The following is a 49,013-nucleotide window of genomic DNA, read 5'->3' as shown; positions in this document are numbered from 1 at the left end:
AAAATGTTGGTATCATTATTTTTTGGATAGGCAAGCGTGTAACAATTATGCTGCCTATCTTTTTTTAGCACACATTGGCTCAATCCTCACCACCTCTGGGTTTCAGGCTGGTTGTTACCCCCCCAGGAAAGGTCAATACGCTGGCTATCAGCCAGGAGCTACTTTAATCAGGTACGCCGATGACTTCGTGATTCTCCATGAAGACATAACCGTTGTTCAAAGATGCCGGGAAATAATCTCGGAATGGTTAATGGGCATAGGCTTGGAATTAAAACCCAGTAAAACTCGGCTGACGCACACTCTTTCAACTTTTGTTGAGGAAAAGCCAGGATTCAACTTCCTTGGATTTAATATACGTCAGTTCCCCAAAGGGAAACACCATACAGGTAAAAATACGAAAGGGGAATTACTCGGTTTTAAGACCATCATTACCCCAAGTCAGGAAAAAGTGAAGGCACATTATGACCGTCTGTCGGATGTAATTGACTCCCATAAGTCAGCACCGCAAGCGGCGCTAATTAAGCGACTAAACCCTATCATTAGGGGTTGGGCTAACTACTATTCGTATCGGCTCAATAAGTAGGGGTAGCAGTTATTCTAATTGCCAAGACAAACCCAAGGGATGAAGAGAAGATTTTTCGCGAATAATAGTGGAGAGAGAGGGAATAATTCCAAGTTGAGAAATTCGGTCACGCACATACTCGAAAAAACTGATTCCCAACTGACGAGTAGTAGCAACAAGAGACATAAAAGTATCCCAAGCCTGAGTACCCTCAATCGTTTGAGTTGCATAGCTAATATTACGTCGCTGCACCATAGTTCTGGCAGCTAACTCAGCCGGATTATTGTGCAGAGGTAATTCAGGATGCTCTAAAACTCTGAGCAAATCCGATACTTTTGTCGCAGTTAATTGTTTGCGTTCATCCAACAATTCATAGCCGCTTGGAGTTTCAAAAAGCCGCCGAAATTTAGACCTTAAAAGCATTGCAGCTTCGGGACTGGGAGCATCTTTATAAGCTAATAATTCCCGATAATAATCCCAAAAATCTTCGATAAATTTCCCTAAAATTACTTGATGGCAAGCGAATACTGGGCTTAATTTTTTGTAATGTCTTCCCTCGTGTACCCAACATAACGCTCGCTCAGTAGTGATTAACTTGAATTGGGGAGCATCATCACAACAAAGAGTTTGTACGACTGGGTAATCAGTTTGCTGATGATAGAAAGCAATTGCTGCTGCTTCCCTAATCCGGGTCAGTTGTTGAACACCCAGTTTGGGTACATACTTATTGAGTAGGTGATTAAACTGTGACTCACTCAACAGGGTTTCTTGAGGTAATAGCTTGAGAACATTCTGCCATTTAATCGGGATTTTGAAGTCCTGAATTAGTGAGAATGTGAGTGGATTCAGCATAAATTCTAGTTCTCGTCCGGGCTGTAATCCTTTGAGTACCGTCAGTCTATCTTTATTAGCTGTTGTAAAGTATACTGTATATAAAGGGTTGCAGATGATATTTGTGGTATGGTTGACTCCACCTACACGCGCACCTGTTTGGTCGAAGTGTTGCCAAGGACTACTCGCTAGTCCTGAATCATAAACTTATTTTTTCTCGGTTTCAAAACCGGAGTGGTTTTTGATTAACAGGTTGGATAAATAGCCTGCTGAAATGGAAATACCTAAATCTGCTAAAAATTCTAGTAGTTTGCCGCATCGTCATATTGCCCCCATAGTACAAACTGATAATTAAGGCTTTTATTCCTGGTCCAAATTCTCCTTCGTAGCCCCTTGGTAATTCTGCTACATAAGTTTTCCCAACTGAGGGTGAGTAATATTTCTGTTTGCGAAATAATATGTTGTCGGTTGCCAAGCTGATATCTTGAATGATTACTTGTTCGTATCCTTTGAATTTTGCATCTGCTGGCAGTTGGTCTTTGGGGTATTCTAGTATTTCTTCTCGATCTATTTTAATCGTGGCGTTCTTACTGCCTTTTTTGTGCTTTTTTGGCGTTTTTCGTTCTTTTTCTGATGAGTGCTGACTTTTGAATCCTTTGGAGTTAGCTTTGATGTCTGGTTTTCCTTGTTCTCCCTTCAATCGGTTGTTTTCATCTTTCAACCGTTGATTTTCTGACTTCAAGTCTTTGACTTTTAATTGTAATTGCTCTATTAGATTCAGTAATATCTCTACTGTCTGACGCATTGATTCGTCTGCAATCCCTTTTGGGTCGATGGTTTGCAGTAAATCTGAGGATGACTTGTCTTGTGAAAAAATATTTGGCGTCATGTTTCCTATTTTATGACACTTTGTGTACTCTGCTTACTTTTTTTTGCTCTGCTACCCCTACTTATTGAGCGGATACTACTATTCGACTGTCATAAGCAAGGAAATCTACGCTCAGTTAGATGACCTAGTGTATCAAAAGCTTGTCTCTTGGGCAAAATTCCGCCACCCAAAGAAATCAAAGGGATGGGTGTCAAAAAAATATTGGCACTCCATAGGCGATGATAACTGGGTATTTGCAACCACTGAAGTTGGGAAAAACCCCCTTCGGTTACTTGACCATGCCTGCATTAAAATAGTGCGTCATGTAAAAGTTAAAGGCAAACTATCCCCATTTGACGGGAACCTGGTTTATTGGAGTACAAGAATGGGCAACAACCCAGAAATGCCAATTAGGGTATCAAAACTCTTGAAAAGGCAAAAAGGGAAGTGCGCCCACTGTGGATTGTTTTTCCGTGAAAACGATGTGATGGAAATTGACCATAAAATCCCGAAATCGCAAGGTGGAAAGGATTCTCACGATAACTGGGAACTTCTACACAGACATTGCCACGACACAAAGACCGCCTCAGATGGCAGTCTTGGCAACAAATCCGGCTGCAATAGTGCCGAGCCTAAGCCCACCAAAAGACTTGAAAAAGTCGCGGACAAATGGGTAATGAGGTATGCGTGACAAGCACCAAAACATTGAGGAGCCGTGTGAAAAGAAATTTTCACGCACGGTTTTGAAGACCAACGGGGCTGGTGACAGTCTCGTTGAGTTTAATAAACGGGGGAAAAGAGAAAATTTAGTAGCAGCAAGAAGAAAAGGAAAGAAGGACTTAATTGCACCAATGCTCTTTATGGGTAGTTTGAATGCAGAAGGATTTGAAGGATGGTTATCTTTATATTTGTTACCAGAGTTAACAAGTCCATCTATATTAATTATGGATAATGCACCCATTCATCGTAAGACGGTCATTAGAATATTGGTTGAGGATGCGGGTCATCAGATAATATTTTTACCAAAATACTCTCCTGACTTAAATGATATTGAGCATGATTTTAGTGCATTAAAGAGAGCTAAAATGTATGCGTCTACTGGGACATCTGTTGATGAAATTATTCGTGCTTATTGTGCAGAAAGAGTGTCTCATACTTATTTGAAATGACTATATTTCTATTTTTGGAAGATGCGACAATTCCACCCACGAATAATAGTAGCGAACAGGCGATTCGGATGAGTGTAATATTTCGCCGTGTGACTAAGCTGTTGTGCCTTTAAATAGGTATAATAAAAAATGAGTTTAGTCAATCCATACAAAAATGCCAGCTAAAAACCATCTCAATTCCCAACAAATAGAAAAACTACAAAAAGCCTTAAAAGAGGAAGAAAAGGCAAATATTAGAGAAAAAATTCTAATTTTATTATTGCTAAATGACGGCAAAACACAATCTAAAATCGCTGACTTTTTGGGTTGTCGCGTCAACAAAGTATCTTATTGGTGTTTCAAGGGAGACCCAGACAATCTAGAAAGTTTAATAGATGAAAAGATGAAGGAAAATCACAAAAAAACTACAGTTTAATATATAGAGATATTATTAGAAACTATAGAAAAAGACCCTCAAGAATTAGGATATGATTTTGGACGATGGACAGCGCAGAGATTCGCAACATACTTAGAGGAATCCACCGGAATAAAATTAAGTGGAGGACAAGTTCGGAGGATATTAAATAAAAAAAGTATGTTTACATCTGGGCTAAGTATAGCCTAGAGTCCAAGAGAAATCCCGAAAAAAGAACAGCGTTTAAAATAAAGATAGCAGAATATTTAAAAATAGAAAAATAATCGCCCGAACGTTTACAGGTATGGTTTTGGGACGAGAGTGGATTTAGTTTAAGAGTCACCAGAGGAAAGAACTGGTGTAAAAAAAAGCAGCTGAAAAAAGATCCGAGGATACAGGAGAAAAGGCAGAGTTAATGTAATGGGAGCAGTGAGAAATTCGGATAAAAAAAGGTGGGTATAGTTCCTCAAATAAGGCAATTCATAGAATTTTTATCGAGTGCTAAAACTGTTTTATGAAGAGCTAATCAATGAATGGGTGTCAGCAGGTAATCAAGCCTCAGAATTTCCTGAGAAAGGAGCGAAAATAGTGATTATTTTGGATAATGCTAGTTTTCATGATAAAGAAGAGTACCTGAAAATAATTGAAACAGAAATGCCTAACCTTCATTTAGAATTCCTCCCCGAATACAGCCCCGACTATAACTTGATTGAATTAGTATGGCATTCGGCCAAAGAATATATTGCCAATCGACTTTTTACATCTATTGAAGAGCTAGAGTATTTATTGCACCGCCTCTTAAATGAAGGGCAATTAATAATTAAATGGGGGCGCAAAATCAAAAATAAGGGTAATGCTTGTATCACAGTTTAAATGTGTAACAGCTTATGCTTATTAGCCTTGGGAAAAATTGATATATCTAGGGAAATATCTCGACTGTTTAAACGAAAAAATAGGTAACGCATAGTATACAGACTTTGGTCAAAACTAAACCCTAGCCAGCAGGAGACAAATGTGAAGCTATCTAAAACTGGATAATCATCTTTGGGTAAATGGGCGAGATACCGTTTGACAATTTTGGGGAAGGAACGAAAATAGCATTTCAGTTGATTATTAATATTTTATAACTCTGCAATTATACATTTGTGGGCAAACTTTATCAATTTTTTCCTATCATTCAACACTTCTGATTACGAATATTTTACCTATAACGGCGTTAAACACTGTTCTCCCGCAGCTTTTCCCCACAGTAACGAAGATACAATTTCCCTGTTTAGCCTTTCTAAGGCCTACGGTTTTGCGAGTTGGCGCATCGGGTATATGGTAATCCCAGAACACTTGCTGGTTTCTGTGAGAAAGATTCAGGATACTATCTTAATTTGTCCGCCAGTAATTTCTCAATATGCAGCCTTGGGAGTCTTGCAAGTTGGTAGAGGTTACTGCGATAATTATGTAAGGGCGATCGCATCGGGTGCATCTCACTTTGGCGAGTATGCCCAAAAAGGGTTAAAATGAAAAAGCTAGTAAAATTGCCAAATAAAGATGAGGTAAAGAAAATGACACCCTCAGACCAAGAACAGCTAAAAGCCTACTTAAAAGCGGCCGCAGAAATTCTTTACAAAAATACAGATCCAACCGAGTTAAAAAGTTTTGACAGTATCGAAAAATCTCTTCGTCAAAAAATGTTAGAAGAAGTTGGTCCAGAACTAGGTAGCTTTTTTTTTCAGCAGCATCAGGAATTGAAACAGGAAAACCCCGAAAAATAAAATCAATAGTCGGTTCGCTCGAAATTACAGATAATCAGGCGAAATATTTTGGATTGAAAGCTTAGAGTCAATTCAGTCCACTGATTGAAAAATGCTGTCTTTTAATCAGTGCCAACGAATCTTATCAAATGGCAGAAAAAGATTTAGAGATTTTCACTGGTATCAAAATCTCTCACAGTACATTACATAGATTAGTCAAGCGACAAGAATTTGAAGTACCTATATCTAAACAAGGAGTCCAAGAAATTACATTAGATGGCGGAAAAGTCAGACTACGCAACGAATCTAAAGGCGAAGGGTGTTACTGGAAAGACTATAAAGCCGTTTGTTTCGATAATGTTTATTCGGGAGCATTATTTCAAAATAATCAAGATTTAATTGATTGGACTAACAGCCAAAAATTGCTACATCCTATGTATTGTTTGGGAGATGGTCATGCCGGAATTTGGAAGATATTTCAAGAAATCGGAGATGTCGAACAAAGACAAGAAATTTTAGATTGGTATCATCTAAAAGAAAATCTTTACAAGATAGGAGGCTCACTAAAACGTTTAAAGCTAGCAGAAAATATGTTGTGGCAAGGCAAAATAGATGAAGTCATTAATCTATTTAAAGAAATGAAAAAAAAAGCAGTTAAAACATTTTGTAACTATTTAGAAACCCATCGTTGTCGAATAGTCAACTACCAATACTATAAAGAAGAATCCATAAGTTCGATTGGTTCTGGAACAGTTGAATCAATTATTAAACGAATTGGATTCAGGGTCAAAATATCAGGAGCGCAATGGAATATTGAGAGTGTTCCCTCTATCCTTTCTCTTCGCTGTGCTTACCTCAACGGTCAACTTTCAATTTGATGTATTTGCCAAAGTGAGATGCACCCGAGCGTGATATTTCGCCGCGTGACTAATGGCTTCCGTTCTTCATGGGGGCGAGATTTGTTTGCTGCTGTTCGTTCAGTTGTTAATACTGGGAAGCGTCAAGGTTTAACTGCTTATCAATATATTCAAAAAGCTCTCTCTATTGATGGATCCATTTTTTCCCCAAGTTGAGCAATTACCTTCCTTCTTCATTCTTCATTCTTCATTCTTCCTTCTTCATTCTTCATTCTTCCTTCTTCATTCTTAAGAGCGCTTTGGAGATGCTAGATTGCGGAATGAGGTAAATTGGGCATCGAATAAGAGTTTGATGATGCCTGTGGGGCCGTTTCGGTGTTTGGTGATGATGACTTCGGCAATTCCGCGATCGGGCGAATCAGGGTTGTAATATTCATCTCGGTACAGCATAATGACTAAATCGGCGTCCTGCTCGATCGAGTTGTGAACTATGATGTCATTAGCGACAAAATTATGCAGTGCAGGCACTGTTAAATCGTAAACCTCAGCTTCACCATCAACTTCTATTGAGGCGACTTCATCCCAGTAAATATCGCTTGTAGATAAGAGCGCAAGTTCATCAGATTTAACAATTGTAGCTAATCTGAATGCTCGTTCCCCACCAAGGTTGTGTTTGTAAAGGGTTGTACCACAATATAAGTTTCCTAGCTGTGCTTGCATCTGGCGTGTAGTTAAACCAAATTGCTGCATGGCCGGAACAGCATACATTTTCCACACATCAGGCGGTATGACATCTCTATTAGTATTGCTAGAACGAATTTCAATGTATTCTGCAATTTCTATTAGAGCTTGTTGTTTGTAGTTACCTACTGCACCAATCAAATGAATAAACTTATCTAAATCAGGTCTTCCTGTTACCCAAACTTGATGTTGATCTCGCCCTTTCCCTGGCTGAGGGCTTAAAAATAAGCGGGCATTGATACCAAGTCTGAGTAAGAGTGACTGAACATCTCTTGCCAATTTTTCACTACTGGAAGCATAGTAAACACTAGGGTAATGACATTTACCCCTGCCTGTTTTTATGCAACCATCAGTACACCAAAGATGGCGTAAAAATAAAGATATTGATTCTTGAGGCTGCTCAAATATTTGATTGGGGACAAACTTCTGGTAAGAACGCAGACCAAAAACACCTAAAGCATCTAGCCATTCAGTTACAGGATTCCTCACATTATGTGTCAGATGATAGGCGGGAGGAAGATCAACTTGATACCAATCACGTTCTTTACAAATACGAGGTATGATTCGCTCTCCAAAGACTTCTATGGCAAGGTTTGCAACAGTATTGGCTAAATCTTCCTCTCTAGTAGTGTATTGAATAACGTGTCTAGGTAGAGTACATCCGTCTCCAATCATGTGTCCTAGCAAGGCTATTTCGGCATTGTCCATCGATTGGATCAAGGAACTTGATACGTATCTAGGTAGGGCAATGCGATCGCCTATTTTTAACTCATCCAATCGTCGCCAGCCGTGAATGGTGAAGAACTTATGATTACCAGTGGCTCTAATTGCCCGTCCCAAACGAGTTTGCAGTCGTAGTACAGGCTTAACACCTGTAGCAAAGGCATTGCTAACAATGGCTTTTTCTAACTGCATAGTGGCTTCATTGAGCGCCCAAACTGTGAAGCCAGATTTTCCTACTAATTCACGAATTGGTACCCGCACACCAGTATCTGCTAGCATTACCAAACTATCACCTGTTAAGCAGCCACTTTCGCGTAAATCAGACATCATCGGCCGCTTATTTGTCCTCGCTTCCACACTGCGACTCAACTGAGACAAAGCAATAATCGGCACGTTGAGCTCGCGGGCTAAACCTTTGAGGCTTCTAGTAATTCGAGATAATTCTTGGACGCGGTTGTCGCTGCTACCTTCCATTAATTGCAGGTAATCTAGCAAGATTAATCCGAGAGATCCGCCTTGTTCCGCTTGGAGGCGGCGGACTTTCGATCGAATCTCCATCACGGTAATATTGGGAGTATCGTCAATAAACAATGGCAGTTCTGATAAGTTGCCAATGGCTGTACTGATTGGTTCCCATTCGTTTTGACTGATTCTGCCCGATCGCAACCTGTTACTTTCTATTTTGGCTTCACTGGAAAGAATGCGCTGCACTAGCTGTTCTTTCGACATTTCCAAGCTGAAAACCGCCACCGGCAATTTCTGCTGTCCGGTGGCGATGTGGTGGGCAATGTTGGTACAGAAAGCAGTATTGTGAACACAGATATCATTAGCAACAAAATTATGTGTGTCCGGGATAGTTAAGTCGTAGACTTGCTTGTTTCCCATCGGTTCGATAGAAACTATTTCATCCCAGTAAACCTCGCTATTTGCCAGTTGCTTCAGCGACAAATTATCTAAAGCCGTTGCTAAAACTAAAAATCTTTCTCTGGACAGAGCACGTTGACCAACGTGAATATTGGAATAACCTTTGATGCCTGCGCGTTTTGCTAAGGATGCCCAAGATTCGTTACCTTTTGCTAAGGCTAGATATTCCCACGCCTCGACTGGAATCAAATCACGGTTATTGTGAGATTTTTTATTTTCTAATGCTTGTTTTACTTTTAATAATGCTGCCTCTTTGCCAAAAATTCCAATTTCTGATATAAAGATATTGATAGATTTTGCGTCAGTAATATCAATAAACCAAGCTGGGTTGCGAGTATCTTTGTATTTTACCAAACGCTTTTTGAGGGCGGCAATGATGCCAAATCTCAGTAGTAGATGCTGTACTTGTCTGGCTAGTCCTTCGCTGACAGAACAGTAGCCTAGTTGAGATTGACCGCTGGTAAGTAGGGTAGCCCAGCCGTCAGTTGAAAAAAGGCGGTTGAGGAAAAGAGCAACTTGCGATCGTCGCAATCTAAACACTATGTCTGGTACGGTTTTCTGGTGAGCATTTTTTCCCATCAAACCTAACTTTTCTAACCAATGTCTCAGGGGATTTTTACGGCTTGTATTAATAATATCCATTCCCTCATCGGCTAGGTGTTCTGGATCTACTCTTAAAACTCTACAAATGCCACTCAATAATTTTTGATTGGGAAATGCCATTCCTTCCACCCAAGACCGGACTAATCGCGGTGGAACTTCCAATTCTACGGCTAACTTTTTAGCATCAAAATCTCGTTTGAGCAGGATTATTTTTAAATTATAACCAAAGTTTTTTATACTATCTGTGCAGCTTTCTCGATCGCCCATGACGCTATATTCTGGTGCGCGTCTCCCTTTATCGTTGAATCGCAGCCTCACACCTCCAAAGCTAGTAGCAGCTTCAGCAAAATCTTGCAGTATAGCAGTATTTCCATTGGTGAAGTGTGGAGCGCTGAGCGTCAAACACCCGTCGCCAATGAGATAAGCCAATAGCTTAACTTCACAGTCGCGGATGGTTTCTCGACCAAAAATATTCATCCTGCGGGGGACAGCAATTTTATCGCCCGGTTGTATTTGGGCCAACTCCCGCCACCCCTTAATTGTTAAAAATGGGTGTGTAATTGTAGTTTCTATAAAACGTCCCAGTCTTGTTGTTACCCGAAATACAGGCTTAATTCCATCATCTATAAAAGCTGATGGTCTAGTTAGGTGAAATTGCCAATTTTTTCCTAATGTTAGTAATTCTGCTTGACGTTTTTGATATATTTGTTCTATACTAGAAACACTTCCATCACTTTCTAGTATTACGGTAGAGCCTGATTCGCACTTCCCCATGGCCGGGCGCCCAGCAACAATGATTAAATCCGATCGCTGAAAGCCGCCTGTCATGGCATCTAAATCATAAAAACCGCAGGGAATACCGGGAAGCGTGAGGCCTTCATTGCGATTTTCTAAGTCTTGAAATGTTTGGTTTAGGGTTTCGCCGATGGATACTAAATCTTGTTGCGGGCGGTCTTGAGTGATGCCAAAAACTTCTTGTTCGGCGCGGTCTAATACTGTTTCTAGCGGTGCTGCTGTCTCGTAACCTAATTGTACTATGTTGTTGCCAGCTTCGATCAATCGGCGGCGCTGATATTTGTCTTCAACTAAGGCTGCATATTGGTCGATGTTGACTGCTGAAACTGTGCGATCGACTAATTGTGCTAATTTAGTGAGTCCTCCGACTTGTTCTAACTGGTTGCGATCTGTCAACCAAGTTGTCACCGTCATTAAATCGGTCGGTTGGCCTTGCAAAAATAGCCCTAATGCCGATCGATAAATGACTTGATGAGCGGTGATGGCAAAAAACTCCGGTCGCAGAAGTTCGGCAATTCTAGAAATCGCTTCCGGGTCAATTAAAATCCCGCCTAAAATTGCTTCTTCTGCCTCTATATTTGTCGGCATCAAATCGCTCATTAGTCAATAGTCCTCAGTCAGTTGGCAGTTGTTAGGAAAGCAGTGGTCGGTTGGCAGCAGTTGTTAGTTTTTATAGCAATCCTAAATGAATTGTATAATTTATTGTAGGGGCAATTTCCCCACGCCCGTGGGTTCGCGAAGCGTTCCCGAAGGGTGGCTGTCCCTATCCTGAATATCCTCAATATCGGGGGTAGGCAAAGAAGGCACTACCGTTAGATATTTGTACAACTGATGGGAGGATTGCTACAATTGTGAATTGTGAGTTGTTAGTTGTCAGTAGCAATGGGTGATTCGGAATTAGAACCCACAAATAACAAATAACAAATAACAAATAATAGCCAACTGCCAACAACTTTCCTGCCAACTGACAACTTTTAATTACATCGGGACAACTTGAATATTAACTTCGGCGGTAACTTCCGCGTGAAGCTTGATTTCAGCTTTGTATGTACCAGTGCCCCGAATTTCGGGTAGGGTGATGCCGCGCCGATCGACTTCTTGACTGGTAGAGTTGAAAATCAGTTCTGCTACTTCTTGGTTGGTGACAGTACCAAAAATCGCGTCTCCTTCGCCGACTTGCTTGGAGATGATGAAAGGCCCGGCTGCTTCCAAGGCGGTTTTGCGGACTTCAGCTTGCTGCTTGAGTTCTAACTGGCGCAGTCTTTCTTCTTCACGGCGGCGCTCTGCTTGCTTGAGAATGCCCGGAGTGGCTCTAAATCCCATTCCTTGGGGTACTAGGTAGTTGCGGGCGTAGCCTGGGGCTACTTCTACTACGTCGCCAGCTTTGCCGAGTTTGCTGACATCTTTGTTTAATACTAATTGGACGCGCTTGGCCATGATCGTTGCTTGTGGGGTTTTAATTGCAACTTTCTATAATAGCGAAGTTTGAAGGACGATCGCAAGGGAGAAGGAAGTTCGGCAACGGATTTTGTAACGGATGTAACGGATTTAATAGATTCGGTGTTGAGGGAATAAGGATGAGATATCCTTTTTGGTGGGTTCATCCGTCTCAAGCGAAGGCGGTGAAGGAATTGGAGAGGACTGAAGTCCTAACTGCGAACCTACGATCGATCTTTTGCCCGATCGCTCATCAATCGCCCTACAGCGGCCAATAACTCACTCGGATCGATGGGCTTAGATAAATGTTGGTCAAATCCGGCTTGCAAAATTTGGCGCTCGTTCGCTTCTCCAGCATAGGCCGTTAGGGCGATCGCCACCAAATCTCGATACTCTGGCGCAAGCTGAGTGCGGATGTGACGGATCAGCATATATCCGTCCATCTGCGGCATTCCGATGTCGCTGACGAGCAAATCCGGTGCAGTTTGGGCGATCGACAGCAGCGCCTCAGCAGCAGAAGACAGCGCAATCACCTTTGCACCCCCTTGGCCGAGGACGAAGGCGACAAAATCGCGCGAGTCGAGCTCATCATCTACCACCAAAATTCTCAATCCCGAGAGCGGGAAAGATGAAATATCGCAACTACCAGACGAATTGACCGCTTCTAACCGCTGCGCTCTAGAATCATCATTTAATAGCGGTAATCTCACCGTAAACGTCGCTCCTTGACCTTCTCCAGCGCTTTCTACAAATACCGTCCCGCCGTGCAGTTCGATCAGTTGGCGGACGATCGCCAATCCCAATCCCAAACCCCCAAATTTGCGAGTAGTCGCGCCGTCTTCTTGTCGGAAATGCTCGAAAACATAGGGCAAGAAATCGGGAATAATACCTTTACCCGTGTCGGCAACTTGAATTTCCACTTCTTCGCGACCGACTTGCGCTAATCTAACTTCAACTCTACCGCCTTCGGGCGTAAATTTTACCGCATTCGATAACAAATTCCACACAACTTGCTGCAAGCGACTCGTATCGCCGAGAACGAGTCCGACATCGGGATTTAAGATTGTTTCGATTTGAATTTTTTTAGCTTCGGCTGCTAATTGCACCGTTTCCAAAGCAGACAAAATAATGATTTCCACATTCACCGGAGCCACAGTCAATCTGAGCTTCCCTTGCAGAATTCGAGATACATCTAGCAAGTCTTCGATTAATTGAGATTGCAGTCTGGCGTTGCGCTCGATTGTCTCCAACGCTTTGGCTGTTTGAGTCGCGCTCAGCTTCCCTGCTAGCAGCAGTTGCGACCAGCCTAAAATCGGATTTAGGGGAGATCGCAACTCGTGAGAAAGCACCGCCAGAAACTCGTCTTTAATCCGATTAGCTCGCTCGGCTTCCGCGCGGGCAGTTTGTTCCAATTGCAGAACCATATCGCGCTCGATTTCTACTTTTTTGCCCTCTGTCATGTCGATCGCAGAGCCAATAAAACCTTCAAATTGTCCGCTTTCAGTAAATCGGGGAGCCGCCGCATCCAGCGCCCAAGAATATCCGCCATCCGGGCGCCCCACGCGAAATTCCATGCGGTAAGGTTCCTGGCGTTCGTTGGCCATCAAAAATGCGTTTTTGGCCTGTTCTCGGTCTTCTGGATGCAAAGCATTTATCCAACCAAATCCTAAACCTGTTTCTGGAGTTTGACCCGTGAATTCATACCAGCTTTCGCTGAGGAAAGTGCAGTAACCTGTGGAGTCTGTTACCCAAACCATAAAAGGAGTGTTGTTAGCCATATTGCGGAATCGTTCTTCGCTTTCTTGCAACGCTGCTTCTGATTGTTTGCGTTCTGTAATGTCGCGACAGACAATCACTCCACCTTTGATTGCGTTGCTAGTATCAACCACCGGATAACCGCTGATACTGATCCAGCGACTTTCGCCATCTTGGCGGTCGATAAATACTTCTACATCATTGACATATTCGCCTTTGATTGCTCTGACCAGGGGTAGTTCATCGTTGGGAAATAGGGTTTTTTTGTCTGGCAAAAATACTCCGTAGGTGCTCGACCATTCCTCCCAAGATTTTTCATTCGATAGCTCACCGAATATTCCTGCGGCTGCTCGGTTAAACAGCACAAACTCTCCTTGTTGGTTGGCAAGAATTAAACCGTCACCAATGCTGTCAATAATTACTTGCAATAACTTTGTTTGTTCTTGCAGCTCGACTTCTGCTCGTTTGCGATTTGTGATCTCGTTGGAGATGCCGATCAAGCCGATGACTTCTCCGGCTTCGTTGCGGTAGGGAGCTTTGGTTCCCAGAAATGTCCGAATGCCATCGGGAGATTCTTCGACGACTTCGGTTTTGCCGGATTCCATGATGCGCCGATCGTTTTCGGTGACGGCAGATCCGAGTTCTGCTATTGGGTATAAATCGCGATCGCGCCAGCCAATTACTTCACCAGCAGTTTTTCCCAGCGCCTCTAGGGTAGCTGGATTGGCATAAATAATCCGTCCTTCTCGATCTTTGACAAAAATTGGTGTGGGCACTGACTCGTTAATCACGTTCAAAATCGCATTTTTTTGTCGAAGTTCTGCTTCTGTACGTTTGCGATCGGTAATATCGCTCCAATAAGCCGTCAATCCGTTTGCGGCTGGATAGGCGCTGACTTCTACATACACTTGAAGTGAAGGCGAAAATTCTTCAAACTTGACAGAAACTTGCTCGTTAACAACTCGATGAAATTCTTGATATGCTCTAGAATTGGATTCTTTCTCGGCGGGGAACATCTCCCAGATCGATCGACCTAACAAGTCGTTTCTCGATCGCGCCAGCAATTTTTCAGCAGTGGCATTAACGTAGGTATAGCGCCATTGCGAATCGAAGGCGATAAAGGCATCGGTAATACTTTCGATAATATTGCTGACTTGCTGTTTTGCCTCGGCGATGGCGAGTTCAGCGTTTTTGCGATCGGTAATTACTTCCGAAAAAATTATGATCCCGCCAATCTCACCGCTGTTGGTGCGCCACGGGTGAATTTCCCAGCGCACCCAGTCCATCGAGCCATCAGCGCGGGGAAACGGTTCTTCTGGACAGATTTCGACTGCTCCCGCCAGACAGCGCTGGTGGATTTGTTTCCAACGATCGGGTAAATCTGGCAAGATATCGTAATGCGATCGGCCGATAATGTTTTGAGTACCGAGTCCATAATTAGCCAGCCAGCGATCGCTCACCAGCATATAGCACATCTGGCGGTCAAACATCGCCACCCCCGCAGGCGAATGTTTAACAAACAGCCGCAACTTGCTGTAGTGTTCGCGCAGAAGATTTTCCGCCTGTTTGCGATCGGTGATTTCTTTGAAAAGCAAGGCGACTTTGCGGCTGTGCGGCTCAGGAGTGCGGAACGCCGAAACCTCAAACCAGCGGTTCATCACTTCCGAGCCTTGCTCAAAGCGCACTGGTTCCCCTGTGAGCGCGACTTTACCGTACATCTCAAACCAATGATTTTCGAGCCCTGGAATGAGTTCTCGCGCGGTTTTCCCCACAGCCTCTACGAGTCCAGTTTGTTTCTCGAAGGCGGGATTGACTTCCAAAAAGCGGTAATCGATCGGCTTTTCGTTTTCGTCAAACAGCATTTCGATGACGCAAAAGCCTTCGTCTAGGGACTCAAACAAAGTGCGGTAGCGTTCCTCGGAGCGGCGCAAAGCTTCTTCTGCTTGTTTGCGATCGCTAATATCCACAAACGCTCCCACACAGCCGCGAACTGCCCCCTCCGCGTCAAACAACGGCACCGCATTCACCAACCAATCTAATACCATCCCGTCCGATCGCACCATTTGAATTTCCACATCCCGCACTTCGGCACCCGAAGCTGCAGCCCGCTGCATTGGGAGTTCTTCTGGCGGGATTTCTACTCCATTGCTAAAGTGTCTGAACAGCATGATTTCGGCTTGCTCTCCGGTTGGAGAAACATTGGTATCCGGCGCTACTGCGAGCATCAACTCACCAAATCTGTTAGCGCGAATTACTTTACATTCTGGGTCGCGGGCGATCGTAATGCCAATAGGTACAGCATCAAGAATTGATTGCAGTTCGTTAACTCGTCCCTCTAGTTCCTGGTTGAGCCGTTGAATTTCTTTTTTGCTAGCTTTGCGATGGGTAATTTCGTACACCGTCACATTCACGCCCTGTACGATCTCGTCCTGGACTAGCGGATAGAGACTCAACAGCCAAGCCTGTTCTACACCCGGCTGTGCTGAGTTTTTTCCGATAACTTCGAGCTGTGCGATCGGAATTTTAGTTTGAATAACTTGTCTGTAAAGCGGCTCTAAATTATCTGCCATTTCTGGCAAGATTTCGCGCAATGTTTTGCCGATGTGGGCGGCGGCTGGAATGCCGTTAATTTCTGCTAGGCGATCGTTAATGCGGACAAATCGCAAGTCGGTATCGATAAAGCAAAGTCCGATGGGAGCGCTAGCATAAATCGCCTCGATTTCTGCAAGTTGTTGCCGCGCTGTTTGGGCTTGTTTAACAAAAGCAGCCCTCGCCGCTTTCTGCTGGGTGACATCTTGAAAATAAACAGCAATTCCCGAGGCGATCGGATAAGCTCTTACTGCATACCAAGCATTGAGCGGCTCATAAAAAGATTCAAAACTAACCGTAACTCGATCGGCAGCGCAGCGCCGGTATTCCTGCTCGAACAAACTGCCGACAGATTCGGGAAACTCTTCCCAAACGCTGTTACCAATCACCTCTTGCGGGAGTCGATTCAGCCACTGCGCCGCTTGAGAATTGAGGTAGGTAAATCGCCAGTCTCTATCCAAAGCAAAGAACCCGTCGGAAATACTTTCGAGGGTGTCTGAAAGTTGTGGTGCAAGGGTGTCAGATACTACTGCCGGTTGAGGTTGAGCAATTTCGATGAAGGTTGTAACTACTGCGTAGGGAGTCGATAGATCTCCCTGAAATAAAGGTTGAGAATTGAGATTCAACCAAATCAATTCTCCCTGCGGTTGATAAAAGCCCATAATCACATTTGAGCTTGGCTGTCCGGTTGAAAGCGCCACCATCGGCGGGTGCATCTCGCCGGGAAAATCCGAGCCATCTTGACGCACAGTCTGCCACGGACAGTTGAGCGAAGAGTTGCCCTGCATTTGTTGTGCTGTCATCCCCAACAGTTTTTCGGCGCGAGCATTGCACCCCTGAATGCTGCCGTCTGCCAATTGCAAAACCATGCCTATATCTGTTGGTAAAGGCGCGCCCGGGTAAAGCGCGTTGTTAGAATGCGTTGAAACACAGGGGTCGATGTGCTGTTGGGGTTCAGTATTGCTGCCTAGATTTTTCATCGATTTCTAACAACGGTTTGAGTTTTGGCTAAGCCAATGGCGATCGTTAAATGATTATACGCAAATCATTCCGAGGAAGTATTACTTTAAACAGGGTTACAATTCAAACTTAAGAGGGATGTCGATCGTCCTGCTGGAATGTTGATATCGCGACAATTTATTGTATAGCACAGTCCCTGAGCTTAACCAGTTGCCGCCACAGAGCAAAGGCCAGAGGCAGTTTTATGGCTGTTTCAAAGGAGAAGTCAGCCCGATCGGTTTTCTTGGTGGCTGCATATTATCAACGGCTGTGGCTCGTTACAAACATTTGATCTGATGCAGGTGTGTAAGGCTGACGTTGCTATTGTCAAAATCGGTCTTTCATGCGGCGCAATTGAGCGAAGGTTTGGACGGGTTCGCGGCTGTTGGCGGCCCGTTGGAGGTTGGGAAAATCCCAGCGCAAAAATGGGTTGGTCTTTTTCTCGGTGCCGATCGAGGATGGTATGGTAGGTTGCGATCGGCTGCGCGCTTCTTTCACTTCGGCTAAGCGCTGCTGCAGATCGGGATTGTCGCCATCTACGCCGATGGCAAATTGCAAATTTTGCAGCGTGTATTCGTGGGCGCACCAAACTCTGGTACTGTCCGGCAAGTTTCGCAATTGTTCTAGAGAAGCTAGCATTTGAGCGGGAGTGCCTTCAAACAGTCTGCCGCAGCCTCCAGCGAATAAAGTGTCCCCACAGAACAATTCGCCGGTTTCGCCTTGGTTGCGCGCGGGGAAATAGTAGGCTATGTGAGCTTTTGTGTGGCCTGGTACGAAGAAGACTTCGGCGGTTCTGCCGGCAAATTCTACTCGATCGCCCCCTTGCAAAAACACTTGCTGTCCGGGAATTCTGCCTCTATCTTGTGCGCCGCCGTAAACTTTAATTTGGGGAAAGCGATCGATCAGTTGCTGGTTGCCGCCTACGTGGTCGCTGTGGTGGTGCGTATTGAAAATTGCTGTTAATTCGGCTCCGAGCGAGCTCAGTTGCTGCAAGACCGGTTCTGCTAGGGCTGGATCGACGACTGCTGCTGTCTGGCGATCGGGGTCGTGCAGCAAGAAAATGTAATTGTCGGACAGTACCGGGATTCGATAGACCTGCATAGAATTACCTCTGAATAAAAATTATTATATTATAGAATCAAATTTAGTGCGATCGCACTTCTGACGCAGGCTTCATTCATAATTATAGACTCCGCGCATCTATCTTTGGGAGTATAACTTAGATATTGTGTCCGATCGATTAACCGCAGGCGCGACGGGTTCGTAGTGCAGAATGCGAGTCCGTAAAATTCAGCAGACTTTAGTCCGTATTAGGAACCATTTTTGTTATCGTAATCGAGCGGACATGATATGATACATTATTTCTGCTGTTCCACAAATCGATTTGCATCATTTCTGAGTTAAGAATTGCCAGCATCTTTAACTATTCTGACATAAAGGCGATCGAATAAATGCGAACATCTCCCAACAAATCGAACTTGACAATTTCTCAAATGGTCGATCGGATTGTAGCGTCTGGCAAAATCGCTCGCCGCGAACATTTAGTTTTGACTTCCACTATCCTATCTGATGATAAAATTTCTGAAGAAGACCGGCACCAAATCAATCGCATCTTTGATTATATTCAAATTGGCCGCCTTAAGTTTATCGATTAATTTTTTGGTCAACAGTTAACAGTTAACTGTTGACCAAAAAACAGACTTAACCAACCCTAAAATAATACACTCAACTATCCAACTACAAAAAACAAAGCAGAATAAAATGAGTACACAAAAACCAACAATTTTGGTAACAGGCGGAGCTGGATATATTGGCTCTCACGCAGTATTAGCACTAAAAAAAGCTGGTTACGACGTGATAATTTTGGACAATTTAGTTTACGGACACCAAGATTTAGTAGACCGGGTTTTGCAAGTAAAATTGGTAGTGGGCGATACGAACGATCGCGCTTTGCTCGACAACCTGTTCGCCACTCACGAAATTGCAGCAGTAATGCACTTTTCAGCCTATGCTTACGTGGGCGAATCTGTTACCGATCCAGCTAAATATTACCGCAACAACGTCATCGGCACAATTACACTTTTAGAAGCAATGATCGCTGCGGGAGTGAAAAAATTTGTGTTTTCTTCAACCTGCGCGACTTACGGCGTACCGCATAAAATTCCGATCGCAGAAGACCACCCACAAAATCCGATAAATCCCTACGGCGCTACTAAGTTAATGGTAGAACGAATTTTGTCCGATTTTGATGTTGCGTACAATTTTAAATCAGTTTGTTTTCGCTATTTTAACGCGGCTGGGGCAGATCCAAACGGGTTGTTAGGAGAAGATCACAATCCAGAAACTCACCTGATTCCGTTGGTGTTGATGGCGGCTTTGGGTAAGCGGGATTCGATCGCAATTTTTGGCACAGATTACGATACTCCCGACGGTAGTTGCATTCGCGATTACATTCATGTTAATGATTTGGCATCGGCTCACATTTTAGGATTGGAATATTTGTTAAATGACGGCAAATCTGATTTCTTTAATTTGGGAAATGGCGGCGGATTTTCGGTAAAAGAAGTGATACAAACGGCTCGCGAAGTGACTGGAAAAGAGATTAAAGCGGTTGAGTGCGATCGCCGTCCGGGAGACCCAGCAGCCTTAGTTGGTAGTAGCGAAAAAGCTATCAAAATTTTGGGTTGGTGTCCAGAATATCCCGACATTAAGGATATTTTAATTCACGCTTGGCAGTGGCATCAAAAACGACACTCCACTACTTAGTAAGCTGTTGCTCATATAGATTGTGTATGGCAATTGAGGGGGAGAGGGTGAGAGAATTTGACAATTTTTGATTGTCATCAAAATCTACAATTTTTATTTGCACAACAGGTTATTTAGGGTGCTGACGGCCAGAGAAAGTCTGGCGCGAGATACAAGGTAAACTCGAAAGAATCGAGGGCGACAGCTTCCACGGAGTTAAGAAAATGTTTTTTGGTAAGCCGGAAATGCTGCCGCCAGCTCGTTAATAAGAGGAAAAAGAAAGAGTAGGCTTGAGTTGCGTAAATATTGGATTGATGGGTTAACCGCAGATGTCAAGCGGATACACACAGATTGACGCAGATAATTCAATAATTGAAAGTGAATTAGTGCCAGATGTCTAGTGGATGATCCAAACCATATTTGATGATATGACTTACGTGTAGAAAACTCCCATCAGCGTGCTGGTGGAATTACCCAGCTTGAATTATATATATGAAGTTTGCCCGATCGCTCCGAAAAGCAATTCTGTTATTTCTGATCTCCTGTTTGCTATCCGTTGCAATTCCTCCTGCAGTTGCTCAGATTCAGTCACCGCCAGCAGGGCAGCTTGTCCGACAAGCTCGCACTCTGTGGGAAGAAAAACGTTTTTCCGAAGCTGTACCGCTGTTGCAGCAAGCGGCGGTACAGTTTGAGAAAACAGGCGAAAATCTCCCTCTCGCCACAGCCTTGAGCAATTTAGCTGCAACCTACGGGCAGTTAGCACTTTGGGAACAAGCAGAACAAGCTGTGAATTCGAGTTTGTCGGTGGTGCGAGCCGAGTCCAAAACTGCCGAACAGCAGCGGATTTTGGCTGAAACTCTCAACATTCAAGGACAGTTGCAGCTCGAACGGGGACAGACTCAAAATGCGATCGATAACTTGCAGTTAAGCGCTAAAATTTTCGAGCAAATCGATCGCAAAAACCAACTTTCTCAAGTTCAACTCAATCTAAGTCGGGCTTGGGAAACTCTCGGACTTTACCCGAAAGCTTGCAAAATCCTGTTAGCTTCCTTGATGATGGAAAACCAAACTTGCGAGGTTTCGACAGCAGGTTTGGCAAGTTTAAAAAATCAGCCTGTTTCTGCAGATACAGTCCGGGCAAGTAACGCTTTAGGGCGGGTGCTGCGGGTTTTGGGACAACTGGAAAGCTCCCAAAATTTGCTATTAGAGGCACTGGCTGCAGCCCAAAAATTAGGTGTAAAACAAGATGAAGCGGCAATTTATCTCAATCTGGGGAATACGGCGCGGGCTAGAAGCAATAAACCGGGTTTGAGCGCCCGACAGCAGGCTGAGTTGGAAGCCTCAGCTCTAGAATATTACGATCGCTCGGCGGCAATCACAGTTGCAAAACCTCTACAAATTCAGGCGCAGTTGAACAAATTAAGTCTGTTGGTCGATCGCACAAACTGGTCGGAAGCAGAGGTTTTGTGGCGTTCCATCGAACCTCAAACCGCTGAATTGGCTTCAAACCGCGCGGGACTTTACGCTCAAATTAACCTAGCTCAAAGCTTGATGAAATTAGCTCAGTCGCCTGCAAAAACTTTGAGCTTAAGCGATGTTGACAAAATGCTAGAACGCTCAGCAGTACCGGCAAATAGTTTGGGCGACAAACGCATACAAGCTTACATTCTGGCAGCTAGGGGCAAACTTTCGGAATTGCAGCAGCAGCACCAGCAGGCGGAAAGTTTGACAAATCAGGCTTTGAGTTTGGCGCCAGTGTTTGAATCTCCCGATATTGCCTATCAATTATTGTGGCAACTCGGGCGGATTCGGAAAGCTCAGGGAAATACAGAAGGGGCGATCGCTCAATATACTCAAGCTGTAAATGTATTGTCTTCTCTGCGGGGCGATTTGGTGACAGTGAATCCCGAAGTACAATTTTCGTTTCGGGAAAGTGCCGAACCGGTTTATCGGGAATTAGTCGGGCTGCTTTTGGCAGAGAAATCTCCGAGTCAAGCTAAATTGAAACTGGCGCGCCAAACGGTGGAATCTTTGCAGTTGGCGGAATTGGATAACTTTTTTCGGGATGCTTGCGCTGATGCTAAACCACAGTCGATCGAGCAAATCGATCCTGCTGCGGCGGTGATTTATCCAATTATTTTGAGCGATCGTTTGGAGGTAATTTTATCAATTCCCGGCAAACCCCTGCGCCGCTACACTACCAATAAGTCTCAAGCCGAGTTAGAAACAGCGTTCAGACTAGCCAAAAATACGATCCGGCCTGCTGCGTTTCCCCGCGACAGGTTGCCCGCCGTCCAACAGGTTTACGACTGGTTAATTCGCCCCGCAGAGGCTGATTTGACTGCCAGCGGAATTAAAACTCTGGTATTTGTACTCGACGGTTATTTGCGAAATCTGCCGATGGCGGTGCTGCACGACGGCGAAAAGTTTTTGCTAGAAAAGTACAGTATTGCTTTGGCACCGGGACTGCAATTGCTGACACCCAAACCTCTGAGCCAAGTTAAGTTAAGAGTGCTCGCGGCTGCCCTCTCAGAAGCGCGTCAAGGCTTCTCGGCTTTGCCGGGGGTGAAACGAGAAATTCAAGAAATTTCTGCTCAGATTCCCGCTACTGACCTGCTGAATGAAGATTTTGTTAGCGGGCGGTTGCGCGATAAAATTAAATCTTTGTCTTACCCGATCGTCCATTTGGCAACTCACGGTCAGTTTAGCTCGAATGCGGCGGATACTTTTATTGTGACTTGGGACGAGCGGGTGAATGTCAAGGAGTTCGATCGACTGCTGCGATCGCGCACTGGGGATAACCAACAGCCGATCGAGCTTTTAGTGTTGAGTGCTTGCGAAACAGCTTCCGGCGACAATCGTGCGGCTTTGGGTTTGGCCGGGGCGGCAATTCGATCGGGTGCCCGCAGCACAGTCGCCACGCTTTGGCAAGTCAACGACGAATCTACTGCTATCTTTATGACTGAGTTTTATCGGCAGCTTGCTGCTTCTAAAACCAGCAAAGCTGAAGCCCTCCGCAACGCTCAATTAACCTTGTTGCAAAACCAAGAATATAAAAATCCCTATTACTGGGCTGCTTTTATACTCGTGGGGAATTGGCAATAATTTAAGATGGGAATCGGGCATTGGGCCTACAAGCATCGGGCCTAAAAGCATCGGGCATCGGGCTATGCCTGGTAATGCAGATAGGCGAGGAAGAGCTTCCTTCGATCTGGCAACTTACAGGAGAGAAGACTGTAGGAGGTTTTTAAGTTATTAAGTTTTCGATCCTTAAGTCTGCGCTACGAACCTTATTTATGGCGATCGACTAGAAACAATATTGTTTTCTCAACGGTATTAATCGGTTAAAACCCAATACGGTTCACTTAACATATTTATCCCCCGCAGATCCCTTGCAGCATCCCCCTGGTTGTAGGGGGACTTTGAGAGCATTTTTATCCCACCCCCTACTCCCCTTGAGAAGGGGGGTTAGGGGGATCGTCTTAAGTAAACCGTATTGGGTTAAAACCGACTGACGCTATACCGCTAGGAAATTGATTCCCTAGCGGTATAACTGCTGTGAGGGTTTGCAGGAGATGTGGATAATCACAAAGTTTAAACTCCTACCCGAAGTCGGTACAAACTCAAAGCTCGATCGAACTTTCATTCAAATTAGGCAGCACTAAGTATCACCAACTAATTTCAAAATAAAAAATATACCACTATTTTCAGTGATATTACTTAGTTGAATATTTTTTTAAACTTACTCAAATTAGCGATCGACTGCGCCAGAGGGAACTAGCATCGCCATTCAAGCTATACCGCTAAACTTTAAAATTTATTACTTTTGACACTTGACATGAATCGAGTGTTACAATAAACAAACAAATTAAAAAACTTTATAGTCGCAAATTTGAGCGCTTACTACAATGAACACACAAGTATTTAAGCATTTCAATGAATTGCAGCAACATATCGATCCATTACCTCTAGAACAAAAAGAAAATTTTACCAGTAATATTAACAATTTATCCCGCTCTTTGCAGGAATTGTCAGTCGAACCTAAGCAAATTTTATCAACAAAAGAAAAGCCAAATAAATCAGAACAAATAAACCACAGTTTAGAACTTAAAGTGTCTCAACAAGGTGCTCGAATCAGAAATTTAGAGCAGCAGTTAGACGAAAGTCAGACGCAATATAAAAAAGTGACTCAGGTGCTGACAAAAGCCGAAGTAAGATTGCACACTCTCCTCGCAAATTCTTCCGATTTAATCACAATTATTGAAGCTGACGGGCGGATAGGAGACGAAACTTCGCTGGCGCTAGAGCGGATTTTAGGCTACAAACCAGAACAAAAAATCGGTAAATTATATAATGATTTAATCCACCCAGATGATGCCCCTGCTTGGCAGGAATATTTTGCCAACTTGCTCAAACAACCGGGGATTGCACCGCCCATAGAATATCGCAAACGCCACGCTAACGGTGACTGGGTATATTTAGAAACCATTGCTAACAATTTGCTGCACGATTCCAGCATCAACGGCATAGTAATCAATTCTCGCGATATCACAGAGCGGAAGCTCTCAGCAGCAGCGTTAGAAAAATCGCAACAGCAAATCGTTAATATCTTAGAAAACATCACAGAGGGCTTTTATACGCTCAACCGCCATTGGCAGTTTACTTACATCAACCAGAAAGCAGAAGATTGCTGGTACAGAAAGCATCAAGAGCTTTTAGGTAAAAATATTTGGGAGCAGTTTCCCGAAAGCGCAAAGACGATTTTTTTTAAGGAACTTCACAATGCCGTCTCCCGTAATGTTGCTGTTAAATTTGAATGGTATTACGAGCAGCCAAATATCTGGTTGGAAATCGAGGCTTATCCGTCGGAAGAAGGTTTATCTGTGTTCTTTCAAAATATCACGGCTCGCAAAAACCAAGAAGATGCGCTGCAAAAAATCCACTCTCAGCTCCTACAGCAAACCAACCTGCTCAATAGTGTCCTCTCAAATACACCGGGCAGACTTTTGATGTTCGATCGCGCAGGGCGGTTAACTTATATCAATCGCGCCGGATTAGAGTTAACTCCGCTGTCAAAAACCTGTATTTTAGGCAAATCAGTAGCAGAAGTTGGCTGGCCGCCCGAACTGATCGAACTCCACAATAATTGCTGGAAAAATGTACTAGCCACAGGAGAAAGTTTAACAATAGAAACAGAGTTTATTCATCCGCGCACCGGGCGCAGGAATTATTGCAGTTACATTTTTAGCCCGATCGCAAATGCGGAGGGTAGCATCGAAGCAGTTCTCGTTACAAATAGAGACATTACCGAACTTAAAACAGCCGAAGCAGCTTTGCGGGAATCAGAATCCCGGTATCGCATTCTCTCGGAAATTACCTCCGATTTTGCCTATTCTTTTAACCTATTGCCCGATCGAACATGGGCCTGCGAGTGGATGACTGAAGCTTTTACTCGGATTACAGGTTATAGTGCATCAGAAATCGCAAATTCCGGTTGGCCCGAATGCAACTGCATCCATCCCGAAGATCGAGAAATGCTGCAGGAACAAATGCAGTCTCGCTCTTGCAGCAGCAAGGAAGTGAGCGAATATCGAATTGTCACAAAATCCGGTGAAATCCGCTGGCTGTGGGATTGCCGGCAAGTTGTGTGGGATGAAGCCGAGAATCGCGCTGTAGGTGTTTACGGTGCTTGTCAGGACATCACCGAACACAAGTTAGTAGAGGCTAAATTGTGCGAAACCAATCAAGTTTTAGAAGGGTTAATTGAAGCTTTGCCGGTGGCGGTTGTTGCTGTCGATGCGTCGGCTTCAGTGACGCTGTGGAATCCGGCGGCGGAGCAAATTTTGGGCTGGGAAGAATCTGAGGTTTTGGGGAAGATTTTGCCGATCGTCCCGAGCGATGAAATTCTCGACTTTAGCGCTATGCTTCAGTCAGAATTGGCAGGAAAAGCGCCAGTTGCCAAGCAGTGCCAGCGGCAGCGCAAAGACGGTTCATTAATCGATGTCTGTGTCTCAAGTTTACCGCTGCGAAATCCCCAAGGCCTGATTACTGGTAGTTTGAGAATATTTTCTGCGATTTCCGCAGCCCTAGGAAAGCAGGAGAAAAAAGATAATATCAAGGGCGAGGGCGATCTACTCGATCCCTTTTGGGCGCGTTACGTCAGCCTTCCTCACCTCACCAACAAATAAACAAGTTCTCAGCGAATAATATCGCTAAAATAGGTTAGTATAGCCTTTCTGTGCTCTGGTATGAGGTACTATGCCGCATAGGGCATAGGGCATACCTCACTTTTTGAATAAAGGCTATAGTGAGGACTTCATACCTTCTTAAATCCAACTAACAGCTAGCAATAATATCACTCAAATAAGTTAGTAGTAAGGACTTCATTTCTTCTGAAATCCAATCGGTAAAAACTCAAATCCTCAATAACTAATATCAAATACTCTCTTCATCGGAATAGTAAATTTGAGTTCACTGTTGACGGTTGACAGTAAACAGTCAACAGTCAACATCATGAGGAGTGTCACCGGAAATGATATAACCCGTGGTTTTCAATCTTCAACTCGTCTGACAGCCATGCGTTGCAGCGGCAGGCTGAGGATGCTAGAAGCAGTCAACAAGTAAGAAAGAACAGTAGTCAGCTTCAAACTGAGCAATAACCAGCTATCCTCTGGTAAATGAAGTTTCAGCCCGAAGACAGAAATGCAGTACACTATCCAGTAAGTAAAGCTCATCTCAATCAGCATTTCTTCGCTTAAAGCACGATCGCCCGCCAGCTTCGACTCACGCTTATCGCCCAGCAACAGCAGACCTGCAATTGAAGCCATAAAAGAAACCATCACCACACAGTCACGCCAGTTAAGCTCAACCATTTTCAACTCCGCTGCGATCTGAATTTTTGAAATTAAAAATCAGTTTAAGGGATAAGTTTTCTCGCTTCCAGCAATAGTTACAAATTGAAACAGCAGCAGTTACAAATCGCAATGAAAATGCACCGCAACCGCCCGCAACCGCCTCGTTTAGTCAGCCGAAAAGAAAAATGCACCTTAAATATTGTGAAGTTGGGAATACCTCGCCTGCATTTTGCCGACCTCTACCACAAACTGCTAACTCTTTCTTGGCCGCAATTTTTCATGCTGATTAGTCTGTCGTATTTAGTCATGAATGGTTTATTTGCCTTAGCTTACTTGGCGGGAGGAGATTGCATTGCTAATGCTCGGCCTGGTTCTTTGAAAGATGCCTTTTATTTCAGCGTGCAAACAATGGCGACCATCGGCTACGGCGCAATGTTTCCCCGCACCGATTACGCTAATACTATAGTCGCGATCGAAGCGTTTTTTGGTTTGTGGGCCGTGGCGATGGTGACGGGACTAGCTTTTTCAAAATTTTCCCGGCCAAGCGCTAGAGTTATCTTCAGCCGCGTAGCAGTAATCGCTCCTTTCAATGGCGTTCCCACTTTGATGTATCGCGCGGGAAATCAGCGCTTCAATCAAATTTTAGAAGCCCAGCAGGGAGTTACTTTGATCCGCGACGAAGTAACATCGGAAGGAGAATATATGCGCCGTTTTTACGATTTGCAATTAATGCGGAATCAATCTCGTATTTTTTCCTTGACTTGGACGGTAATGCACGCAATTGATGAGAGCAGTCCTTTGTACCAACTTACTGCTAAAGACTTGATGGAGCAGGAAATAGAAATTGTAATTACGCTCACTGGAATTGACGAAACAGTTTCGCAAACTATTAACGCGCGACATTCTTTTGTAGCGTCGGAAATCATGTGGAATATGCGGTTTGTAGATATTATTTTGAGAACGCCGGATGGCAAGCGGGTGGTTGATTATACTCGGTTTCACGATGTGAAACCTATTGAATGAGACAAAATTTACCCGCGAGTGCGTCGAAACCCAATTTTTGGCGAAATATAGCTTTCCCACCTTGAATTCCCGTAAAAACCCGGTTTCTTTGGTATCGATCCAGGAGTGCTATGAAAATTTTGATTGAGTCACTGCTAGAATACTTGTATGCCAAAACAAGCTAATATTTATGAACTCAATAGCTGCGAATATGACACTGAAAGAATTGCAACCGCAACTCCTGGCGTTAAGTCCAGAGGAAAAGACTCAAGCTATACAATTACTCGCCCAAAGTTTAACCAACTTTTGGTCTGGAATTCAAAAGACTCCAGATGTCATGGGGGGAGAAGCCTGTATCCGACAAACTCGGATTCCTGTTTGGCTGTTGGTAAGTTATCGCCGTCAAAGTGCCACCGATGCTCATATTTTAGAAGGTCATCCGGATCTGAGTGCTGCAGATTTGGTGAATGCTTTTAGTTATGCTGAGGCATATCCTGATGAGATTGAAAGAGCAATTCGAGAACAGGAAGAGGCATAAACTGTGGCGCGTCTTTATGCAGATGAACAATACCCGTTTCCTGTTGTAAAATTACTGCGAAATTTGGGCCATGATGTCCTGACAGTTCAAGAAGCTGGTAAGGCTAACCAAAAGATTCCGGATGAAGAAGTTTGAGATTTTGCTATTAGCAATAATCGTGCAGTTTTGACATTAAATAGACCGGACTTTATACGAATGCACAGGTTGAGTTCTGACCATGCGGGTATAATTGTCTGCACAAATGACCAAAACTGGGAACGGCTGGCTGTACGCATTAATGAAGCTATTTCTAATCTGGAAACACTGAGAAGTCTACTGATTAGAGTTAATCGGCCGTCGGAGTGAGCATAAGTTATAGAATACATCTAGTCTGAAATTAAATTGTACACTTAGAGGTCAATCCACTATCAATCAATTCATCTAATTAAGCGTAAAATACGGCTCGCGCTCAAGTTTACTATCCAAGTCTTCTTGCTTCTGTCAACTGTCAACTGTCAACTGTCAACTGTCAACTGTCAACTGCCGAACTTACTATGCGAATAATTCATACTGCTGACTGGCATTTGGGGCGGCGTTTTCGAGGGATCGATCGCACTTCCGAAATTGCGATCGCCCTCGAACAGATTTTGAAACAAGCCAAAGAGCTCGATGTGGATGCCGTGCTCGTCGCCGGCGACATTTTTGACGTTCCCAACCCTCCAGCCTACGCTGAGCGCGTTGCCTATCACTTTTTCTGCGAGCTCCAAGCTGCCGGAATTCCCGCAATTGCGATCGCCGGCAATCACGATTCCGCATCCCGCATCGACAGCATCGCCCAATTGCTCTCCCTCGCCGGCGTTCGCGCCCTAGGCAAACCCAAGCGTTCCGCCGACGGCGGCAGCACTACTCTTAATACAAAAAACGGTAAACTCTGCGTGGGAGCGATGCCTTTTGCTTCCGAACAAAGACTGTTAGATGCTAATGCTATCTGGCACTCCGGCGATGCCAAAGTCCGCCAAGACTACCGCGAAATTGTAGCAGATTTACTGCAAGATTTAACTACAGATTTTCGCGACAATACTGTAAATATGCTGATGGGACACATGAGCATTGACGGCGCTCGCTTGGCCAAATCCGAAGTCGCTTATTACACGCGAGAAAAATACTTGCTTTCATCGCAAACTCTGCCACCACAAGCCCAGTATATCGCCCTCGGACACATCCACATCCACCAGCGCATTGCTAAGAATTCCCTCGCCTATTATTCCGGTTCTTTGATTCAGTTAGATTTCGGAGAAGCCGAACAGGAAAAAGGATTTTGTTTGATAGAAGTTGAGCCTGGAAGTCAGGCAAAGGTAGAATTTAAACCTGTGGCTTGCAACAAACCGTTAAAAGTGCTTCAATGTGATAATGACAATCTTGATGCTGTTTTAGAAGCTCATCAATATCATCCTGGTTTCTTGAAGGTAATTGTCGATCTAGACAGCCCGCAAATCGGATTAGCCGATCGCGTGCGGCAAATCTGTTCTCAAGCGTTGTTGATTGAACCGCGCTATCGAGATGCACCGCTAGAAGCCACGGAAATGACTAATATCGATCCCAACAATTTCGATCCGGCGGCCGAGTTCTGCAACTATTACCAAAACCGCTTGGGAACGACACCACAACCCGCTGTATTGGAGGGATTTCAGGATTTGTACAAAAAGTTTAAGGAAACAGTTAATAGTTAAATTAGTAATTGGTAATTGGTAATTATTTGCCATTAGTCCCGATGCCGAATGGACTTGATAAGTGCCATAGCACTCGGAAAAACATCCTTGTAAAAATTCCACAATCAAAAATCTAAAATCTAAAATCGTTTATGCGTCCACTAGAACTTTTACTCGAAGGATTTACCAGCTTCCGCCGGGAACAGCGTTTAGATTTTTCTCAACTCGATTTGTTTGCAATTACTGGTGCTACGGGTGCGGGCAAATCTTCGCTGCTAGATGCCATGACTTACGCGCTTTTTGGTACGACAACTCGCAGCGGCAAACAAGTAGGCGATTTAGCAAGTCAAGGTAGTAAAAATTTAAAGGTACAGTTACGTTTTACTGTCGGTTCTGCCCAGTATCGGGTGACGCGCACATGGCGTTTTCGTCCAAAAACTCCTGAAAACAAGGTGATTTTGGACTGCTGGCAAAACGGCGAGTGGGAAACTTTGGGAACGAGTATTGTTGCAGTGCAAAATACGATCGAACAAATTTTAGGAATGGATTTTGATACTTTTACGCGAGCAATTATTCTTCCTCAAGGAAAGTTTGATGAGTTTATTAAAGGGGATGCTTCTAAGCGCCGGGAAATTTTGCGACAGCTAGCGGGATTTGAAATTTTTGAGCAGATGCGGAAGGAAGCAAACGATCTCGCAAAGTTGCTGAAACAGGAACGGGAAATGGTGGAAAGGCAGTTAGCTGACTTGAGCGCGCCGACGGCGGATGAGGTGGCCGGAAAGCGATCGCAACTTGGGATTTTAGAGCAGCAGTTACCTGAGTTCGAGCGCGCCGTGATGAAAGCTCAGAAAGCGTTAGACGAAGAGGAACAGCTATTTTCACAAATCGCTCGCTGGCAAGAATTACAACAAAAATTGGCTGAGTTAAATGCTAGTTCCGCCGAGATTGAAATTTTAGCACAGCGTTTGGAAAGGGCGCAAGCTGCCAATCATTTACAGGGAGATTGGGCTTTAGTGCGATCGGCTCGCAGTCAAAATGCAACTGCCGAAAAAGCCGCTAAATCAGCGCGGGAACAATTAATTAAAGCTCGCTGCGAGCTAGCAGCAGAGCAACAGCAACTTGACGAGGCTCAAGCCAAAGCAGAGGCACTAGCACCACAATTTAAGGCTCGTGAAGATGCTCTGGCTGCTGCGAAAGTATATGAAGAACAGCGCACTCAATTAGAAAAAGAAGTGGCAATTGCCCAAAAAAGACAACAGGAAAAACTCCGCTTTTTCCAAGCTGCAGAAAAAGAATTGCAAGCTACTAACATTAAAATTCAGAATGCGGGTTTTCGAGTTACTAGAGCAGCGGTACTGCTCGAACAGTCTTCGCCGGGAGGAAAGCGTTTAGAGCAGTTGCAGGAAATTGCACCTTTATTGGTGGAACTTCAGCTTATTGCCAAGCAGGGAAAAAATCAGCAGGAAATGTTGGGTAAGTCTCTGGCAGAAAAAGAAAGCGCTCAACAGAATTATGTCGAAGTTGTTACTAATTTAACAGCGGCAGAAATCCGGCTCAAAGAGTGCAGCGATGAGTTAGAAGCGGCGGAAATTGCTAATGCGGAAGCGGCACGTTTAGAGACTGTTGCTGCTGTCAGAATGTCGTTGAATTCTGGCGATACTTGTCCGGTGTGCGGCGGGGTGCATCCTGAGAGCGATTTGCTCCCTCCTTTACCGATTTCTAAGATTGTAGATGTTGCTGGTTTGCGCCGGAAACTGGCGACAGCAAATCAGTTTTTTCAATCGGTTCAAATGGCGGTGGCTGAGGGAAAAAGTACAGTTTCATCCTGCGAGCAAAAACAGTCGGAAATTGCTCAAATGTTGGAATTGACGGCGAAAAGAGTTGGCGAATTGCATCACCAAATCTCAGCAATTCTGGAGGAGCGAGAATGGGAAGTGTCGCAGTTACAGCAGGAGTTGGCAATTCTTAAAGAGAACGATCGCCAATATCGAGAAATCGAGCAGCAATTCCAAATCGCATCCTTGGAATATAATAATTACGAAGAAAGATTAAATTTTGCAGCGACGACAAAAGCTGCTAAACAGCAAGAATATCAAGAGGCGATCGCCGAATCTGACCGCCGACAGCAGCAGTTACAAAGTTGTGTAAACGCGCTTTATCAAATTACCGAATATCAACCTTATGTTAATTTAGCACAGGCTTTAGAAACAGACAAGCAAGAGTTAAAGGATCGGCTGAGAATTGCCGAAAAATCTTATCAACTTACTCAAAATATTGCTATTCAAGCAGCAGAAAGAGAGCAACAAGCGGGAGAGGTTTTTGCACGAACTCAGGCGGAAAAACAGCAGCTAAATCTGGATTGGTTGGCAAAATTAACAGCGGCTGATTTCACCGAAGAGACTTTTTTAGCAGCGGTGACATTAGTTAACGAACAATTGCAGTGGGAAAATGCGATTCGATCCGTGCGGGAGTCAAAAATTCAGCTAGAGACGCGGGCGAAAGATTTGAGCGAGGCGATCGCGGGTCGGACTACCGATGAAGATACTTTAGCACAAGTGCGAGCTGCAAAACAAACCGCCCAAGAAAACCTCAAACAAGCCAACAACAACCGCACCGAGCTTTTAGCGTGGGTACAAGTAGCAGCGCAAACCCTCGAACAATCCGAAAGACTGTCGCAACAAATCACAAATTTCGCAGAACAAGAGCAAACCTACCACACATTAGCGCAAAATCTGAAATCCAACGAATTTCAATCCTACATTTTAGAACATTTAGAAGCAGAATTAGTCGGCAGCGCCACCGTAATTTTGCAAGAATTAACCGATAATCGCTACCAGCTAAAAAACCAAGAAGGCGAATACTGGGTAACAGATAATTGGAACGGCGGCGAAGCGAGACGAGTCCGCACCCTTTCGGGCGGCGAAACCTTTGCAACTTCCCTATCAATGGCTTTAGCTTTATCAGAAAAACTATCTCAAGGAGCTCAATTGGGCAGCTTATTTCTCGATGAAGGATTCGGTACTTTAGACGCAGAAACTCTCGAAAGCGTTACTCAAATTTTAGAATCTTTGCGGCAGCGAGAAAGGCTAATTGGAGTGATTACCCACGTTCGAGGCTTGGGCGAAAGATTGCCCGCCCAAGTGAAAGTATTTAAGTCGCCCCAAGGTTCTAGAATAGAAGTTGAAAGAGTTTAGAATACAGGGCGGTTGAAACCGCATTTACACAAACAAAACCCGACGAAAGCGGGTTGAAGATTGGACGGTTAACATTACGTTACTTTCTTCAGTCCGCGAAGGCGGACTTCCCTTTTGTAGACGCGGTTTCAACCGCCGTCTGCAAACAATTTTTATCCTTAAAACCGAGTTAAATTAAATGAACCAAGACTTACGCAGAAACCCGGTTTCTTAATAAAAAAACCGGGTTTCTAAACAGCGTAAAAGTTTAACACTTAGTTAGGTTGAGCTACCTAGCCAGCAATTTTTAATAATTCCACATCAAAAATCAGCGTAGCATTAGGAGGAATCACCCCGCCCGCACCGCGAGCACCATAACCTAATTCAGGGGGAATAATCAACTTGCGGCGTTCTCCAACTTTCATTGTACCTACACCTTCATCCCAACCCTTAATTACTTGGCCTACACCAATTTTGAACTGAAAAGGAGAATTGCGATCGCGCGAACTATCAAACTTCGTGCCATCCTCCAAAGTACCAGTGTAGTGCACCACAACCGTCTGCCCGGTTTTTGGAGTCGCCCCATCACCTTCTTTCAATTCAACATATTTCAGACCAGAATCTGTGGTGACAGTTTTCTCAGTGTTATCAGTCATGTTATTGCCAGCGATAGTAGCTGGTTCCTCCGGTAAATTAGCATCAGCTACGAGCAAGCTATCTTCAGTGAAAGACTTCGCTGAGAGGATCTCAAGCGCAGCATCGGTTAAAGGATTATTCACTTCGGAGGCAACTGCTTTGGGTACATAACCGCTCATTTGAGCCACTATCAAAAACACAAAGCAAACCAGCATTACCCCCAAGCTGACCAGAATTCCTTGCAAAATTTATCCTCCTGATACTTTTTGTAACGGCGATATCTCAGATATCTAAGACATCTTGTACAACAAGAACTACAAAATTTTATCTGAACTTTTCCGCCAAAAATGGCGGATCCCAGTTAATCTTAAACGCAAAAGAAACTTTGAAGTCAGAATGTTTGTAATTCTAGCTTCTGCTTTCTACATAAGTGCCTTATTGAGCCTTCTGCGTTCGGGTGACAATTTTATCACAAGATAGCAGCAAGCGCGCGATCGCCCGCGAGCGCGAAACTTGCAGAAAAGGATCGTGCTCAGCGCCAGTTACGGTTTTCTAAATCGCGCATCTGACGTTCGAGGCGATCGAGCCTGCCGCGCAACTCATCCATTTCAGACTGTCGGGGAACGCCCATATCTTGCAGAATATTCCGCAGTTGGCGCTGGAACTGAGCATCCCAACTTCCCTGCTCCGACTTCAGGTGCTCTGTCATGTCATCGACAAAAGTTTTGGCTTGCTCGGGGTTGATTTTGCCATCTTTAACCCATTGCTCGCTGACTTCCTGCAATTTCTCCGCCACCAAGGAGGTAGTACCAATGCCCAGCATCACCAGTTGTTTGAGTAAGTTGCTATTGTTATCCATAGATTTTTCCTACTGTTTGGCACAAAATAGCCGATCGGCTCAGGTCGCCTGCTGTCGCTGCGAAACCATCTGTACAATTTAAGTTACATCAGCGCTGACCTACCTTTCTATTTTGGAGCATTCAGCCGCCTGATGGCGTTCGGAAAACCCGCTAATGAGCTTACCGACAACATTACCCTATCACCGAGTCCTCAATGCCTGATTGCCCCCGCTGTCACAAACCTGTAGACGCGCGAGCCATCGCCTGTCCGCAGTGCAAAATCCCTCTCAAAGCTTTCGGTCATCCGGGTATCCCCCTTTATCGATCGCCATCTGCAGAATTTCTGTGTACAACCTGTATTTACCACGAAGACGACACCTGCAACTACCCGCAGCGTCCCTTCGCCAAAGAATGCACGCTTTATCACGACAAAGCCGAGCCTCTAGTGCCGCAGACGAGCCGTTACATCAGCGGCGGCCTGCCGCAATCCATCAAAAATTGGTGTCAGCGCAATCTTATTTGGTTGGCTTTATTTGGTTTAATTATTATTAGCGTTGCCCTGTCAATTTGATAGACTTGTAGGGAGCATCTCAAAAAATGCAAAAAGTATTATTTTAACGTCTCGGGAGCGTCCCCGCTCGCTTGTCGATAAGCTTTCGCCCATCTTGCACGAGATTTTTAGGCTGGCAATACCACAATACTTTAAATAAAAATTACTGTACAAATTAGATGCACGCCAGCACAGCCGCATTGTGTCTCATCCGTCAAGATATTAGTTGACAACATACAAGACAAATTAAAAATTTTGCCATGAGTTACGTATTCGGCATCGACGGCGGTGGCACTAAAACTATTTGCGTTTTAATGGACGAAAACAACGTTGTTTTGGGACGCGGGGAAGCAGGGCCTTCAAATTATCAAACGCTGGGAATTGAGCAAGCAAAAGAATCGATTCAATTGGCGATCGAACGAGCAGTTTTTTCCGCGAACATCGATCCAAATATCAATCTGAAGATAGAAGCAATTTGTCTGGGACTAGCAGGCGTGGGGCGTGCCAAAGATATTGAAATAGTGCAATTTGTAGTGCAGAATTTGGAGTTGGCGAATACTTTACCCGTAACTCGATCGCTCTTGCCGCGAAATATCGTAATTTGCAGCGATTGCGCGATCGCACTGGTTGGCGGTACTGGCCATCCAGTTGGTATCGCGGTTATTGCAGGAACTGGTTCGATTGTTTTCGGGCAAAACCGTCAAGGGGAAACTAAACGAGTCGGCGGTTGGGGATATATTTTAGGCGATGAAGGCAGCGGATATGACATCGCTGTTGGAGGTTTGCAAGCTGCTTTGAAGTTCTATGACGGACGAGGAGACGTTACCGCGCTGGCGGAAAAATTTCAAGGGCATTTAGGCTTAAATAACCTAGAAGAATTGGTAGAAGTTGTTTACCGGCGCGGTTGGGGAGTGAAAGAAATTGCGGCTTTAGCGCCGATTGTCGATCGAGCCGCAGCAGAGGGCGATCGCGTCGCTGACGGCATTATTGACAATGCTGTGGCAAAATTAATATTTTCAACAAAAATAGCTATTTCAGCGCTATTTAAGCCCACAGAAGAATTTGAAATTGTGACGGTGGGAGGTGTGTGGGGCGGTGATGCAAATTTTCGGGGTCGGTTTGAAACTGCCATAGGTGCGATCGCGCCAAAAGCTCAGCTAATTTCGCCCCGATACGAACCAGCTTTCGGTGCAGCGTTGTTAGCCTTAAACTCACTCAACCATTAATATCGTTGAGAGAGTGCTTCCTGCTAGGACTTCATCTTCATGACTAAGGCAAAAAATGGCTTGACGCAATATTTATAGGACGCACCCTATCTGTAGAGGTTTTGCGATCGCAGACTGTTTATCTTCCTTATCTTCCCGATCGCCCCAGTCCGGTCGATTTTTTCAATTTGGCAAAATGTGAAAATTCTTGATTATCTACCTTATCTTCCCAACTTGTCTAATTCTCGCCTGCCATAATGAAAACATCAAATGAATGCAAAACTAGAAACAAATTTAGCAGTAGTGCGTTCCTAAGTAAAACAAAACCGAAAGAAGGAGACAAAATATATGATTACTTCTCAAAAATTGCGATCGGCAACAGCAGCAATCCTTTCACTGGGCATTACACTTGGAACCAGCGCGCCGCTGGTATTAGCAGCGCCCGCCTCAGCTCAACAACGAATTTCACAATTTGATAGCATCCGAATTCCAGCGGGCAGTGTCATTCCAGTTAGCTATGAAAAAAACAAAATTGTTGTCACCACCGATGAAACTTCACCTTTAACATTAACAGTAGCGCGAGATATCCGCACGGCTCAAGGCAGAGTATTAATCCCCGCAGGCAGCCAGATTGTCGGGGAATTGCGACCTGTCAAAAGGGGCAATCAAAGGGGTAGTCAATTTGTTGCGAGCGAGTTAATTGTCAGCCGCCGCCAACGCTATCGGATTGATGGCTATTCGGGAATTATTACCAGAACCGAAAAAGTTCAAAAAGGTGCTGGAACAGGTTCAGTCGCGCAAGGTGCAGCATTGGGCGCCGCAGCAGCAGCAGCGCTAGCAGGCATTACCGGCGACAAGGCGATCGCCACTGAAGAAGTATTGGGCGGTGCTGGAATCGGTGCATTAGCCGGAGTATTGTTGGGGCGGCGCAGTGTTGACGTGATCGTGATTCGCCCGGAGCAAGATTTGGCAGTGAGATTGCGATCGGACATCGTGCTGCGGTAGTATTGGAATCTCGCGATTAATTATTTGCCGTAAAACATTGTCGATCGATAACTTGTGGTCTCCCGATAATTGGCTGGGCATACTGTTGAGGTTGTGTCTGGCCATGTTTGTGGGCGGAATGATTGGATGGGATCGCCAACTCAGAAACAAACCAGCGGGATTGAGGACTCATATGTTATTGACACTCCCCTGCCTTAAGGCGAGGGGATTCTTGGATCAGCCAGTCGATTTGCTCATTGATGTCGCCACCAGCGAGTAGAGATCGGTCTGTCCCCCAGCGTGAATTCCGGTGTGCCCCACCGTATTTAAATTGATTTTTGCACGGGCTTTCAAACCCTTTGCTAAAATATTTCTTCCAGCGTTGTGGTCGCGATCTAATATCGTTCCGCAACCGCAAATATGCGTTCGGGTTGATAAAGTTTTCTTAACAAGATTGCCACAGTTTGAACATTCCTGAGATGTGTATTGTGGCGGAACAGCGATAACTGTTTTGCTATACACTTTTCCAAAATACTTCAGCCATTGAGTAAACTGTGACCACGCGGCATCACTAATCGATTTAGCGAGTTTATGGTTTTTAACCATGTTACGCACTTGAAGGTCTTCGTAGGCTACAAAATCGTTAGATTTTACCACGTACAACGCCGTCTTAATGGCGAAGTCTTTGCGCTGCCGACTAACCTTTAAATGTTTTCTTCCTAACTTGTTGATTGCCTTTTTCCGGCCTTGGGAGCCTTTCTTTTTCCGAGAAACTCGCTTCTGCAATCTCTTCAGAGCTTTTTCGCTTTTGCGGAGATACCGAGGATTAGGAACTGTTTCACCGTCGCTGTCAGTATAGAAGTGGTTTAATCCAACATCTAGGCCGATAGTTTTGCCAGTATAAACGGGTTCTTCTTTTCGTTCAATGTTGATGCAGAATTGGGTATAATAGCCGTCGGCACGACGCACTATCCTAATTCGCTTAATCTCATCGGGCGCATAGAAATGCAAATCCCGACTACCAATTAACTTGAATTTTCCAGCAGCAAAACCATCCTTAAATGTTAGGCATCTTTTGTCGGTAGAAAGCGCCCAGCCGGATTGTTTGTACTCGACGGAACGAGTGTACTTCTTGAACTGTGGGTAGCCCTTTTTTCCGGGCTTCTTGGCTTTGCAATTGGCAAAGAAACGTTGGATAGCAAAAATAGCACGTTCCGCCGAAGCTTGACGTGCGGTCGAGTTCAGCTTGCCTGCCCATTCAAACTCTTTCGCCACAACGGCGCATTGTTTGTATAGGTCTACTAACTTAATTCCTTGGTTGTCTATCCAATGTCTAAGAGTTTTGTTTCTGACAAATTGAGCCGTCCGAATCATGTCGTCGATGATTCGATATTGCTCCGCTTTGCCTTTCAACTTAAACTCTAAAACTATCATTGGAATAGTTTATAACTTTTGCTAAAATTTTTACCTATAGGTCTGTATATTTAACAAGTCTTCACACTTCTTGTAATTAAAGCCGTCCTATAAGGACGGGGCTTTAGACCCAACTTTTTGGTAAAAATGAAAACGGACGAGATGGTGTAGAGCGCGTAATTCAAGGCATTGCTGCCGGGATAGGATTTTTGGGGGGTGGGGAAATCCTGCGCGAATCTCGGCAGGAAATCGGCAAACCAAAAGTTCACGGGCTCACATCTGCCGCCGCTATTTGGTTGTCAGCAGCTTTAGGAAGTGCGGCCGGATGCGGGTTGTGGCAACTTGCATTAATTGGTGCTTTCATGTCGCTGTTTGTTCTGAGAGTTATCAAAGAGTTAGAGCGTCGGAGTCGGAAATAGTCGATCGCGAAGGTTTTGTCTAATTATTGTTGAGGTATATTCAGACCTATAGCCTTTCTGTGCTCTGGTATGAGGTACTATCCGGCATAGGGCATAGGGTTCCGTGGGCACAGGGCATACCTCACCACGCTTGAGAAACGCTAGATCAAGGCATAGGATTGAAAATTTAATAACTTACACAATTGCTCGTTACCAGGAAAAGCCTGGTAATGCAGATAGGCGAGGAAGAGCCTCCTTTGAACGGGCAAGTTACAGGAGAGAGGACTGTAGAAGGTGTTTAAGTTACGGCATATAACTTAATCTCTATCCCGCCCGAGGACTGAATAAAGACGATTAATTTTGTTCCGAAAGATTCGGCGAATTAATCGATTCCAAAGACTCTTGCCTTACGCGACCAGCCATCGCGGCTAACTGCAAGCTCATAAAAGCATTCAAATCTTCCAAATCGCAGTTTGCCGAGGCAAAAATATTCTGCATTTGATTTTCGGCTTCCCAACTCAGATATCCTGTGGCAATAGCTTGATTTACAACTTCACGAATAACCATAATTTAAATTTCCTTACTAAATTTTAAATAATTAAAAAGCTACTAATTATTAACAGGGAATTTCCGTGGCTGTCTCGCCAAAAATTTCCAAGTCTTTTACAAGCCGAGACTCTTGTTTCACCAAACCGGACATAGCTGCTAGTTGCAAAGTCATAAAAGCATTTAAGTCTTCCAAGTCATAGTTGGTGGTAGTTAACATCTGCCGCAGTTGATTTTCAGATTCTAGAGTTAAATAACCTAGGGTCAGAGCTTGTTGGGCGAGGTCGCGAATAAGTACCATAATATTTTTGGGTTTTATTACTTGAATATCCTCAGTATCGACGGTTTTAACTGACTCCGCAGTGACGGCTATTGGTCGGTTTGTGTGACATTTTCAGGGGTAGCCTGTGACAGCCTGACTTGCAGAGTGTGACTCAGTGTTTGCACGGATGTGACGAGGATCACTCGGGCGAGGAGGAGATGCCGAGGGTGGGAGATCGGAAAATATTCCCTCTTCCCTCTTCCCTCTTCCCTCTTCCCTCTTCCCTCTTCCCTCTTCCCTCTTCCCTCTTCCCTCTTCCCTCTTCCTTCTTCCTTCTTCCTTCTTCCTTCTTCCCTCTTCCTTCACAAGCCTTCTACCTTCAGAAGACGCTCAACGTCTATAATCAGCAAGTTAAATATTTACTGCAAGACCTATGGAAGCAACACATAAAGATTTGTTACAACAGATAGCCCAACTATCGGAAACTTATGGTAATTTAGCCGATCGACTCTCCCAAGCCGCCAAACAACTGCAAGACTCCGGGCTTCCTCCCTCTGACAGCTTACTGCAAGAAATTGCCAGCTACAGCCGCAACTTTGCAGAAGTCCAAAAACAAGCTCTCCAAGTCAACAAATCCGCCCTCGCCCCCGGAGAAATTACTTCCCTCAAAGATATTCAAAACTTAGTCGAGACTGCTGCAGCTTCCGAAGGTAAAGCAGAAATTCGCGACGCAGCTTTGAAAGTGCTCGATCGAGTATTGGCGATCGCCCACCGCGAACAAAGCGACTTCGCCCCCTTACAATCAGTGCATGGCAAAGCCCGCGAACTCCAGCGCGCCATTTCCGAATCAACCGCAACTCAACTGCATTCCGACGCAGAATCCCTAGTAAGCGGCAAACACCCCGTTGCAGCAGTGCTCGCCCTAGTAGAACAGCAAGACAAATTAAACGACGAAGAGTGGGTAATCCTCGAAGAAACAGTCAGCGCCGCTTTTGGCAAACAAATAGCCGTCGCCATTTCCAGAGGCAAATTAACCGTTGTCCAGATAGTAAAAGCAGAACCTGCAAAAATCCAATCCGTAATTAAAACAGCAACCGAACCAAAAATAGGTGCCGAACCTCTACCCGAAGTGATTATCATCCCGTCGGGAAATGTGGCGCCGAAACAAGTTACAGTTGCACCGCAAATCCAAATTTTGGAATCCCCCGCCGCGACGGCCCCCATGCACGAAGTGATTATCGTTCCTAGCGTGGAAGTACCTAAATCTCTCCCAAAAACAGGCTCTGGGAACATTGTTTTTGGGGCACCTCGCGAGATTCAACCAGCGCCTGTAGAGGGCGGTTTGGGATTGAAAGTTTTGGCGCACATTCAAGGAATAGGCGATCGAACTTTCGGTGCTGGAGAATACGCAGGTACTAAAGCGCGCGGGCTGCGCGTCGAAGGATTTCAAATTAATATCGAGCCACCAATTTCCGGCTTAAAAGTCGAGTACATGGCTCACGTCGAAGGAGTTGGCGATACTCCTTGGATCGGCGAAGGAGAATTGGCTGGTTTTCGGGGTCAAGCGAAACGAATTGAAGGATTTGCCGTGCGGTTGAGCGGGCCGCAGGCTGATAAGTATGACGTATTTTATAGCGCTCACATTCAGAATATCGGCGACACCGATGTGTCCTCCAACGGCGATTATTGCGGAACTCGCGGCAAAGCTTTGAGAATAGAAGGCATCAAAGTTTGGATCGCGCCATCTGCGAATTCTCAAGTTGTGGCGGCTGTGGGTTTAAAAGTGTTGGCGCACATTCAAGGAATTGGCGATCGAACTTTTAGCGGTAAAGAATACGCCGGTACCAAAGCTCAAGGCCGCCGCGTCGAAGGTTTTGAAATTAAAATAGAGCCTCCGGTTCCCGGTTTAAATTTGCAGTACATGGCTCACGTTGAAGGAGTTGGTGATACTCCTTGGATCTCGGAAGGAGAACTGGCCGGTTTCCGGGGGAAAGCCAAGCGCATTGAAGGATTTGCCGCGCGTTTGACGGGTGCGGAAGCTGATAAGTACGATGTCTTCTACACCGCTCACATTCAAAATCTGGGCGATACTCCTGTTACTTCTAACGGTCAATATTGCGGCACTCGCGGCAAAGGTTTGAGGGTTGAAGGCATGACTGTTTGGGTTGAGCCGAAAGCGTAAAAAATTAGGTTACTGGTGGCCTAGTAAATTCAAGAAACCGGGTTTCTTCCTAAATTTTTGGTACTAACCGCAATTTGTCGCAGTAACCCGGTTTCTGGCTAGTTTCAATCTGTCCAACGAATTCAAGAAACCGGGTTTCTTCCTAAATTTTTGGTATTAACCGAAATTTGTCGCAGTAACCCGGTTTCTGGCTAGTTTCAGTCTGTCCAACGAATTCAAGAAACCGGGTTTCTTCCTAAATTTTTGGTACTAACCGAAATTTGTCGCAGTAACCCGGTTTCAGTCTGTCCAACGAATTCAAGAAACCGGGTTTCTTCCTAAATTTTTGGTACTAACCGAAATTTGTCGCAGTAACCCGGTTTCTGGCCACCTAACGAATTTGAAAAACCGGGCTTAGCAGGTAATTGAAAACTTTACAAAACTTACCATCGTTTACAAAAAACACCGACATCGAATCAATCGACAATAAATCGCCAATAATAAGCCTCAACTTGTGAAAATGATGTTTTTACTGTGGCTGTATTCTCTGTAATTACACGGTTGCGGAACGGTAAACGATCGGCATAGAATATATTTGTAGGTTGGATATGTGTGAGTTGACAGGAGGGTATAATTTGAGTTAGCCTCGGCTCGTAGGATAAAAATTTACAACAAAAAACACAACATTCAGATGCTGGCGATCGCGCTGTGACCTGAATTGTTAATTAAAACAAGTATTAAACATCCGGTAACACTTGCTCCAAAGTTTTTAGTTCACTACTCGCAGGTAAGTATGTCTTTGCCAGCAGCAGACCGTCCCCAATCTGTAGCAACTGATAGCGAATCTTCCTATCAACTTTCACCGCTCCAGCAGGGGATGTTGTTCGAGGGCCTTTCGGGCCAACAGTCAGGGGTAGATATCGAACAGGTACTGTGCAGCCTGGGCGAAGAATTGAATGTTTCAGCTTTTGTCGATGCTTGGCATCAAAGTGTCGATCGATATCCAGTTTTGAGAACGAGTTTTAGTTGGTTGGATCGAGAGGTGCCGGTGCAAACTGTACACCCACAAGTCGAAGTACCAATTGTTGATGAAGACTGGCGCAGTTTGTCCCAGGGCGATCGCACCCGCCAACTCGCAACATTTTTGCAAGCCGATCGCCTGCAAGGATTTGACCTAACTCAACCGCCGCTGATGCGTTTGGCATTGTTCCGAGTTGCGGAAACCGAATACAAACTCATCTGGACTTATCACCATATTTTGCTCGACAGTACCTCGGCAATAACTGTTTTGCAAGCAGTTTTTACCTTGTACGAAGCCCTGACTGGCGATCGGCAATTAGAATTAACACCGCCTAGGTGCGATCGAGATGCCAGCCATCGAATGCAGCAAGATATCTCGAAAACAGAAGCATTCTGGAGACAATACTTAAGCGGTTTGGGCGATCGTACCCCTTTGGTGGGCGATTTTTATAGGACAGGCAAAATGCCCGTTCCACAAGAAAATTCATCAGTTGTGGAACAAGAAAGAGGCCTGGTGCCGACAATTCCCGAAATCCGGCTTTCTAGCACTGTTACCGCAGCTTTAAACTCTCTAATTCACGAACAACAACTAACCCTGAATACCCTGCTGCAAGGAGTCTGGGCTTTACTTTTGAGCCGCTGTTCCGGTTCGCAAGATGTAGTATTTGGAACTATTTGCAACAGCCGATCGCCAAATATAGAAAAAACAGAACCAGCAGTAGGATTGTTCATCAATACTTTGCCGCTGAGAGTAATTGTCACTCCAGAAATGCCAGCCATCGACTGGCTGAAACAACTGCAAAATCAATGGACTGCATTGCAAGAACACGGTAACGTACCGCTGGCAAAAATTCAAGAATGGAGCGAAATTTCCCGCAGCAGCGCTTTATTTGAAAGCCTGGTAGTAGTTGAGAAAACTCCGATAAATGCAGCCTTACAAACTCTAGGCGGTAACTGGCAAAATCGAGAATTTCAGCTTTTAGAACAGACGAGTTTTCCGCTAACAGTTTACGGCTACGGGGGAGACGAAATGCTGCTAAAAATTGCGGGCGATCGCCAGCGGTTCGATGAAAACGTCCTTACCCGAATGTTGGGACACCTGCAAACTTTGCTAGAAAGTATCGCCGCCAATCCCCAGCAGAAAATCAGCAAATTGTCAATGCTGACAGCAGCCGAAATTGCTCAATTGCAGCAGTGGAACCAAACTGAGGCAAATTATCCCGACAACAAATGCGTTCACCAATTATTTGAAGCGCAAGCGGATCGATCGCCCGATGCCATTGCGGCCGTTTTTCCCCACAATTCCCGACAGCAGCTTACCTACCGCGAACTCAATTCCAAAGCCAATCAACTCGCGCATTACTTGCAGCAATTAGGAGTCGGGCCCGATGTTTTAGTTGCGATTTGCATGGAACGTTCCTTAGAAATGGCGATCGCCGTTTTAGGCATTCTCAAAACAGGCGCAGCTTACGTGCCGATCGATCCAGCTTATCCCAAAGAAAGGCTGACTTTCATGTTAGCCGACACCAAAACTCCGGTTATTCTCACACAATCTCACTTAGTCTCCGGCTTGCCGGAACATCAAGCGCGAACCGTTTGTTTGGACGCAAACTGGCAAGAAATAGCCAATTACAGCACCGAAAACCCCGCCAGCACCGTATCTCCCGACAACTTAACCTATACAATATATACATCCGGTTCCACAGGCAAACCCAAAGGAGTTCTCCTCCCCCACCGCGCCCTAGTCAACCTAATAGCGTGGCAACTGCAAAACTCCACCTTGGAAGATGCAGCCAAAACCCTGCAATTTGCCTCTCTCAGCTTCGATGTCTCATTTCAAGAAATGTTTTGTACTTGGTGTGCGGGCGGTACTCTCGTTTTCATCACCGAAGAAATTCGGCGAGATGCCCAAAGTTTGTTGCAGCTAATCGAGAGAGAAAAAATTCAAAGGTTGTTTCTTCCTTTCATCGCCCTGCAACACTTAGCAGAAGCTGCCGATACCTACAAGCTAGTACCAAAATCGCTGCGCGAAGTCATCACCGCCGGCGAACAGTTGCAAGTCAACCGTTATATAACCAGTTTCTTTCAGCAGCTAGAAAATTGCACGCTGCACAATCAATACGGCCCCTCGGAGAGTCACGTTGTCACAGCTTATACCCTCAGCGGCCAGCCGGAAAATTGGCCCGCACTGCCTGCGATCGGCCGCCCTATTGCCAACACGCAGATATATTTGTTACACCAGAATGGTGAGCCTGTACCTTTAGGAGTAGGTGGAGAACTATACATCGGGGGTATCTGTTTGGCCCGGGGCTATCTCAACCGCCCGGACTTGACTGCCCAAAGATTTATTCCCAATCCTTTTAAACACAATGAAAAAAGCACGATCGAACAAAAATCAGATTTTTCCCTTCTGCCTTCAGAAGATCGCCTTTACAAAACTGGAGATTTAGCCCGCTATCTGCCCGACGGTAACATCGAGTACATCGGACGGATTGACGGCCAAGTCAAAATTCGCGGCTTCCGCATTGAGTTGGGAGAAATTGAAACTGCACTCGCAAAACATCCGGCAATTAAACAAGCTGTGGTGCTAGCGCGGGAAGACACACCGGGGGACAAACGCTTGGTTGCTTATTTAGCAGTCAATCCAGAAGAGCAACTAACAATTGCCGACCTCCGCGTCCAATTGCAAGGACAACTCCCCGATTACATGGTGCCTGCGGTGTTTGTGACTGTGGAGGCGATGCCGAAGACTCCCAGCGGCAAAATTGACCGCCGCGCCCTGCCGGCACCTGACTCGCAGCGACAAGAACAGTCCCAGAGTTACGCGGCACCGCAAAGCGAATTGGAGAAAGTGCTAGCGGGCATTTGGTCTAAGTTGCTGAAGCTCGATCGCGTGGGGATTCATGACAATTTCTTCGAGATTGGAGGGAATTCTCTGATGACTCTGAAAGTTGCAGTGCAAGTGCGAGCTCTGTTAGCTACTGACTTGCCGGTGGTGAAATTGTTCCAGCATCCGACGATCGCCCAATTAGCAAATTATTTAAACCAAGGACAAAGCGCGAGCCCGTCCACCAACAAATTTCAAGACAGGGCCGATCGACAAAAAGCCGCTTTTAATCGATCGAAACAGTTTACTAAAAGACGGTAGTTAGTAGTTAGTGGTTAGTGGTTAGTGGTTATTGGTTAGTGGTTATTGGTTAGTGGTTAGTGGTTAGTTGTTTAAAAGAGGAGGATAGAAAGAAGAAAAATAATGTAACTAGCTGTTGAATATTAGGTATTTTACGTTTAATTATAGGGGGCTTACTTATGACTAATTCACAGGAAAACTCAGAACTTGACGGGATTGCAATTATTGGCATGGCCGGTCGTTTTCCCGGTGCTGCAAGTGTCGATGAATTGTGGCAAAATTTGTGCGGCGGAGTCGAGTCTACAGCGCTGTTCAGCGACGCAGAACTAGACCCCAGTATTGACCCCAATCTCAGACAAGATCCGAATTATGTCAAAGCTAGAGGCATTATTGACGGTGCCGATCGCTTTGATGCAGCATTTTTCGGCGTGAGTCCCCGCGAAGCCGAAATTACCGACCCGCAGCAGCGCGTTTTTTTAGAAATAGCTTGGGCCGCCCTAGAAAATGCCGGCTGCGATCCGAATACTTTTAACGGCTCGATCGGAGTTTACGCCGGCACGGGCAACAATACCTATTTTCCCAACAACATCGCCGGACGATCGGACATAATTTCCCGCGCGGGCGAGTTTCAGGTAATGGTAGGAAATGAAAAAGACTACATTGCTACCCGCACTTCTTACAAACTCAATCTCAAAGGGCCCAGCGTCAGCGTCCATACCGCTTGCTCTACATCATTAGTTGCAGTTTGTCAAGCTTTTTATGCCTTGATGAGCTATCAATGCGATTTAGCTCTCGCCGGCGGAATTTCGATTACAGCTCCCCAAAATAGCGGTTATTTGTATCAAGAAGGGGGGATGTTTTCCAGCGACGGACACTGCAAACCATTCGATGCTAAGGCCCAAGGGACGGTGTTCGGCAACGCAGGCGGGGCTGTGGTACTCAAGCGTTTGGAAGAAGCGATATCCGACAGAGATACAATTTATGCGGTAATTCGCGGCGTTGGTTTAAATAACGACGGGGCGGCCAAAGTCAGCTTTGCAGCGCCCAGCGTGGATGGACAAGCAGACGCGATCGCGATGGCCCAGGCGATGGCCGGCGTAGATCCAGAAACGATATCCTACGTCGAAACCCACGGCACGGCAACTCCCCTCGGCGATCCGATCGAAATTGCAGCTTTGACTCAAGCTTTTGCACGCGAAACCTCAGCCAAACAATTTTGCGCGATCGGCTCCGTCAAAAGCAACTTCGGACACACGATCGCCGCCGCCGGAGTCACCGGGCTGATTAAAACCGCTTTAGCCCTCAAACACCAACAAATACCCGCCACTCTCCACTACCAAACACCGAATCCGGCGATCGACTTTGCCAACAGCCCTTTCTACGTCAACGCCGAACTTGCGGAATGGAAGGCCGGGAAAACGCCCAGAAGAGCCGGAGTCAGTTCCTTTGGAGTCGGCGGTACCAACGCTCACGTTGTCCTCGAAGAAGCCCCCGCGCTGGCACCGTCAAGTCCTTCTCGCCCGCGGCAGTTACTGCTGCTGTCGGCAAAAACTCCATCTGCTTTAGACGCAGCTACCGCCAACTTGCGATCGCACCTCGCCGAAAACCCAGAAATCGATCTCGCCGATGCTGCTTACACCCTGCAAACCGGGCGGCAAGCCTTTAATTACCGCCGTTTCGCCGTTTGCAGCGATCGCGCCGATGCCGTGCAGCTACTCGAATCCCTGCCGCCGCTGCGTACAGCAACCCGCTGCGCCGAATCGAGAAATCCGGCGGTAATCTTCATGTTTCCCGGACAAGGCGCGCAATACGTCAATATGGGCTTGAATTTGTACGAATCTGAGCCTTTATTCCGCTCCACGGTCGATCGCTGCGCCGAAATTTTGCAGCCGCACCTCGGCCGAGATTTGCGCGAAGTGCTGTATCCCGGTAGCGATGAAGCGACAGCCGCCGAGTCGCTGCGCCAAACTTTCTTGACTCAGCCCGCGATATTTACCGTAGAGTACGCGCTGGCTCAACTGTGGCAGAGTTGGGGCGTAACTCCCCAAGGTGCGATCGGGCACAGCATCGGCGAATTTGTGGCGGCAACTATCGCCGGCGTGTTTTCCCTGGAAGATGCCTTGATGCTGGTGGCTGCGAGGGGGCGCTTGATGCAAGATTTGCCCGGTGGTTCGATGCTGTCGGTACGGTTGCCGGCGGCGCAAGTCGAAGGGCGCTTGAGTGGGGATTTGGCAGTTGCTGCGGTGAATGCGCCGGATTTGTGCGTGGTTTCTGGGCCGACAGACGATCTCGCACTTTTTGAACAGCAATTAGCCAGCGAAAAGATTGTTTGCAAACACCTGCACACTTCCCACGCTTTTCATTCGCCGATGGTAGATTCGATCGTCGAACCATTCGCTGAATATGTCAAAAAAGTGCAGTTGTCAGCGCCAACTATCCCCTTTGTTTCGACTGTAACTGCTAGTTGGATCACCCCAGAACAAGCAACAGATCCGATGTATTGGGCGCGGCATTTGCGAGCGACAGTGCGTTTTGCCGACGGCATCAAAGAACTTTGGCAAGATCCGAATCGCGTGCTTTTGGAAGTCGGGCCGAGAACCACGGCTGCTACTTTGGCTCGCAAACAATCGAAGGATTTGAAACAGCAAGTTGCTATTTCTTCTCTAACCGATAATCCAGATAACAACGCTGAATGGACTGCTTTGTTAAGCGCAGTCGGACAGCTTTGGCTCTGCGGAGTGCCGATCGACTGGCAGAGTTTTTATCAAGAGGAAACGCGCGATCGCCTTCCCTTACCAACTTATCCTTTTGAAAGCAAACGCTTCTGGATAGAACCCATGGGGAGAGAGGGAGATGGGGAGATGGGGAGAGGGGGAGAGG

Annotated in this window: 32 protein-coding genes and 5 pseudogenes; 24 read left to right on the top strand and 13 right to left on the bottom strand. The window is 45.4% G+C overall.

The window, feature by feature from the left end; all coding sequences use genetic code 11:
- Positions 1-583 (top strand): group II intron maturase-specific domain-containing protein (locus AACV78_RS22320; RefSeq protein ID WP_339383763.1); only part of this gene is annotated, 583 nt, incomplete at its 5' end.
- Positions 584-592: 9 nt separating this feature from the next.
- Here the strand turns inward: AACV78_RS22320 and AACV78_RS22315 are convergent.
- Positions 593-1,414, bottom strand: coding sequence for an IS66 family transposase (locus AACV78_RS22315; protein ID WP_228042395.1), 822 nt, complete (start codon positions 1,412-1,414; stop codon positions 593-595).
- A 202-nt stretch (positions 1,415-1,616) separates the two neighbouring features.
- Positions 1,617-2,282, bottom strand: coding sequence for a hypothetical protein (locus AACV78_RS22310; protein WP_228042394.1), 666 nt, complete (start codon positions 2,280-2,282; stop codon positions 1,617-1,619).
- A gap of 127 nt (positions 2,283-2,409) precedes the next feature.
- Between AACV78_RS22310 and AACV78_RS22305 the strand changes: the two genes are divergently transcribed.
- The 6 genes and pseudogenes from AACV78_RS22305 (at position 2,410) to AACV78_RS22280 (ending at position 6,447) form a co-directional block, all read left to right on the top strand.
- Positions 2,410-2,952, top strand: a complete 543-nt coding sequence (locus tag AACV78_RS22305) for an HNH endonuclease (protein WP_339383762.1) — start codon at positions 2,410-2,412, stop codon at positions 2,950-2,952.
- 94 nt (positions 2,953-3,046) lie between these two features.
- Positions 3,047-3,430: pseudogene (locus tag AACV78_RS22300) on the top strand (transposase); the annotation flags it as partial.
- Positions 3,427-3,543 (top strand): IS66 family transposase, encoded by a 117-nt coding sequence (locus AACV78_RS22295; protein WP_370528877.1) that lies wholly within the window; start codon positions 3,427-3,429, stop codon positions 3,541-3,543. The pseudogene AACV78_RS22300 and the gene AACV78_RS22295, both read left to right, overlap by 4 nt.
- 41 nt (positions 3,544-3,584) lie before the next feature.
- Positions 3,585-4,697 (top strand): annotated as a pseudogene (locus AACV78_RS22290) (IS630 family transposase).
- A gap of 318 nt (positions 4,698-5,015) precedes the next feature.
- Positions 5,016-5,291: pseudogene (locus AACV78_RS22285) on the top strand (aminotransferase class I/II-fold pyridoxal phosphate-dependent enzyme); the annotation flags it as partial.
- A gap of 89 nt (positions 5,292-5,380) precedes the next feature.
- Positions 5,381-6,447: pseudogene (locus AACV78_RS22280) on the top strand (ISKra4 family transposase).
- Between the two features lie 267 nt (positions 6,448-6,714).
- On the opposite strand, the gene AACV78_RS22275 reads toward AACV78_RS22280, so the two are convergent.
- The 4 genes from AACV78_RS22275 to gloB form a co-directional block, all read right to left on the bottom strand.
- A complete protein-coding gene (locus AACV78_RS22275; protein WP_194009875.1) occupies positions 6,715-10,812 on the bottom strand; it encodes a replicative DNA helicase in 4,098 nt (1,365 codons plus the stop codon).
- A gap of 378 nt (positions 10,813-11,190) precedes the next feature.
- Positions 11,191-11,649, bottom strand: a complete 459-nt coding sequence (gene rplI, locus AACV78_RS22270) for a 50S ribosomal protein L9 (protein ID WP_194009876.1) — start codon at positions 11,647-11,649, stop codon at positions 11,191-11,193.
- Positions 11,650-11,873: 224 nt separating this feature from the next.
- Positions 11,874-16,973, bottom strand: a complete 5,100-nt coding sequence (locus tag AACV78_RS22265; protein WP_194009877.1) for a PAS domain-containing protein — start codon at positions 16,971-16,973, stop codon at positions 11,874-11,876.
- 346 nt (positions 16,974-17,319) lie between these two features.
- On the bottom strand, positions 17,320-18,093 hold the full coding sequence (gene gloB, locus AACV78_RS22260; RefSeq protein WP_194009878.1) for a hydroxyacylglutathione hydrolase: 774 nt from the start codon (positions 18,091-18,093) through the stop codon (positions 17,320-17,322).
- A 350-nt stretch (positions 18,094-18,443) separates the two neighbouring features.
- On the opposite strand from gloB, the gene AACV78_RS22255 reads away from it, so the two are divergent.
- From AACV78_RS22255 to AACV78_RS22240, 4 genes are all read left to right on the top strand, one after another.
- A complete protein-coding gene (locus tag AACV78_RS22255; RefSeq protein WP_194009879.1) occupies positions 18,444-18,647 on the top strand; it encodes a hypothetical protein in 204 nt (67 codons plus the stop codon).
- 106 nt (positions 18,648-18,753) lie between these two features.
- The gene (gene galE, locus AACV78_RS22250) at positions 18,754-19,758 is read left to right on the top strand and encodes a UDP-glucose 4-epimerase GalE (protein ID WP_194009880.1); all 1,005 of its coding nucleotides are present in this window, start codon (positions 18,754-18,756) and stop codon (positions 19,756-19,758) included.
- Positions 19,759-20,229: 471 nt separating this feature from the next.
- Positions 20,230-22,842: a CHAT domain-containing protein gene (locus tag AACV78_RS22245; protein ID WP_194009881.1), complete on the top strand. Its 2,613-nt coding sequence runs from the start codon at positions 20,230-20,232 to the stop codon at positions 22,840-22,842.
- An 803-nt stretch (positions 22,843-23,645) separates the two neighbouring features.
- Positions 23,646-25,925 carry a PAS domain-containing protein gene (locus AACV78_RS22240; protein ID WP_194009882.1) on the top strand — a complete coding sequence of 760 codons (2,280 nt, stop codon included), beginning with the start codon at positions 23,646-23,648 and terminating at the stop codon, positions 25,923-25,925.
- 363 nt (positions 25,926-26,288) lie between these two features.
- On the opposite strand, the gene AACV78_RS22235 is transcribed toward AACV78_RS22240, so the two are convergent.
- Positions 26,289-26,564, bottom strand: coding sequence for a hypothetical protein (locus AACV78_RS22235; RefSeq protein WP_228042393.1), 276 nt, complete (start codon positions 26,562-26,564; stop codon positions 26,289-26,291).
- A 129-nt stretch (positions 26,565-26,693) separates the two neighbouring features.
- On the opposite strand from AACV78_RS22235, the gene AACV78_RS22230 reads away from it, so the two are divergent.
- The 5 genes and pseudogenes from AACV78_RS22230 to AACV78_RS22210 all read left to right on the top strand — a co-directional run bounded on the left by AACV78_RS22230 (position 26,694) and on the right by AACV78_RS22210 (position 33,013).
- Positions 26,694-27,614 (top strand): ion channel, encoded by a 921-nt coding sequence (locus AACV78_RS22230; RefSeq protein WP_339383761.1) that lies wholly within the window; start codon positions 26,694-26,696, stop codon positions 27,612-27,614.
- Positions 27,615-27,804: 190 nt separating this feature from the next.
- A complete protein-coding gene (locus AACV78_RS22225; RefSeq protein ID WP_194009885.1) occupies positions 27,805-28,131 on the top strand; it encodes a DUF433 domain-containing protein in 327 nt (108 codons plus the stop codon).
- Positions 28,132-28,134: 3 nt separating this feature from the next.
- Positions 28,135-28,476, top strand: a pseudogene (locus AACV78_RS22220) (DUF5615 family PIN-like protein).
- A 188-nt stretch (positions 28,477-28,664) separates the two neighbouring features.
- Positions 28,665-29,840, top strand: a complete 1,176-nt coding sequence (locus AACV78_RS22215; protein ID WP_194009886.1) for a metallophosphoesterase family protein — start codon at positions 28,665-28,667, stop codon at positions 29,838-29,840.
- Positions 29,841-29,971: 131 nt separating this feature from the next.
- Positions 29,972-33,013 carry an AAA family ATPase gene (locus AACV78_RS22210; protein WP_194009887.1) on the top strand — a complete coding sequence of 1,014 codons (3,042 nt, stop codon included), beginning with the start codon at positions 29,972-29,974 and terminating at the stop codon, positions 33,011-33,013.
- 272 nt (positions 33,014-33,285) lie between these two features.
- Here the strand turns inward: AACV78_RS22210 and AACV78_RS22205 are convergent, their stop codons facing one another.
- Positions 33,286-33,873 (bottom strand): FKBP-type peptidyl-prolyl cis-trans isomerase, encoded by a 588-nt coding sequence (locus AACV78_RS22205; RefSeq protein ID WP_194009888.1) that lies wholly within the window; start codon positions 33,871-33,873, stop codon positions 33,286-33,288.
- 287 nt (positions 33,874-34,160) lie between these two features.
- Entirely contained in the window at positions 34,161-34,487 is a 327-nt protein-coding gene (locus tag AACV78_RS22200; RefSeq protein WP_194009889.1) for a phasin family protein, read from the bottom strand.
- Positions 34,488-34,681: 194 nt separating this feature from the next.
- On the opposite strand from AACV78_RS22200, the gene AACV78_RS22195 reads away from it, so the two are divergent.
- From AACV78_RS22195 to AACV78_RS22180, 4 genes are all read left to right on the top strand, one after another.
- Positions 34,682-35,038 carry a zinc ribbon domain-containing protein gene (locus AACV78_RS22195; protein WP_194009890.1) on the top strand — a complete coding sequence of 119 codons (357 nt, stop codon included), beginning with the start codon at positions 34,682-34,684 and terminating at the stop codon, positions 35,036-35,038.
- 239 nt (positions 35,039-35,277) lie between these two features.
- On the top strand, positions 35,278-36,243 hold the full coding sequence (locus AACV78_RS22190; RefSeq protein WP_194009891.1) for an N-acetylglucosamine kinase: 966 nt from the start codon (positions 35,278-35,280) through the stop codon (positions 36,241-36,243).
- A 327-nt stretch (positions 36,244-36,570) separates the two neighbouring features.
- Positions 36,571-37,227, top strand: a complete 657-nt coding sequence (locus AACV78_RS22185) for a TraB/TrbI/VirB10 family type IV secretion system protein (RefSeq protein WP_194009892.1) — start codon at positions 36,571-36,573, stop codon at positions 37,225-37,227.
- 103 nt (positions 37,228-37,330) lie between these two features.
- Positions 37,331-37,486: an MgtC/SapB family protein gene (locus AACV78_RS22180; RefSeq protein WP_228042396.1), complete on the top strand. Its 156-nt coding sequence runs from the start codon at positions 37,331-37,333 to the stop codon at positions 37,484-37,486.
- Here the strand turns inward: AACV78_RS22180 and AACV78_RS22175 are convergent.
- Positions 37,444-38,640: an RNA-guided endonuclease InsQ/TnpB family protein gene (locus AACV78_RS22175; RefSeq protein ID WP_194009893.1), complete on the bottom strand. Its 1,197-nt coding sequence runs from the start codon at positions 38,638-38,640 to the stop codon at positions 37,444-37,446. The two genes, AACV78_RS22180 and AACV78_RS22175, sit on opposite strands and share 43 nt — an antisense overlap.
- Positions 38,641-38,798: 158 nt before the next feature.
- On the opposite strand from AACV78_RS22175, the gene AACV78_RS22170 reads away from it, so the two are divergent.
- Positions 38,799-39,038 carry an MgtC/SapB family protein gene (locus AACV78_RS22170; RefSeq protein ID WP_194009899.1) on the top strand — a complete coding sequence of 80 codons (240 nt, stop codon included), beginning with the start codon at positions 38,799-38,801 and terminating at the stop codon, positions 39,036-39,038.
- Between the two features lie 333 nt (positions 39,039-39,371).
- On the opposite strand, the gene AACV78_RS22165 is transcribed toward AACV78_RS22170, so the two are convergent.
- The 3 genes from AACV78_RS22165 to AACV78_RS22155 all read right to left on the bottom strand — a co-directional run bounded on the left by AACV78_RS22165 (position 39,372) and on the right by AACV78_RS22155 (position 40,191).
- Positions 39,372-39,587 (bottom strand): hypothetical protein, encoded by a 216-nt coding sequence (locus AACV78_RS22165; RefSeq protein WP_194009900.1) that lies wholly within the window; start codon positions 39,585-39,587, stop codon positions 39,372-39,374.
- A gap of 46 nt (positions 39,588-39,633) precedes the next feature.
- The gene (locus tag AACV78_RS22160) at positions 39,634-39,864 is read right to left on the bottom strand and encodes a hypothetical protein (protein WP_194009894.1); all 231 of its coding nucleotides are present in this window, start codon (positions 39,862-39,864) and stop codon (positions 39,634-39,636) included.
- 93 nt (positions 39,865-39,957) lie between these two features.
- Positions 39,958-40,191 (bottom strand): hypothetical protein, encoded by a 234-nt coding sequence (locus tag AACV78_RS22155; RefSeq protein ID WP_194009895.1) that lies wholly within the window; start codon positions 40,189-40,191, stop codon positions 39,958-39,960.
- A 67-nt stretch (positions 40,192-40,258) separates the two neighbouring features.
- On the opposite strand from AACV78_RS22155, the gene AACV78_RS22150 reads away from it, so the two are divergent.
- The 3 genes from AACV78_RS22150 to AACV78_RS22140 form a co-directional block, all read left to right on the top strand.
- Positions 40,259-42,007, top strand: a complete 1,749-nt coding sequence (locus tag AACV78_RS22150) for a hypothetical protein (RefSeq protein ID WP_194009896.1) — start codon at positions 40,259-40,261, stop codon at positions 42,005-42,007.
- Between the two features lie 772 nt (positions 42,008-42,779).
- Entirely contained in the window at positions 42,780-46,154 is a 3,375-nt protein-coding gene (locus tag AACV78_RS22145) for a non-ribosomal peptide synthetase (protein ID WP_194009897.1), read from the top strand.
- Positions 46,155-46,312: 158 nt separating this feature from the next.
- Positions 46,313-49,013 (top strand): type I polyketide synthase (locus AACV78_RS22140; protein WP_194074338.1); only part of this gene is annotated, 2,701 nt, incomplete at its 3' end.

It is taken from the genome of Tychonema sp. LEGE 07196, from assembly GCF_963890365.1.
In the GTDB taxonomy this organism is placed as follows: domain Bacteria; phylum Cyanobacteriota; class Cyanobacteriia; order Cyanobacteriales; family Microcoleaceae; genus Microcoleus.
The sequence above is the reverse complement of the archived record's forward strand: the minus strand, read 5'-3'. Positions and strand labels throughout refer to the sequence as shown.

Bases quoted from the DNA above. Each gene is read 5' to 3' on its own strand.
- AACV78_RS22315 (WP_228042395.1), bottom strand. From the start codon at position 1,414: ATGCTGAATCCACTCACATTCTCACTAATTCAGGACTTCAAAATCCCG.
- AACV78_RS22310 (WP_228042394.1), bottom strand. From the start codon at position 2,282: ATGACGCCAAATATTTTTTCACAAGACAAGTCATCCTCAGATTTACTG.
- AACV78_RS22295 (WP_370528877.1), top strand. From the start codon at position 3,427: ATGACTATATTTCTATTTTTGGAAGATGCGACAATTCCACCCACGAAT.
- AACV78_RS22275 (WP_194009875.1), bottom strand. From the start codon at position 10,812: ATGAGCGATTTGATGCCGACAAATATAGAGGCAGAAGAAGCAATTTTA.
- rplI (WP_194009876.1), bottom strand. From the start codon at position 11,649: ATGGCCAAGCGCGTCCAATTAGTATTAAACAAAGATGTCAGCAAACTC.
- AACV78_RS22265 (WP_194009877.1), bottom strand. From the start codon at position 16,973: ATGAAAAATCTAGGCAGCAATACTGAACCCCAACAGCACATCGACCCC.
- gloB (WP_194009878.1), bottom strand. From the start codon at position 18,093: ATGCAGGTCTATCGAATCCCGGTACTGTCCGACAATTACATTTTCTTG.
- AACV78_RS22255 (WP_194009879.1), top strand. From the start codon at position 18,444: ATGCGAACATCTCCCAACAAATCGAACTTGACAATTTCTCAAATGGTC.
- galE (WP_194009880.1), top strand. From the start codon at position 18,754: ATGAGTACACAAAAACCAACAATTTTGGTAACAGGCGGAGCTGGATAT.
- AACV78_RS22245 (WP_194009881.1), top strand. From the start codon at position 20,230: ATGAAGTTTGCCCGATCGCTCCGAAAAGCAATTCTGTTATTTCTGATC.
- AACV78_RS22240 (WP_194009882.1), top strand. From the start codon at position 23,646: ATGAACACACAAGTATTTAAGCATTTCAATGAATTGCAGCAACATATC.
- AACV78_RS22235 (WP_228042393.1), bottom strand. From the start codon at position 26,564: ATGGCTTCAATTGCAGGTCTGCTGTTGCTGGGCGATAAGCGTGAGTCG.
- AACV78_RS22225 (WP_194009885.1), top strand. From the start codon at position 27,805: ATGACACTGAAAGAATTGCAACCGCAACTCCTGGCGTTAAGTCCAGAG.
- AACV78_RS22215 (WP_194009886.1), top strand. From the start codon at position 28,665: ATGCGAATAATTCATACTGCTGACTGGCATTTGGGGCGGCGTTTTCGA.
- AACV78_RS22210 (WP_194009887.1), top strand. From the start codon at position 29,972: ATGCGTCCACTAGAACTTTTACTCGAAGGATTTACCAGCTTCCGCCGG.
- AACV78_RS22200 (WP_194009889.1), bottom strand. From the start codon at position 34,487: ATGGATAACAATAGCAACTTACTCAAACAACTGGTGATGCTGGGCATT.
- AACV78_RS22195 (WP_194009890.1), top strand. From the start codon at position 34,682: ATGCCTGATTGCCCCCGCTGTCACAAACCTGTAGACGCGCGAGCCATC.
- AACV78_RS22190 (WP_194009891.1), top strand. From the start codon at position 35,278: ATGAGTTACGTATTCGGCATCGACGGCGGTGGCACTAAAACTATTTGC.
- AACV78_RS22185 (WP_194009892.1), top strand. From the start codon at position 36,571: ATGATTACTTCTCAAAAATTGCGATCGGCAACAGCAGCAATCCTTTCA.
- AACV78_RS22180 (WP_228042396.1), top strand. From the start codon at position 37,331: ATGTTTGTGGGCGGAATGATTGGATGGGATCGCCAACTCAGAAACAAA.
- AACV78_RS22175 (WP_194009893.1), bottom strand. From the start codon at position 38,640: ATGATAGTTTTAGAGTTTAAGTTGAAAGGCAAAGCGGAGCAATATCGA.
- AACV78_RS22160 (WP_194009894.1), bottom strand. From the start codon at position 39,864: ATGGTACTTATTCGCGACCTCGCCCAACAAGCTCTGACCCTAGGTTAT.
- AACV78_RS22150 (WP_194009896.1), top strand. From the start codon at position 40,259: ATGGAAGCAACACATAAAGATTTGTTACAACAGATAGCCCAACTATCG.
- AACV78_RS22145 (WP_194009897.1), top strand. From the start codon at position 42,780: ATGTCTTTGCCAGCAGCAGACCGTCCCCAATCTGTAGCAACTGATAGC.